Origin of the sequence: Bacteroides sp. AM37-9 (assembly GCF_003603455.1) — a bacterium.
Taxonomy (GTDB): domain Bacteria; phylum Bacteroidota; class Bacteroidia; order Bacteroidales; family Bacteroidaceae; genus Bacteroides; species Bacteroides xylanisolvens.
Genome location: NZ_QTNF01000046.1, coordinates 1 through 42,577, shown reverse-complemented (window position 1 = coordinate 42,577; position 42,577 = coordinate 1). Strand labels below are relative to the sequence as shown.

General features: G+C 40.5%; 37 protein-coding genes and 2 pseudogenes. 24 read left to right on the top strand and 15 right to left on the bottom strand.

Annotated features, from left to right (window positions below):
* The first annotated feature begins 71 nt into the window (after window positions 1-71).
* The 8 genes and pseudogenes from DW862_RS23070 (at window position 72) to DW862_RS23040 (ending at window position 3,872) form a co-directional block, all read left to right on the top strand.
* On the top strand, window positions 72-470 hold the full coding sequence (locus DW862_RS23070) for a hypothetical protein (protein ID WP_120070716.1): 399 nt from the start codon (window positions 72-74) through the stop codon (window positions 468-470).
* A 73-nt stretch (window positions 471-543) separates the two neighbouring features.
* Window positions 544-810 carry a hypothetical protein gene (locus DW862_RS23065; RefSeq protein WP_120070712.1) on the top strand — a complete coding sequence of 89 codons (267 nt, stop codon included), beginning with the start codon at window positions 544-546 and terminating at the stop codon, window positions 808-810.
* Window positions 811-908: 98 nt separating this feature from the next.
* Window positions 909-1,037 (top strand): annotated as a pseudogene (locus tag DW862_RS26655) (pentapeptide repeat-containing protein); the annotation flags it as partial.
* Between the two features lie 234 nt (window positions 1,038-1,271).
* The gene (locus DW862_RS26515) at window positions 1,272-1,784 is read left to right on the top strand and encodes a hypothetical protein (RefSeq protein WP_233471865.1); all 513 of its coding nucleotides are present in this window, start codon (window positions 1,272-1,274) and stop codon (window positions 1,782-1,784) included.
* A gap of 43 nt (window positions 1,785-1,827) precedes the next feature.
* Window positions 1,828-2,421, top strand: a complete 594-nt coding sequence (locus DW862_RS23055) for a hypothetical protein (protein WP_120070705.1) — start codon at window positions 1,828-1,830, stop codon at window positions 2,419-2,421.
* A 104-nt stretch (window positions 2,422-2,525) separates the two neighbouring features.
* Window positions 2,526-3,080, top strand: a complete 555-nt coding sequence (locus DW862_RS23050) for a hypothetical protein (protein ID WP_120070701.1) — start codon at window positions 2,526-2,528, stop codon at window positions 3,078-3,080.
* A 69-nt stretch (window positions 3,081-3,149) separates the two neighbouring features.
* The gene (locus DW862_RS23045; protein ID WP_120070697.1) at window positions 3,150-3,557 is read left to right on the top strand and encodes a DUF6578 domain-containing protein; all 408 of its coding nucleotides are present in this window, start codon (window positions 3,150-3,152) and stop codon (window positions 3,555-3,557) included.
* A 48-nt stretch (window positions 3,558-3,605) separates the two neighbouring features.
* Entirely contained in the window at window positions 3,606-3,872 is a 267-nt protein-coding gene (locus tag DW862_RS23040) for an immunity 17 family protein (protein ID WP_120070693.1), read from the top strand.
* Between the two features lie 124 nt (window positions 3,873-3,996).
* Here DW862_RS23040 and DW862_RS23035 read toward each other — a convergent pair whose 3' ends face one another.
* Window positions 3,997-4,827 (bottom strand): MBL fold metallo-hydrolase, encoded by an 831-nt coding sequence (locus DW862_RS23035; protein ID WP_120070689.1) that lies wholly within the window; start codon window positions 4,825-4,827, stop codon window positions 3,997-3,999.
* Window positions 4,827-5,183 (bottom strand): helix-turn-helix domain-containing protein, encoded by a 357-nt coding sequence (locus tag DW862_RS23030; RefSeq protein ID WP_120070685.1) that lies wholly within the window; start codon window positions 5,181-5,183, stop codon window positions 4,827-4,829. The genes DW862_RS23035 and DW862_RS23030 overlap by 1 nt, the downstream gene beginning before the upstream one ends.
* A 166-nt stretch (window positions 5,184-5,349) precedes the next feature.
* Between DW862_RS23030 and DW862_RS23025 the strand changes: the two genes are divergently transcribed.
* From DW862_RS23025 to DW862_RS22950, 15 genes and pseudogenes are all read left to right on the top strand, one after another.
* Window positions 5,350-5,877: a DJ-1/PfpI family protein gene (locus DW862_RS23025; protein ID WP_074708345.1), complete on the top strand. Its 528-nt coding sequence runs from the start codon at window positions 5,350-5,352 to the stop codon at window positions 5,875-5,877.
* 462 nt (window positions 5,878-6,339) lie between these two features.
* Entirely contained in the window at window positions 6,340-7,941 is a 1,602-nt protein-coding gene (locus DW862_RS23020) for an ATP-binding protein (protein WP_120070681.1), read from the top strand.
* 201 nt (window positions 7,942-8,142) lie between these two features.
* Window positions 8,143-9,444, top strand: coding sequence for a Na+/H+ antiporter NhaC family protein (locus tag DW862_RS23015; RefSeq protein ID WP_004313189.1), 1,302 nt, complete (start codon window positions 8,143-8,145; stop codon window positions 9,442-9,444).
* Window positions 9,445-9,550: 106 nt separating this feature from the next.
* Window positions 9,551-10,105 (top strand): 30S ribosomal protein S16, encoded by a 555-nt coding sequence (locus DW862_RS23010; RefSeq protein ID WP_004300172.1) that lies wholly within the window; start codon window positions 9,551-9,553, stop codon window positions 10,103-10,105.
* 178 nt (window positions 10,106-10,283) lie between these two features.
* Window positions 10,284-11,279 (top strand): GntR family transcriptional regulator, encoded by a 996-nt coding sequence (locus DW862_RS23005; protein WP_004313190.1) that lies wholly within the window; start codon window positions 10,284-10,286, stop codon window positions 11,277-11,279.
* 67 nt (window positions 11,280-11,346) lie between these two features.
* Window positions 11,347-13,122, top strand: a complete 1,776-nt coding sequence (gene fucI / locus DW862_RS23000) for an L-fucose isomerase (RefSeq protein ID WP_120070678.1) — start codon at window positions 11,347-11,349, stop codon at window positions 13,120-13,122.
* 159 nt (window positions 13,123-13,281) lie between these two features.
* Window positions 13,282-13,920, top strand: a complete 639-nt coding sequence (locus tag DW862_RS22995; RefSeq protein WP_120070674.1) for a class II aldolase/adducin family protein — start codon at window positions 13,282-13,284, stop codon at window positions 13,918-13,920.
* A 17-nt stretch (window positions 13,921-13,937) separates the two neighbouring features.
* Window positions 13,938-15,368 carry a rhamnulokinase family protein gene (locus tag DW862_RS22990; protein WP_120070670.1) on the top strand — a complete coding sequence of 477 codons (1,431 nt, stop codon included), beginning with the start codon at window positions 13,938-13,940 and terminating at the stop codon, window positions 15,366-15,368.
* Window positions 15,369-15,374: 6 nt separating this feature from the next.
* A complete protein-coding gene (locus DW862_RS22985; protein WP_120070666.1) occupies window positions 15,375-15,767 on the top strand; it encodes an L-rhamnose mutarotase in 393 nt (130 codons plus the stop codon).
* Window positions 15,768-15,785: 18 nt separating this feature from the next.
* Window positions 15,786-17,096: an L-fucose:H+ symporter permease gene (gene fucP, locus DW862_RS22980; protein ID WP_008640670.1), complete on the top strand. Its 1,311-nt coding sequence runs from the start codon at window positions 15,786-15,788 to the stop codon at window positions 17,094-17,096.
* 974 nt (window positions 17,097-18,070) lie between these two features.
* The gene (locus tag DW862_RS22970; RefSeq protein ID WP_120070661.1) at window positions 18,071-18,967 is read left to right on the top strand and encodes an Rpn family recombination-promoting nuclease/putative transposase; all 897 of its coding nucleotides are present in this window, start codon (window positions 18,071-18,073) and stop codon (window positions 18,965-18,967) included.
* A gap of 599 nt (window positions 18,968-19,566) precedes the next feature.
* Window positions 19,567-20,109 (top strand): annotated as a pseudogene (locus tag DW862_RS22965) (helix-turn-helix domain-containing protein); the annotation flags it as partial.
* A 552-nt stretch (window positions 20,110-20,661) separates the two neighbouring features.
* A complete protein-coding gene (locus DW862_RS22960; protein WP_120070720.1) occupies window positions 20,662-22,353 on the top strand; it encodes a response regulator transcription factor in 1,692 nt (563 codons plus the stop codon).
* A gap of 175 nt (window positions 22,354-22,528) precedes the next feature.
* A complete protein-coding gene (locus DW862_RS22955) occupies window positions 22,529-23,182 on the top strand; it encodes a DUF4840 domain-containing protein (RefSeq protein WP_120070658.1) in 654 nt (217 codons plus the stop codon).
* Window positions 23,183-23,277: 95 nt separating this feature from the next.
* Complete coding sequence (locus DW862_RS22950; RefSeq protein WP_120070654.1) at window positions 23,278-23,970, top strand: DNA alkylation repair protein; 693 nt, start codon at window positions 23,278-23,280, stop codon at window positions 23,968-23,970.
* Between the two features lie 92 nt (window positions 23,971-24,062).
* On the opposite strand, the gene DW862_RS22945 is transcribed toward DW862_RS22950, so the two are convergent.
* From DW862_RS22945 to potA, 4 genes are all read right to left on the bottom strand, one after another.
* Window positions 24,063-25,394 carry an ABC transporter substrate-binding protein gene (locus tag DW862_RS22945; RefSeq protein WP_008019764.1) on the bottom strand — a complete coding sequence of 444 codons (1,332 nt, stop codon included), beginning with the start codon at window positions 25,392-25,394 and terminating at the stop codon, window positions 24,063-24,065.
* 89 nt (window positions 25,395-25,483) lie between these two features.
* Window positions 25,484-26,275, bottom strand: coding sequence for an ABC transporter permease (locus DW862_RS22940; RefSeq protein WP_008022956.1), 792 nt, complete (start codon window positions 26,273-26,275; stop codon window positions 25,484-25,486).
* On the bottom strand, window positions 26,269-27,069 hold the full coding sequence (locus DW862_RS22935; protein WP_004316765.1) for an ABC transporter permease: 801 nt from the start codon (window positions 27,067-27,069) through the stop codon (window positions 26,269-26,271). The genes DW862_RS22940 and DW862_RS22935 overlap by 7 nt, the downstream gene beginning before the upstream one ends.
* 11 nt (window positions 27,070-27,080) lie before the next feature.
* Entirely contained in the window at window positions 27,081-28,472 is a 1,392-nt protein-coding gene (potA, locus tag DW862_RS22930; protein WP_004316768.1) for a polyamine ABC transporter ATP-binding protein, read from the bottom strand.
* Window positions 28,473-28,610: 138 nt separating this feature from the next.
* On the opposite strand from potA, the gene DW862_RS22925 reads away from it, so the two are divergent.
* Window positions 28,611-29,714 carry a TlpA disulfide reductase family protein gene (locus tag DW862_RS22925; protein ID WP_008022959.1) on the top strand — a complete coding sequence of 368 codons (1,104 nt, stop codon included), beginning with the start codon at window positions 28,611-28,613 and terminating at the stop codon, window positions 29,712-29,714.
* A gap of 278 nt (window positions 29,715-29,992) precedes the next feature.
* Here the strand turns inward: DW862_RS22925 and DW862_RS22920 are convergent, their stop codons facing one another.
* The 9 genes from DW862_RS22920 to DW862_RS22880 form a co-directional block, all read right to left on the bottom strand.
* On the bottom strand, window positions 29,993-32,557 hold the full coding sequence (locus DW862_RS22920) for a glycosyltransferase family 1 protein (protein ID WP_004316772.1): 2,565 nt from the start codon (window positions 32,555-32,557) through the stop codon (window positions 29,993-29,995).
* Window positions 32,558-32,593: 36 nt separating this feature from the next.
* Window positions 32,594-34,255 (bottom strand): glycogen/starch synthase, encoded by a 1,662-nt coding sequence (locus tag DW862_RS22915; RefSeq protein ID WP_008019765.1) that lies wholly within the window; start codon window positions 34,253-34,255, stop codon window positions 32,594-32,596.
* Between the two features lie 202 nt (window positions 34,256-34,457).
* A complete protein-coding gene (locus DW862_RS22910; protein ID WP_008022961.1) occupies window positions 34,458-34,922 on the bottom strand; it encodes a V-type ATP synthase subunit K in 465 nt (154 codons plus the stop codon).
* Between the two features lie 75 nt (window positions 34,923-34,997).
* A complete protein-coding gene (locus tag DW862_RS22905; RefSeq protein WP_008022963.1) occupies window positions 34,998-36,815 on the bottom strand; it encodes a V-type ATP synthase subunit I in 1,818 nt (605 codons plus the stop codon).
* Window positions 36,812-37,417, bottom strand: a complete 606-nt coding sequence (locus tag DW862_RS22900) for a V-type ATP synthase subunit D (protein ID WP_004297640.1) — start codon at window positions 37,415-37,417, stop codon at window positions 36,812-36,814. Before DW862_RS22900 ends, DW862_RS22905 begins: the two co-directional genes overlap by 4 nt.
* Before the next feature lie 108 nt (window positions 37,418-37,525).
* Entirely contained in the window at window positions 37,526-38,854 is a 1,329-nt protein-coding gene (locus DW862_RS22895; protein WP_004297639.1) for a V-type ATP synthase subunit B, read from the bottom strand.
* Between the two features lie 31 nt (window positions 38,855-38,885).
* Complete coding sequence (locus DW862_RS22890) at window positions 38,886-40,646, bottom strand: V-type ATP synthase subunit A (protein ID WP_004316778.1); 1,761 nt, start codon at window positions 40,644-40,646, stop codon at window positions 38,886-38,888.
* Window positions 40,647-40,663: 17 nt separating this feature from the next.
* The gene (locus DW862_RS22885; protein WP_004316779.1) at window positions 40,664-41,506 is read right to left on the bottom strand and encodes a DUF2764 domain-containing protein; all 843 of its coding nucleotides are present in this window, start codon (window positions 41,504-41,506) and stop codon (window positions 40,664-40,666) included.
* Window positions 41,507-41,517: 11 nt separating this feature from the next.
* The gene (locus DW862_RS22880; protein WP_004316780.1) at window positions 41,518-42,108 is read right to left on the bottom strand and encodes a V-type ATP synthase subunit E family protein; all 591 of its coding nucleotides are present in this window, start codon (window positions 42,106-42,108) and stop codon (window positions 41,518-41,520) included.
* Between the last annotated feature and the right edge of the window lie 469 nt (window positions 42,109-42,577).

Sequence of the window (42,577 nt, the reverse complement as noted above, 5' to 3'; positions counted from 1 at the left end):
TCTTTAGACTGGCTAAGATTTATGCATACCCCCAATGATTATCGGGTGAGCCAGAATATGTAGTAAAAGATTTGGGAATCTTTCACTCTAAGGTTTGTGATTGGTGGCAGAATGAGCACTACACCTGGTGGAGCACAGTACAGTTACCATCATATTCGGCGGAAACTGTGATTTGGTTAGAAGGAGATGCTTCAGCTCCTTTGTCACAACAGTTATTGGATTTACAGGCCTTGTTGGAGGATTGGAAATCAGTGATTGCCCGAGTGGAAAGTTTATTACCTAATGAAAGCCGATTGGCACATAAAGAAGAAGCATATATTTCGTGGCAGAATAGATTTTATCCGGAAGAAATAAAAGCATCCGTCAAGTACAACGATAGCTGGGAAATCACATTTACCACAGACGATTTGGATTATTGTTTCAGCTTTATTTGGAAAAATAACACTGTGCGAGATTTAGCCCTATATTAACTAAATGATAGCAAACTGTCTAAAATCAGTTAGCAACTTAACACTAGCAATAATAATTAAATAATAGAAAGTTATGAAAATAATTAATGAAGAAAAGCTGAAGCCAGTTATAACTTCAAAGCAAGTTATGATTGAAAATAAACCAATAACTAATGTTATATACGATGATGATGGTGATTGGCTATGTTTTCATGCATATACAATTAAAGAAGATGATGCTTATATTGTTTCAATAGAACAAATTATCGAACATGATAAAACTCTACTTTCTTTGCCTGATTTGAGAGAAGGAGAAAAAGTCAGACGTTCCAATATCAATGAATTGTGGGAAAAGTATTAGGTTCTGCATTGCAAACATTCATAATGTATTGCTAACAAACAGCACACCTCCAAAAGCATACGCTGCCGAACATTATCACCCGCAAAATAAGACAGAAAATGAACACTGAATACAAAGGCTTAAAAATAGCGGAAGATGCAAAATTTGAGAATATGGATTTTGTGGATTATGATTTCACAAAGTCGGATATCACCGAAGTCGTTTTTAAGAACGTGAACTTCCGTAATTGCATCTTCAATAAAACAATTTGCGGACATACCAGATTTTGGTGCTGTTTCTTTGAAAACTGCACATTTACAAGAGTCAATTTGTCTGCTACCTACCTCGGAGCTTGGGGCGGTGGGCAGAATAATTGCACTTTTGTCAAATGTAAATTAGGTAAAATCACAAACGCTTCATATATAACAAATACCGTATTTGAGAACTGCAAGATAAAAAGTTACATAATATATTGTCTTTATATGGAAAATGTTCGCTTTGTAGGTTTGATAGATGATTTTATGATACAGAGAATGAGAAAAGAGGAAATCACACAGTATCAAACTTCAGATAAAGCAGAACAAGTTATCTTCCGGATTAAGAAACATACAAAAATGGAGAATATCCTTGATGCTTCTAAAGTAATCATGAAGAATATCGATTTTTCATTGGCAACGATGCAATTCATCAATTTCAAAGAATGTGAATTAGAGCATATCATCCCACCTATAGATGATAAACATCTATTAATCGGTAAGAATTTGGATAAAATTACCGCAAGAGTATCAGAAGAGATTGAAAAAGACTGGTATAATGCAGATAATAAAAGTTGGGCTTTGAATTGCATAAAAAACGTACTAGAAGAAGCACCGATAACGATTGTTTGCTGGCATGAATTCAAACATTTTGAGAATGAGGAGTTTGCTGATAGGTTAATGGAGCTATTTATAAAAGCAAAAAGGGAATTGGACGATAGCAAACAGCTAACAACATAATGCTGCACACTACCGGATATTATTAACCAAGTAAACAAAAAATATGGAACTAGAAAAATGTCTCTTATATAAAGCAATCCTTGCCCCAACTGACCAACCGTCTTTGGGTTGGATTGGAGGATGTCCACCTGCTTATTGTGGTGAAGAGGATACTTCTTTTACAGGTTATCTCTTTTATATGACTTTAATATTACCTAATAAGCAAAGACAAATATCTATTTTTCTACCTGAAGATTGGGAGATCTATCTATGCAAGAATAGGTACCCCGATTGTGCAATCAAGGTTATTGAACATGATATTTCTTCGGAAGGTACAAAAACAGAGCTACAACATCCGGCAATTATAAAACATGATATTATCCTTTATAAAGAATGTTGTGATACTGAAACGGGAAATGAGCCTTTCCTGGTAAAGCTGGGTGGTATCCCCCGCTTAGTACAAAATAAAAAATTCTATTATGATCAGCTAGAAAAAGATGGATATTCTTTTTATATGCAAATAGATGAAGACGGCTATCCTCTTGATGGACTACTGAAAGGTAATTATCCTTTCTGTTATGGCGCATTATATTTGTATGCCAAACAGGATAATAACATTGTGGAAAATATCATTGCCGGTTATTGGCAATCGACATAACAGAAAAAAGATTAATGACACATGGCATAATAATAGTAAACAAACAGCAGAATAGGTAAGAAAGAAATACCGCCGGACACTATAATAAAATAAATAAAAGAATTATGGCAAGATATGAATTAGGAGCAATCTATAAAATTGATGGCAAAAATAAGGGAACTTATTATGCAAGACTTCTAACAAAAGATTGTTATGGAGTTTTTGCCCCATTGAAAGGTGAATTAAACGAAGAAACATTCTCTCAAACTCCTTATCATCTCTATCTTATTTGCAATTCTTTTCCTGTGAAACGAGGCATATGGGAAAAAGTAATCCCTTCTCCTGATAAAACAGACATTAAACGCTGGCAACGTCCTGACTTGGCACATTTTGCTAATTTTAATAGGATTTTTTTTCTTAATCAATGCATTATCTCTCAAGATGGGCTGATACATGAATGCAATAAGAAGAATTTCATAAATTTGGTCAAGGCTGGAATGATTTCACATATTTTCAATAGACATGAAAATATTCCAGCATTTTTAATGGAATATTATGAAGAATATCCTAAAAGCTATATTATAAACAAGAAAATGATTCACACAGGAACTCCTGAATATCAAAAGGAACAATTAGAAGTCTTAGATGAATTGGGTTTTGATACGAAAAACTTATTATAATGCACACCTCAATAGTCCAAAATGGTAATTAGTTACCCACTATTAAGCAACCAATAAAAAATAAAACATATGGAAAATTACTACACAGTACTTTATGAAGGATGGCAGATGCAATGTTGCGGTCAGCCATTCAGTATAAACGATATGGTTAGATGGGATGTTTTTACTTTCAATAAAACACTAACTGACGTCAACCAAACAATAGAATACATATACAATGCACATTATGAAACGAGTGATGGATTACATATTTTACAAGGAACAGTCCATCAAATAAATGCGATTTATACAAAATATAAGCCATCTGCAGCCAATCCTCAATTTCTAATTCCTGTTTCAAGCCTTCTTAGAAGTGTGGTTGATGCTAACGGATATGAAGAAGAAATTAATGGAATGACTTTTGACTCTTATATTGTAGTATTGAGAAACGTTAGCATTAAAAAAGTTACTAACCAAACAGTACGTGGTTTAAAGTAGCACACTGCTAAACATTGTTAGTTAAACAATAAAACTAAAATAACAAACATGGAAAAAGAACAAGATTTTTTTAGCAACCTGACACCAACAAGTGGCGGTTTAATCCTCGTCGCTTTGGGAGCTTTAGTTCTTATCGGGGCTATTCGCCGATGGGAATGGATATTTGACATGACGGGACAACGCAACGGAAGATTCAATTTTCTCCTGTGGCTATATGACGTATTCGGTGAAAAAGGATTGAGAGTCGGAATGATTATCAATGCTATCATCATCATGCTTGGTGGGATCGGGATAATGATATTTATGAAATCATGAAATACCGTGGGCAGGAGAAATCACATTTCGGAAATAAATAAAAGAGAAGAATATAGAACAAGACATTATTGATAATGAGTTGGCTATTCAACTTTGATCTCCTCCTCATGTTAAAGACCTCTTTCTACAGAAGTATTTTCTCCAAATCATCAGGTACATACGCCATTCCGGAAAACTCCCGGGATGCTTCTTCTGTATAAGACTTCTTGCGAGTTTCCAACGTCTTATCCTCCGTGTGATATAACAATAAATTCTTTACTCCCAATTGTTGTGCCAGCCTGCCTGCATCCTGTGCCGTACTATGATGTTTTTCATAAGGTTTAAAACGTTCACGGTCCGCATATAAACAGAATGCTTCACACAATAACCAGTCTACTCCTTCAGCATACGCACGGTTTTGCTCATTATATGGTTCATCTCCCAAACAAGCCAGAGACTTTCCATCAGGCAATAATGCCCGGAAGCCAAATTGTTTTTCTTTAGTGGAGGCAATATCGAAAAATTGTACATTCAAGTCTCCGAGCCGGAGAGTATCACCATGTTTGACGTCACAGAACTCAACATACTTATTGATAGCTCCTATAACCGAAACAGGAAGCGTCATGCGGCATATTTGATCCAACACCATCAATACTTTATCGTGTCCATACACACGAAACCTACCGGAATAGTGTCCATTGGATGCCCACTGCGCAATGATACGTATCATCCAGACAGCTCCCAGTATATGATCGGTATGAGCATGCGTCACAAACATATCATGTATACTGTCAATAGGCACATCCACTTTTTCCAACTGATTTAAAATTCCATTTCCCCCCCCTGCATCAACCAACAGCACTGTCTCTTTCGTTTTAAGGATAAAACAAGTATTATAGCATTTGGTTACAGTAGCATTACCCGTTCCGAGCATAATCAGTTCAGTCTCTATCTCATTCATTTCTTTCGTTGTCATTAATGTTGCTGATTCATTTGTCTATGGTCCAAAATAGTACTCATATTCTCCAAGGCCCATCCCACCAGTCCTTCAATATGAGGAATCAATGTACCGCCTGTATCTGTCAGGCAATACTCCACACGGGGAGGTACTTCAGCATACACTTTCCGTTCAACTAATCCATCTGATTCCAAAGTACGCAATGTAACAGTCAACATTCTTTGAGAGACATCTTCTATCGTTTTATGGATATCACTAAAACGCATAGTTCCATTTGCGTTCAGCGTAATAAGCACCAGCATCGACCACTTATCTCCCAAGCGGCTAAGCACATCTCTTATCGGACAATTCCCCGTCGGATGAAAGTTTTTCATTCTTTAACGTTTTGTATTTTATTGAGCTTCAGCAATAGTTACCTCTATGTAACTTCCTTATTTTCAAGTACGTTATTGCATTTCTCAAATAAGAAAGATACATTTGCATCACAAAAGTAATAAACTTACTAATAATAACTATTGTTTCATTTAAATAATTATGATTATGGCAAAGAAAGTTGCAGTTTTAGCAGTGAATCCGGTAAATGGTTGTGGACTATTCCAATATTTGGAAGCATTTTTCGAGAATGGCATTTCATATAAAGTATTTGCCGTATCGGATACGAAGGAGATTAAAACAAATTCAGGAATCAGCCTGACAGTGGATGATGTGATTGCTAATTTGAAGGGACACGAAGATGAGTTTGACGCACTCGTTTTCTCTTGTGGCGATGCAGTGCCTGTATTTCAGCAGAATGCCGATAAGCCTTATAATGTAGATTTGATGCAAGTCATTAAAACGTTCGGGGATAAAGGGAAAATTATGATTGGACATTGTGCCGGTGCAATGATGTTTGACTTTACCGGTATAACCAAAGGGAAAAAAGTAGCAGTTCACCCATTAGCCAAGCCAGCTATTCAAAACGGAACAGCTACCGATGAGAAATCAGAGATAGATGGTAACTTCTTCACCGCTCAAGATGAAAATACCATTTGGACAATGTTACCACATATAATTGAAGCATTAAAATAATGCCTACAGTGTAGATACAAAACAATAAATATAAACATTATAACATAAATCTACACATCCCAAGATGGAAAGGTATGTTCCTTTAAATAAAAGAAACGATGCGTTTCTCGGTGTGCAACAAGTCGTTTCTTTTAAAGGAACGACTTGTTGGTTTAAAAGGAAAAATGATAAACATACCACACTAGTAATCAAACATTTACAAATCATCAAAACAACAACACAACTACACGCCCAACTTTAATAATTTTCAACAAACATACAACATCCATACACCCATAAAAAATATATCCTCTCTATCCTATTCTCTTTCCGTACTATAATAAAGAAAAACGGAACATTATGAAAAAACAAAAACAGTATTCTTCATTCTTAAAAAGTCCGTATATTAGCAGCTTGAAGATTTGAAAGAGATGAACAGCATACTCATTTTGAGTTTATCTAACTAAAGATGCCTAAAACAATATGACCAGAGAGAAAGAAAATTACAATGCATTTTTACTTCATTTTTTAGAAAGGTTGAATGGCTGTGAATCTATTGAAAACAAAATCACAGAATCACTGACAGATATTTGCGAATACTACGGTTTTAAAAGAGGATTCATTTACCAAACTGATGGATTTCGCTACTTTTATCTAAAGGAAACTGTCGGAAATAGCGACAACATCCTGCGACAACGTTTTGAAATCAGCGAAATGACCAATCAACATGCTGCGCGTATAAATGGAAAGAACAAACCTTTTTATGCTTGCAGAAACCAAAATACTTCATGGAATGATGTAGACATCGTGGATTTTTATAAAGTCGACTCATTACTAATCCGGCAAATTCAAGACTCCGAAGGGAAAATTATCGGATTTATCGGATTTGGAGACAGAGAACATGCAATATCCTTCACCGACGAAGAACTTCAAGTGATTCATCTCATTTTAGGCTCCCTCTCCAAAGAAATAGCAGTGCGGGAATATAAAGAAAGAGAAGTGCGGGCAAGCAAGACATTAAGCAGCATCATGAATAATATGGGAGTTGACATTTATGTGAACTCTTTTGATTCTCATGATATGCTATATGTCAATGAATCTATGGCCGCTCCTTATGGAGGCATCGAACATTTTGAAGGAAAAAAATGCTGGCAGGCTCTTTATAAAGATAAAACCGGAGAATGTGAATTTTGTCCTAAAAAACATTTGATTGACGAAAACGGGCAACCTACCAAAGTCTACTCCTGGGACTACCAACGCCCGTTTGACAAATGTTGGTTCCGGGTATTCAGCGCAGCATTTGCCTGGATTGACGGACAAATAGCACATGTTATAACCAGTGTCGATATCAACCATCAAAAAACGATTGAAGAAGAACTAAGAGTAGCCAAAGAAAAAGCAGAAAATCTGGACCGCTTAAAATCAGCCTTTCTCGCTAACATGAGTCACGAAATCCGCACTCCGCTAAATGCGATTGTTGGTTTTGCAAGTCTGTTGGTTGAATCGGACGACAAAAAAGAACGTCAGGATTATGTTGACATTATGCAGGAAAACACAGAACTTCTTTTGCAGTTGATTTCCGATATTCTCGATTTATCGAAAATAGAAGCCGGAACACTCGACTTCACCATGGATCACCTGGATATCAAGAGCTTCTGCGAAGATATAATGCGCAATTATGATATAAAAGAAGATAAACCCGTACCCGTTTTGCTGGCTCCGGATTTACCTGAATATTATATTTACACAGACAAAAAGCGTTTAATGCAGGTTATTACCAATTTCATAAATAATGCTCTCAAATTTACGAATGAAGGGCAGATTATATTGGAATATCGCCATAAAGCAGAAAGTAACGAGATAGAATTCGCTGTCACAGACACAGGTATGGGGATTGCGCCCGATAAAGTAGATCAGGTGTTCGACCGATTTGTAAAACTCAACTCTTTTTCAAAAGGCACGGGCTTAGGTCTATCTATTTGCAGAAGTATCATCGAACATCTTGGCGGCACTATCGGTGCCGAATCCGAAATAGGAGTCGGCAGCCGTTTCTGGTTCACACATCCCTTGCGCTTAAATCAATAAGAAATAATAAAAAGAACCTGCCCTACTTATCAATAGTAGGAACAGGTTATACTTTTTTTCTATGGAGTGTCTCCCTCATCTATAGAAAGATCAATGAAATAATGCCTTCTTTCGACTTCCTTTTTGCCACTTCCTGTGAAAAACACTACTTTTGCATCGCTATTTTGATTTTAGAATAAAACAAATACCCAACGTTCATTTATGACTGAAGAAAAAATACATAAAGACCGTCCCGGAAACTGGTGGGCATTAAGCCCGTTACTCGTATTCCTTTGCCTCTATCTGGTAACTTCCATCCTCGTCAACGACTTTTATAAAGTACCTATCACAGTGGCTTTCCTCGTCTCTTCCTGTTATGCCATCGCCATTACACGCGGCTTGAAACTGGACCAGCGTATCTATCAATTCTCGGTAGGAGCTGCCAATAAGAATATCCTCCTGATGATATGGATATTCATCCTTGCCGGAGCTTTTGCCCAAAGCGCAAAGCAAATGGGTGCAATCGATGCCACCGTCAATCTGACGCTGCATATTCTTCCTGACAATTTATTGCTGGCAGGTATCTTTATTGCCGCCTGTTTCATCTCTTTATCCATCGGAACCAGTGTGGGAACTATTGTCGCCCTTACTCCCGTTGCCGTAGGACTGGCAGAAAAAACTGAAATAGCTCTCCCCTTTATGGTAGCCGTCGTAGTAGGCGGTTCTTTTTTCGGAGACAACTTATCTTTTATCTCCGACACCACCATCGCTTCGACAAAAACCCAGGAATGTGTAATGCGTGATAAATTCCGTGTAAATTCTATGATTGTCGTCCCGGCAGCCATCATTGTGTTGGGAATTTACATATTTCAGGGACTATCCATTACAGCTCCCACCCAAACACAGACCATTGAATGGATCAAAGTTATACCTTATATAATAGTATTAGGAACAGCCATTGCCGGAATGAACGTGATGCTCGTACTCATAATAGGTATATTGACAAGTGGCATCATTGGCATTGCGACCGGCAGCTTCGGGATCTTCGACTGGTTTGGTGCCATGGGAACAGGAATTACAGGAATGGGAGAACTGATTATTATCACTCTGCTGGCCGGAGGGATGCTCGAAACAATCCGTTATAACGGTGGTATCGATTTCATTATCCAGAAACTCACCCGCCACGTCAATGGTAAAAGAGGAGCCGAATTAAGCATCGCAGCCCTGGTAAGTATCGCCAACTTATGTACTGCCAACAACACGATTGCCATTATCACAACAGGACCGATTGCCAAAGATATTGCCGTGAAATTCCATCTCGACCGAAGAAAAACAGCCAGTATCCTCGATACTTTCTCCTGCCTGATACAAGGGATTATTCCATACGGAGCGCAGATGCTGATTGCAGCGGGACTTGCCAGTATCTCCCCCATCAGTATCATCGGCAATCTCTATTATCCGTTTACAATGGGAGCATGCGCCCTGCTCGCGATTTTGTTCCGCTATCCAAAACGGTATTCGTAAAAAAGATACGAAATGTTTGTCAATCAAAAGAAAAGCCGTATCTTTGTGCCCGCTATTACGAGATAATAGCATAATTCAAATCAATCATTAAAAACAATTATTTAAAATGGCAACTAGAATCAGATTGCAGAGACACGGACGTAAAAGTTACGCGTTCTATTCAATTGTAATTGCAGACAGCAGAGCACCACGTGATGGTAAATTTATTGAGAAGATTGGTACTTACAACCCTAACACCAATCCTGCTACAGTAGATTTGAATTTCGACGCTGCATTGGCATGGGTACTGAAAGGTGCACAACCAAGTGACACTGTACGTAACATCCTTTCTCGTGAAGGAGTTTACATGAAGAAACATCTTCTGGGCGGTGTAGCAAAAGGCGCATTCGGAGAAGCAGAAGCAGAAGCTAAATTCGAAGCTTGGAAAAACAACAAACAGTCAGGTTTGGCTACTTTGAAAGCTAAACAAGACGAAGCTAAGAAAGCTGAAGCTAAAGCACGTCTGGAAGCAGAAAAGAAAATCAACGAAGTGAAAGCAAAAGCACTCGCTGAAAAGAAAGCTGCTGAAGCTGCTGAAAAAGCTGCTGCTGAAGCACCTGCAGAAGAAGCTGCCGCAGCTCCGGCTGAAGAAGCTCCTGCAACAGAAGCTGCTGCTGAATAATTTTCAGCAGATTCCGAACAAGAAATTAGGAAAAAGCAATAAATCCTCTCCGGTCCGCCGGAGGGGATTTTTTTATTACTTTATGCTATAAAACATATCAAATTATTTATTCCGTTCAGAATAAAATGCCTTTCTTTGCATCAGCATAGTTCAGCACAGTATTACTTATTTTTCGAATATGAAACGAACTGATAAAAAGGCAACATTCGGACAACAGGCAAGCAAGGTTACGCAACTAGCGGACGCACTTAGCCAGGCGATTTCCAGGAAAGAATTTCTTGAAGGAGATTCTTTGCCTTCCATCAATCAGTTAAGCGCTCAATACGGAGTATCACGTGATACAGTTTTCAAGGCTTTCCTTGATTTACGCGAACGAGGCTTGATTGACTCCACTCCCGGCAAGGGTTATTATGTGACGAGCCAGGTGACCAATGTCTTATTGCTGCTCGACCAATATACTCCTTTCAAAGAAGCCTTATATAACAGTTTCGTCAGACATCTGCCTATCAACTATAAGGTAGACTTATTGTTTCATCAATACAACGAACGGTTGTTCAATACGATCCTCCGGGAATCCATCGGAAAATACAACAAATACATCGTGATGAATTTCGATAACGAGAAATTCAGCACTGTTCTCAATAAAATTAATCCTTCAAGATTATTACTTCTCGATTTCGGCAAATTTGAAAAAGAAAAGTATTCATATATCTGCCAGGATTTTGATGATTCTTTCTATCAGGCATTGAATCTGCTCAAGGAAAGGTTAAGGAACTATCACCAGCTCGTTTTTCTGTTTCCCAAAAGCCTGAAACACCCTCAAAGCAGTAAGGTATATTTTACCCGTTTCTGCCAGGAACAGGGATTTCTCTGTGAAATACAGGAGGATATTGAGAACCTGATTGTACGTAAGGGAGTTGCCTATATCGCTATCAAACAACAAGACGTAGTAAAGGTGGTGAAACAAGGAAGATTGGAAGGGCTGAAATGCGGAAAAGATTTTGGCCTATTGGCTTACAATGATATTCCTTCCTATGAAGTGATTGACGAAGGAATAACCTCATTGAGTATTGATTGGGAAATGATGGGAAATGAAGCGGCCAATTTTGTTCTCAATAATGTACCGGTGCAGAAGTTCTTGCCGACGGAAGTAAGACTTCGAAAGTCGCTTTAATTTTTTTTGCGAAAGAATCAGCACAGTTCAGCACAGATATTAATTAATCCTTTAATAGATAGAAACCATGAAAAAGTATCCAAAAATCGGGATTCGTCCCACAATCGATGGTCGCCAGGGTGGCGTTCGCGAAAGCCTTGAAGAGAAAACAATGAATTTGGCAAAAGCAGTAGCCGAGTTAATCAGCAGCAACCTGAAAAACGGTGATGGCAGTCCGGTGGAATGTGTTATAGCCGATAGCACGATCGGACGCGTAGCCGAAAGTGCCGCTTGTGCGGAAAAGTTTGAAAGAGAAGGGGTCGGCTCTACCATTACCGTCACTTCTTGCTGGTGCTACGGTGCTGAAACGATGGATATGAACCCGCATTATCCGAAAGCTGTCTGGGGATTCAACGGCACAGAACGTCCGGGAGCTGTATACCTTGCTGCTGTACTTGCCGGACACGCACAAAAAGGCCTTCCCGCATTCGGTATCTACGGACGCGACGTTCAAGATTTGAACGACAACACAATCCCTGAAGATGTATCGGAAAAGATTCTTCGCTTTGCACGTGCCGCACAGGCAGTAGCTACGATGAGAGGCAAATCTTACCTGTCAATGGGTAGTGTATCTATGGGTATCGCCGGTTCCATCGTTAATCCTGATTTCTTCCAAGAGTATCTGGGAATGCGTAATGAGTCAATAGACCTCACAGAAATCATCCGTCGAATGGACGAAGGCATCTATGACCACGAAGAATACGCCAAAGCCATGGCCTGGACTGAAAAAAATTGCAAGACAAACGAAGGTGAAGACTTCAAGAACCGTCCTGAAAAACGTAAAACCCGTGAACAGAAAGATGCTGATTGGGAATTCATTGTAAAGATGACGATTATCATGCGCGACTTGATGACCGGAAATCCCAAATTGAAAGAAATGGGATTCAAGGAAGAAGCCTTGGGACACAATGCCATTGCAGCCGGTTTCCAAGGACAACGCCAATGGACAGACTTCTATCCTAACGGTGACTATCCGGAAGCTCTGCTCAACACTTCTTTTGACTGGAACGGTATTCGTGAAGCATTTGTCGTAGCTACCGAGAACGATGCCTGCAACGGCGTAGCTATGCTGTTCGGACATTTATTGACCAACCGCGCCCAAATATTCTCCGACGTACGTACTTACTGGAGTCCTGAAGCCGTGAAACGTGTAACCGGCAAAGAATTGAGCGGATTGGCAGCAAATGGTATCATTCATCTTATCAATTCCGGCGCAACGACTCTCGACGGTTCCGGCCAATCATTAGACGCGGCAGGCAGTCCGGTTATGAAAGAACCATGGAACCTGACGGACGCTGACGTAGAAAACTGCCTGAAAGCAACTACCTGGTATCCGGCAGACCGTGACTACTTCCGTGGCGGCGGTTTCTCTTCCAACTTCCTGTCAAAAGGTGGCATGCCCGTAACCATGATGCGCCTCAACCTGATTAAAGGCTTAGGCCCTGTCCTGCAAATCGCAGAAGGATGGACAGTAGAAATAGATCCGGAAATCCACCAAAAACTGAATATGCGTACAGATCCTACATGGCCTACCACCTGGTTTGTACCGCGTCTATGTGAAAAACCTGCTTTCAAAGATGTATATTCAGTAATGAATAACTGGGGAGCCAATCATGGAGCCATCAGTTATGGACACATCGGTCAGGACTTAATCACTCTTGCTTCCATGCTCCGCATCCCGGTATGCATGCACAATGTAGAAGACAACGAAATATTCCGTCCGGCAGCTTGGAACGCCTTCGGCATGGATAAGGAAGGAGCGGACTACAGAGCTTGTACCACTTACGGTCCTATCTACAAATAATTTTAATTCAGACAAAAGAACATAAGGACAAAAGATAAAACAACTTCAATAAACAGCTATAAATAATTCTATTAGCGCAGACCTTATGTTCTTTTGTTCTTATGTCTAAATAAAAGCAATTTCGACTCACTTAATTCTAATTTTTTTATCTTTGCAATTATGATTACCAACGAACATATCGAACAGTTCATCCAACAAGCACACCGTTACGGGGATGCAAAGTTAATGCTTTGCAGCAGCGGTAACCTTTCCTGGAGAATCGGTGAAGAAGCATTGATTTCCGGTACGGGTTCCTGGGTTCCCACACTTGGCAAAGAAAAAGTATCTATCTGCCATATTGCCAGCGGCACTCCTACCAATGGTGTAAAACCTTCTATGGAAAGTACATTCCATTTAGGGATTCTCCGCGAACGTCCGGACGTCAATGTCGTTCTCCACTTCCAATCGGAATATGCCACGGCTGTCTCCTGCATGAAGAACAAACCGACAAATTTCAATGTAACAGCAGAAATTCCCTGTCATGTAGGTTCGGAAATACCTGTGATTCCGTATTATCGTCCCGGCTCACCGGAACTAGCAAAAGCTGTGGTAGAAGCCATGTTAAAGCATAACTCGGTTTTACTAACCAACCACGGACAAGTGGTATGCGGAAAAGACTTCGATCAAGTATACGAACGGGCTACCTTCTTTGAAATGGCTTGCCGCATCATCATTCAATCCGGCGGTGATTATTCAGTACTCACACCGGCAGAAATTGAAGACCTGGAAATCTACGTATTAGGAAAGAAAACCAACTAATATCCGGGCAATATACCATGAAAGATACCATCAAACACACTTATTTAGCAGCAGACTTCGGAGGCGGAAGTGGACGAATTATCGCCGGCTTCCTTCACCATGGCAAACTGGAGTTGGAAGAAGTATACCGCTTTTGCAATCGACAGGTCAAACTAGGAAATCATATCTACTGGGATTTCCCGGCACTGTTCGAAGATATGAAGACCGGACTGAAACTGGCTGCACAAAAAGGATATGCCGTAAAAAGTATTGGTATTGACACCTGGGGAGTGGATTTCGGACTGATTGACAAACATGGAAACCTGTTAGGAAATCCAGTCTGTTATCGGGACGCAAGAACAGAAGGAATACCGGAAGAAGTATTCAAGCTACTGGATGAACGCCAACACTATGCCGACACCGGTATTCAGGTAATGGCTATCAATACGCTGTTTCAACTTTACAGCATGAAACAGCATCAAGATGCGCAGTTGGAAATTGCCCGGCAACTGTTATTCATGCCCGACCTCTTCAGCTATTTCCTGACAGGAGTAGCCAATAATGAATATTGCATTGCCTCCACCTCCGAACTACTCGATGCCCAATCGCGGAACTGGTCAGTGGATACCATACGCGCCTTAGGTATTCCCGAACATCTGTTCGGTGAGATTATTCTCCCCGGAACAATCAGAGGGACTCTGAAAGAGGATATTGCCCGCGAAACAGGACTGGGTACCGTAGACGTTATTGCCGTCGGCTCACACGACACAGCCAGTGCCGTCGCCGCTGTTCCTGCCGTAGAAAATCCTATCGCTTTCCTTAGTTCCGGCACTTGGTCGCTACTGGGAGTGGAAGTGGATGAACCCATATTGACGGAAGAAGCAAGAAAAGCTCAATTCACCAATGAAGGAGGCGTAGACGGCAAAATCCGTTTCCTACAGAATATAACAGGATTATGGATTTTGCAACGCTTGATGAGTGAATGGAAAGCATGTGGCGAAGAACAAAATTATGATATAATCATCCCGCAAGCTGCCGAAGCACAGATTGCGACCATTATCCCTGTGGATGACGCAACATTCATGAATCCGGAAAATATGGAAAACGCTCTTATTCATTATTGTCGGCATCATGCTTTGCAAGTGCCGAAAAACAAAGCAGAAACCGTGCGATGTGTACTCCAGTCATTAGCTTTCAAATATCGGCAGGCGGTGGAACAGCTCAACCATTGTCTCCCCTCTCCGATCCGTCAGCTAAACATCATCGGCGGAGGATCACAAAACCAATTACTCAACCAACTGACAGCTGACGAACTCGGTATTCCCGTTTATGCAGGTCCGGTAGAAGCTACTGCAATGGGAAACATTCTGACACAGGCTATGGCAAAAGGAGAAATAGCCGATCTCCGTGAATTGAGAGAGATTGTAACTCGTAGCGTTACCCCACAAGTATATTACCCTAAAAAATAAAAGTATATGGAAACACCCAAAACCGGTTATCAGGTTCAATCTTATGACGTTCCCGTCAAACGATATTGCCAAACCCTCGATTTACACGATTCTCCGGAACTGATCGCTGAATATCGGAAAAGACATAGCCAAACGGAAGCATGGCCCGAAATCCTAGCCGGGATCCGGGAAGTCGGTATTCTGGAAATGGAAATTTATATCTTGGGAACACGACTGTTTATGATTGTCGAAACTCCCCTTGATTTTGACTGGGACACAGCAATGGAACGCCTGAACACGCTTCCCCGCCAACAGGAGTGGGAAGAATATATGGCCATCTTCCAACAAGCCGCTCCCGGAATGAGTTCCGCAGAGAAATGGAAACCGATGGAGAGAATGTTCCATTTGTATAACACTTAAAAAATACTAGAAACAACCATGAAACACCCCAAACAGTCCATCCTCTCGAAAGATGGCATCAGTTATCTTATACCTTTTGTTCTCATTACCTCATGTTTTGCATTATGGGGATTTGCCAATGATATTACCAATCCGATGGTAAAGGCATTCTCCAAGATTTTCCGGATGAGTGCTACCGACGGAGCATTAGTACAGGTTGCCTTCTATGGAGGGTACTTTGCAATGGCTTTCCCGGCTGCCATATTCATCCGCAAATATTCCTACAAAGCCGGTGTTTTGTTAGGACTGGGAATGTATGCTTTCGGAGCATTTTTATTCTTCCCCGCCAAAATGACGGGAGAATATTATCCGTTTTTGATTGCCTATTTCATCCTGACCTGCGGATTGTCCTTCCTCGAGACAAGCTGTAACCCGTATATTCTTTCTATGGGCACGGAAGAAACAGCTACCCGGCGTTTGAACCTTGCACAGTCTTTCAATCCGATGGGGTCACTTCTCGGAATGTATGTAGCCATGCAGTTCATTCAAGCGAAGTTACATCCGATGTGTACCGAAGACCGTGCATTGCTTAACGACAGTGAATTTCAAGCAATTAAAGAAAGTGATCTTAGCGTTCTGATTGCTCCTTATCTCATTATCGGACTTATCATTGTGGCTATGTTACTTCTGATACGATTCGTCAAGATGCCGAAAAATGGAGATCAGAATCATAGAATAGATTTCTTTCCTACACTGAAACGCATTTTCACCCAAACGCGTTATCGTGAAGGGGTAATTGCTCAATTCTTCTATGTAGGCGCGCAAATTATGTGCTGGACTTTCATCATTCAGTATGGAACACGCTTGTTCATGTCACAAGGTATGGACGAGAAAAGTGCGGAAGTGCTATCACAACAATATAATATCATAGCAATGGTGATATTTTGTATCAGCCGTTTCATCTGTACATTCATTCTGCGCTATCTCAATGCTGGTAAATTGCTGATGATCCTCGCTATCTTCGGAGGTATTTTCACTTTAGGCGTAATCTTCCTTCAAAATATCTTCGGAATGTATTGCCTTGTAGCAGTATCGGCTTGCATGTCATTGATGTTCCCTACCATCTATGGTATTGCCTTGAAAGGCATGGGAGATGATGCTAAGTTTGGAGCTGCAGGCCTTATCATGGCTATCCTGGGAGGTTCTGTTCTTCCACCGCTACAGGCAAGTATCATTGACCTGAAACAAATAGCCTGGTTACCGGCTGTCAATGTTTCATTCATTCTACCCTTCATCTGCTTCCTTGTAATCATTGGTTATGGTTACCGTACAGTGAAAAGAAATTGGTAAAAAACAAACTTAAAAATAGTGACGCTATCCCATCATGATACCGTCACTATCCCACCCATATAGTGACGCCATCCGCAGTGGATAGCGTCACTATTTCATTCATCTTTTTTTCATAAAAAATTCCCTTTTGACAATGCCATATATAGATGCGACAAAGTGAAGAATGTAGCTAATTTCACATTTAATAATCTCAAACAAACAGGGTAGCAATAGCTTTCTGCTGTGTTGGCATATCCTGCCGAACAATATATTGATGTTAATTTTCAGGTAGATCCTTCGTTGATTAGGTTATTACAACGCGCGTCTCAGCACCAATTATGCAATACTGGACACTAAATATTATAAGTTTTATATAATTCCCCAAGGCAAACGAAGGAAAATTGTTGCAACCAAGCGAATGGTATCATGTAGCCGTGACTTATGACACCGAAGAAAAGACTTTATGTTTAAAATAGGACACTCCTATGGTGAGCCAGAGAATATGACTCGTCAATTAAATGGTGAAATCTGCGAAGTACGCATATGGAACGTAATACGTTCACAAGAAGAAATTTACAAGAATATGTATGATGTCGATCCTCAAACTACAGGTTTAAAAGCCTATTGAAAGTTTAATGAAGGCAAAGGGGATATAGCGAAAGACTATACAGAAAACGGCAATGATGCAAAAGCATATACTAAAGCTATTTGGCCGGAAGACATTGAAGTGACACAAAAAAACAAAGAATAATAACTACCTAAAATTTTCAACCTAAAACGCTGCCACATTTTTACTCCTACTTTAAGTTACATAAAAGGGAATACTAAAATATGACAGCGTTAATAATTAACTCTCTACTATGGAATAATTTAAATTGCCTTCTGATGAATTTGCCAAATATGCACAGATTCATTCACAAAAAATATAAACTCAAAGAGTAGCCATTATCTAAAAAAAAGTCGTAGCTTTGCAATAACCTAAAAATTAAATTGATATGGAACAACAAGACAAATATATACGCTTTGACTGGGCTGTGAAAAGACTTCTCCGCCAAAAAGCAAATTTCGGCGTATTAGAAGGTTTCTTGACTGTCCTTCTCGGTGAAAACGTGAAAATCATAGAGATATTGGAAAGTGAAAGCAACCAACAAACAATCGATGATAAATTCAACCGGGTAGATATTAAAGCCAGAAACAGTAAAGACGAAATCATTATTGTAGAGATCCAAAATACACGGGAGCTCTATTATCTGGAACGTATCTTATACGGAGTGGCAAAAGCAATCACTGAACATATTTCTTTAGGAGAACGCTACTATGCGGTGAAAAAAATATACTCTATCAGTATTCTATACTTCGATATCGGCAAGGGAGAAGATTATTTGTATCATGGACAAAACCACTTTATCGGAGTACATACAGGAGACAGACTGGAAGTAACTACTAAAGAAAAAGACGCCATCGTCCATAAGATTCCGGCAGAAATCTTTCCGGAGTATTTCTTGATTCGTGTGAATGAATTCGATAAAGTGGCCGTCACTCCATTGGAAGAGTGGATTGAATACTTGAAAACCGGTTGCATTCGCCCCGATACAACAGCCCCCGGTCTGGAAGAAGCACGCCAGAAACTTATCTATTACAATATGTCCAAGGAAGAAAGACATGCCTACGACGAGCACCTTAGTGCCATCATGATACAAAATGATGTATTAGATGGAGCAAAACTAGAAGGGCGTATGGAGGGACGCATGGAAGGAAAAATGGAAGGAAAAATGGAAGGAAAAATGGAAGAAAGATTAGAAATTGCTAATAATTTAAAGTCATTAGGAGTAGACATAACAGCCATCCATAAAGCTACCGGGCTATCACCGGAGGAGATTGAAAAGTTATAAACAATCAAAGGCTATATATTAAATTACAAACAAGAGTCGTGTGAGAAAATCATACGACTCTTATTTTAATATATAGCCAATAGTAACAGACTGGAAGTAACTACCAAAGAAAAAAAGATACCATCAATATATTACCAATATTTCACACTCCATTTTAACAATTAGAATTCATCCACAAATCACACACTCTAAATCATCAGCACCCATATACAGCAGAATATATAACAATAAAATATTTTATACAACTTTTATTTGCGATTAGTCATAGAAAACGTGTATATTAGCAGTAAGCCTAACATTTACACAAATAAAGCAATTGATTTATTATTACTTTTTAGTACCTTTACTTCATAAATACAATTTCCTATCCATAAGAAGGAAAGACATTTATATTAGTTGATTATTTGTATATGATAAAACACAAGCAAACAGCTATTGAGATATGTTCCGATAGCACTCTATTTAAGTCCAGAGCGCCCCCTCTTCAAATATTCACATATTAGACTGATTCATCATGCCTGAAAACAAAAAGAATAAATCAAATTAATCATCGTTACTTGGAGGGAAAGCCTTCCTTATAATAAAATTTAAAACATTAATCAAGATTAAAAACCTCCTGTGACACTTCTATTATCCCGATTATCCTATATGGCTCTCCTATTGATATGAACCAAGACTATAAAAGAAATGCTTCTTTAGCCGATACATTCTTGTATATGCCATTCAATATCGAAAACTTAAAAATCGAGATATCTGTTCTTATCAAAAACTACCGCTTTCTTAGAAAGTCATTCTTACAGAAAATATTCGGAGAAAAGTTTCTGGAAACAGATATCGAAGAAATGCCGGAAGAGGATAACTACCAACTCATCAACAAGGTAAAGAAATTCATATTGGATAACGAATCACTAAAGATAAGCCATATTGCCAGTGAAACGGGCATAAGCCGGACTAAGTTTTTCATTAAATGGAAATTCATGACCAGGATTCGTATGGAAAAAGCACGCGAACTATTGGAAAGCGGAAAATATCGCATACAGGAGATACCTGAAATGGTCGAACTAAAAGATGTAAAGAACTTCCGCAATAAATACAAGAAACACTTCGGCATAGCGCCAAGTGAAACATTAAGAAATATTTAAAAGCAGGAAAATTCAATATTACTATTGTCTTAATAAAAAAGAGATGTATTTAATGGAAAAATGGTATATCTCTTTTGCAAGTATACCGACAAGCAAAACATAATTGCCAACAAATCACAACTCAATCATACCATTCATCGCATCATTAATACCAAATAGAAACATCCCAACATTCAAAACTGACAACAGTATCTACTTATTAAAACTTATCATTATTTTTACTTCGTAGAAATATATCAATCATTCCTTCTTATAAAAAAACCTAACCTCCATTATCTTTCCAGTTTATATATTATGAGGAAATACAGAATGGTATTAAATGAGACATTCCTCAATAATACCCAATATACAATACGCTCCCCTACACATCTACAGGAGACAAAATAATATTCAACCAATAAAACTAATTAATTATTGTTACTTAGAGGATATTCACCGTTTCTTCCCCTCCCAAAAAATGATGTTAAATATTAGGATAGTGAATTTCCTCTTTTTTCTGAAATGAAAGAAATGGGTCTATTTCATCTGAGTGACGTCACTAAAAAATATAATATGAAATACTTATTACAAACGTCACCCCTCGTTTACAGTGCCATAGCAATACTCATTCTTTATCAATTAAACTTTACCTCAATACTCCTGGCAGGAGGTATTTCTATTTATTGGATTATAACACATATCATTACGATACAGAAAGAAAGAAATCTTCTAAAAGAAGGGAGTCAATATTTTATAGACTCTTTCGAGAGCATTCGTACTCCGCTTACATTAGTTCATACTCCATTGAAAATAGCATATAATGACGTTTCCCCCGAAAATATCAGAAAAGAGCTATCACTAGCTATCCAAAACATAGATTGCCTCAACATACATTTAACCAGATTGATGGATTTAAAGCAATTGTTTGCAAACACTGAAAAGCTGAATTCCTCGGAATATGAACTGGGAGCATTTATCAAAAACAGAATTACTTCTTTAAAAACACATGCTGCCAACAATTTGGTAGGGCTGAACATTAAAACAGACTTTAATTATGCCAGCGTCTGGTTCGACCAAAGCAAAATATCTCCGGTGATCGACAAATTTATAAAATATGCCATAGACCATACCGAACAAAAGAAAACTATTACCCTGCTAATCACCTCTAATCCTGAATACTGGCAAATAAAAATAACTGATTTCGAAAATAAGAAAATACTTCAATGTTATAAATGTAAAAATTGGCAACTATTCAAACGAAAAGAAGAACTCGAATACAATTTTGCAAAAAATATATTCTGCAAAAGGTTGATAAAGATGTGCAATGGAAAGATTCTGATTAACCATTCCAGCCACACTATTGCTCTAAAATTCCCTTCAAAAGATTCGCCGGAAAATGTTCACCAACATACCGCCATACAAATCGAGTCAAATCCGGCAGAAGAAAGAACAGATACTTTATTCGGCAAGGATTCACAAAAGAGAAATTCCACTAAACCGTTGGTCGTCCTCGCTGACAGCAATAAAGAGTTCAGGTTGTACCTGGAAGAACGTTTATCAAAGGATTTTATCGTAAAAAGTTTCGAGAATGGTTTGGATGCTTTAGAATGTATAAAAGAGGAATATCCGGATTTAGTGATTTGCGACATTATGCTCCATGGAATGTACGGCAATGAACTATCATCGAGACTAAAAACATCAGGAGAAACATCCGTTATCCCTATTATCCTCTATGGCTCACATATAGATACAGGACAACGCAGCAAAAGGGAAAGCTCCCTGGCTGACGTATTCTTATATATACCTTTTCACGTCGAAGATTTAAAAACAGAAATGAATGTCCTTATCAGAAACAACCGTTTCCTCAGAAAATCATTCTTAGAAAGAATATTTGGAAAGAAGTTTCTGGAAGTTGGGGAAGACAAAATTTCAGATGAGGAAAATTACGACCTTATCAATCAGGTAAAGGAGTTTATTCTAAGAAATATAGATAAGGAAAATCTGACAATAGATGAAATCGCCTCAGAACTATATATGAGTAGAACCGCTTTCTTTACGAAATGGAAAGCACTGACAGGAGAAGCGCCCAAGTACTTGATTTACCGGATTCGTATGGAAAAAGCACGTGAGCTATTGGAAAGCGGGAAATACTCCGTCAATGTTCTTCCCGAAATGATCGGATTGAAGAGCCTCAAAAACTTCCGTCATAAATACAAAGAGTATTTTGGTATAACGCCAAGCGAGTCTATCATGAAAAAACAATAAAACAAATACGAAGCTATATATCCGAAGATCCCACCGACAGGGATCTTCACTATAACACTTGCATAAAGAAACCTTTCTTTTTTTACTTCTTCATGCAGTATTGTATTAATCGTAGCATTTACACTATGTACGTACACCTTAATTTTGAAATTAATAATCTAATTATTTAAACAGTATGAAAACTTTAACTAAAATGAAAAAAGTTTGTTGTTTTAATCGCTTTGTCTTATTGGCAATGACACTGAGCATGGTCACTTCTTTTACTGCATGTAGCAGTGACGACGATTCGGACATTCCCGTATATTCCCTTAAAGATGTTGATGGCAATTATTCCGGCACAATGCTGACGGAATCCACCCCCGTCAGTCCCCAGGCAAATGCAGAAGAGGGAGAAGAACCGGCAGGAGCCGAAGTTACTGCCGAAGTAAAAGACAATCAGATTATGATTAAGAAACTTCCGGTTGACGATCTGATTAAAAGCATCGTCGGTGAAGAAAATGCAGGAGCTATCATCGAAAATTTGGGTGATATTAACTACAACATTCCTTATACACCGACCTTTGATGAAGGTAAATCTAACATCTTACTTCAACTAAAACCTGAACCACTGGAAATTAAATACACCGAACCGATTCAAGTACAAGAAGAAGGACAAGAACCGGCTGAAAATCTTATAACAGTAACTATTGAAGCTGAAAAGAATGGCGTTTATGCTTATGACGGCAAAAAACTGACATTCGTTATCAAAGCAACTGGAGTAAAAGTCGGAGATGTAAATTTCCCCAATTTCCCCGTTACAACATTCACTTTCAGCATGGTCAAGAAGTAATACAAACCTTTCGCTGAAAAAAAGAAAATGGAGCATGCCTGCGCGCAAGACATGCTCTTTTTTTTATACCTTTGTGAAGAAACCAACTATACAAAATGACTACAACAGAAAACATTCGAAAAGAATTGCAGGATTTGGTAGATTCCAAGTATCAGGAATTTCATTCTGCCCTGGTTCCCGGAATCGGGAATATTCTTGGTGTACGTATTCCGCAACTACGAATATTGGCTAAAGAAATCGCAAAGAGAGATAACTGGCGTATGTTTGTGGAAGCAACCGATACTAAGTTTTATGAAGAGACAATGCTTCAGGGAATGGTTATCGGATTAGCTAAAATGGAACTGGACGAACGAATGAAACACATAAGCATGTTCGTTCCACGTATCGACAACTGGGCTGTATGTGATATCTTTTGCGGCGAACTGAAGACTGCCGTGAAGAAAGGAAAAGAAACTGTATGGCAGTTTATCCAGCCTTACCTCATATCTCCCAAAGAGTTCGAAATCCGCTTCGGGATTGTGATGCTTTTCCATTATGTAGACGAAGAACATATCGACGCATTACTGGCACACGCAGACACTTTCAGCCACGATGCTTATTATGCACGTATGGCTATGGCCTGGATGATATCCATCTGTTTCATCAAATTCCCCGAAAAGACAATGGAGTACCTTAAACAGAGCAAGCTGGATAACTGGACTTATAATAAATCATTGCAGAAAACTATCGAATCTCTCCGTGTAGACAAGGAAACTAAAGATATACTTCGCGGTATGAAACGGAGGTAATGACGCCATAAAAAATAAAGCTCGGTAACTGTTCTGCTTACCGGGCTTTATTTTTTATGATGTATCAAATGATTTATGATATAGCAAATGAATTAATTCCTCTTTACCTTTTTTCTTCTGCTTCTGCGCCTTTGTTGTTTCCGGCGGCTGTAACGTTGCCATCTTTTATATATCATCCAGCCGCTCATCAAAGCAACGACGACAAAGATAAGAATAGTGATACCCACTCCTAAATTATCCCCCTTAATACGCGACCAGATATCAAGAACTTCTTTTGTCTTATCGCCGAAGTCACGAATCATAGCGCATCGTTCCACTACTTTGCGGTCGGGATATTGTATCTTGTCAATCTGTATGCTATCAGCACCCGGTCCGAAGAAATAACTTAAATCGGAAAAATAGGTAAGTGTCGTGTCTATCTTCTCTTCCAGAATCTCCGGAGTAGCAATCGAACTTACATATCCGCAGAAATCCATATTTCTCAGAGCAATGTCCGGACGACACATGAAATTGATAAAATAGCTGGCTGCTTCCGGATTCCTTGCATATTTCGGAATCACCCAACCGTCATACCATATATTACTTCCTTCCTTCGGAACTTCATAATCCAAGTCCACACCTACTGCATCGGCTTCTTCAATCGCCCATATTGCGTCACCACTCCACGTCATATTCAGCCAGGCCTTGTTCTTCGTCATCATCTCCTTGCCGAAATCGGCTTCCCAGCCTGCTATATTCGGTTTCAGGGCTTTCAGATATTTTTCCGCAAGCTCCATAGCCTGTGGAGAATAGTCGTTCATCAGTTCTTCCACTGTCACACTCCCCGCTTCCAGTTCCTTGGCGTGCGCATAAATGATAGCCGTACCGTAAGCGTCGCGGTAACTATCCTTCATAAGGATTTTGCCGGCATACTTCTTATTCCAAAGACAATCCCAGGATGCAGCGACCGAATCAGGAACATAAGCCCGGTTATAAAGAAGTCCCGCAGTTCCCCACATATAGCATACCGCATAACGGCTGGCTTCTTCACCCGGCTGGCTCAATTTATTAATCTGCTCCCGTATGAACGGAGCCACATTTTTCATATAGTTGGGAGAATGGGCAAAATTAGTATCAATAGGCAGAAGCAGGCGCTTCTTCAACATACGCTCAATAATGTATTCCGAAGGGCAGACCACGTCGAAATCCTCATGTCCCTTCTCTATCTTGGTCAACATTATCTCGTTAATGTCGAATGTCTGATAAACGATGCGGATATTTTCGCCTGTCTGTTCTTTATAATATGCTTGAAAATCCTCGAGCACACCATCCCCGATATAATCCGCCCAGTTATAGATTTTAAGAACCCGTTCGCGAGGCTCGCCGGAATTATAACATCCCGTCAAACTCAGCAACAACAGGATAGCAGGAATTATTCTTTTCATAATTAATAATTTTACAATGTACAAATATACCAATACAGAAAACGTGCCGCCATGCAATCAGCATATCAGTGTATTGGCATATTGAATAATTATTTCTTCTTCGCTTTCCCTGCCCGGTGATTGATCACAATAAGCAACGCCAACACCACAACAAAAATAATAGCGGAAAGCGGACGAAGTTCAGGGGTCAGCCCTCCTTTGCGGGCATCAGCATAAATATAAGTAGAGAGCGTCTCCAGACCTTGATTACCGATGGTAAAGACAGTTACGGCAAAATCATCAATGGATAGGGTCAATGCAAGCATAAAACCACTAATCATTCCCGGACGAATCTCCGGAACAATGACTTTCCACAAAGCCTGCATAGGAGTCGCTCCCAAGTCAAGAGCGGCCTCATAAATATTCGGGTTCATCTGCTTCAAACGAGGCAGAACGCTCAAAACAACGTATGGCGTACAAAAAGTAATATGAGCAAGCACTACGGTTGTGTATCCTTGTGTGATTCCTAAAGAAACAAACAAAAGGAAAAGCGAAATACCCGTGATGATATCTCCGTTCAGAATAGGAATACTATTCACAAAACTAATCGCTTTACGCGAACGGGATTTCAGATTAAAGATGCCGATAGCAGCCACACTACCCAGCAAGGTAGATGCCGTTGCAGCCAGCAGAGCAATAGTAATCGTGTTAATCAATGCATTCATCAAAGAATGATGCGTGCCTGTAGTGAAAAGCGAAGTATAAAGTTTTGTGGAGAAACCAGTCCAGTTGCCCAGCACTTTCGCTTCGGTAAAAGAATAGATGACGATAATCACGATAGGAGAATAAAGCAGCAACAGCAATATCCACAAGTAAGCCTGCGCAAATATTTTCTTTACCATAGCCCGCCTCCTTCGTTCGAATTGTCCTTATCGTCTGTGCTAAACAAAGAAGTTGCAGCAATCAGCAGCAACATAATAAGCGAAAGTGCCGCTCCATAGTTCCACATGCTGTTATTGATATTTTCCTGAATCGTTGTACCAAAGAGTTTGATGTTATTCATCGTCAGCAACTCGGCAATGGCAAATGTCGATATAGTCGGCATGAACACCATCATAATTCCACTCATCACACCCGGCATAGAAAGCGGAAGGACTGCTTTCAGAAAGACTTGCAGCGGATTGGCTCCCAAATCTTGTGCAGCTTCAATATAACTATGATCCATCTTCTGCAACGTGTTGTAAATAGGATAAATCATAAAGGGGATAAAGTTGTATACCATACCGAATATCAATGCTCCCTCGCCCAACGGTACACTAAAAAAGTCGAACAAGGCAACCGTAGCAAGGGTACGCACAAGAATATTTACCCACATCGGCAGGATAAACAGTACGACCATCGTCTTGGAACGGTTCAGCTTACTGTTACTCAATATCCATGCTGCAGGATAACCAAGTAAAATACAAACAAGGGTGGTAATGATAGCAATACCGATAGAATATACAAAGGTATTGATTGCTTCGGGATGTTCGAAGAACTTCTGAAAATTGGCGAGTGTCAAATGACCGCTATCATCGGTAAAGGCATATACGACAATTAAAAACAGCGGTATAATCACAAAGATCGCCGAAAAAATAATGTAAGGGAGAGTCCAACTCTTACGTGATGACAAAAAGACTATAAACTTCTTATTCACTTCCTTTCCTGTTAATCGGTTATTTTAATTATACGAATGGCATCTGGAGGGATGGTAATACCTACACGGTCTCCGTCGTCCCATACATCGTTCGTATCTACAAATACATTCTCGTCCCAGTCTGACAATACGGTCAGATGATAATGGTCGCCCTTGTAAAGGATGAATTTCACCTCACCTGTGAGCGTTCCGTCTTCTTCATTATCCTGAAGAATCACTTTTTCAAAGTCTACCTCCACTTTGACATTCGTATCGGCAGCTATATCTTCCACCGGAGTACATTCAAAGTTACAGCCCAGGAATTCCACATGAGTGGCATCCAGCAATTTTCCTTCAAACGTATTGCAGATACGCTCTTTCTTCATGATGTGAATATCAAACGGCTTCACCAGCAGTCCGACTTCCGCTCCTACTTCAAAATGATGGTAATCCTGCACCAGGAATTCATATCCGCCGCACATCACCGTCATTTCATAATGCACACCTTTGAAAATAGAAGTCTCTACCACGCCTACCAACTGCGCCATATCCGAAACGGGGAAAATATAAAGATCTTCCGGACGGATGACTACGTCTACCGGAACATTTTCACCAAATCCTTCATCCACACATTCAAACTCCGTGCCGCAGAAGCGTACCAGCTTATCATGAATCATGGTACCATTGAGGATATTGCTTTCTCCGATAAAGTCGGCAACAAAAGCGTTGATGGGTTCATTATAAATATCAATCGGTGTACCGATCTGCTGAATCTTTCCTTCACTCATCACAACAATCGTATCACTCAACGTCAATGCCTCTTCCTGATCGTGAGTGACGTAAACAAACGTTATACCCAAAGATTTATGCATTTCTTTGAGCTCCATTTGCATATCCTTACGCATTTTCAGGTCGAGCGCTGCCAGCGGCTCATCCAATAGCAACACTTCCGGCTCATTCACAATGGCACGGGCAATGGCTACACGTTGTTGCTGACCACCGGAAAGAGAATCCACATCGCGGTATTCATAATCTGTCATACCTACCATCTTTAAAGCAGCTTTCACTTTCTTCTCAATGGTTTGTTTCGGTGTCTTTTTCAGTTTCAGGCCGAAAGCAATGTTATCATATACATTCAAGTGCGGGAATAAGGCATATTTCTGAAATACCGTATTCACGGGACGCTTGTGGGGAGGAGTTTGTGTTATTTCCATCCCCGAAATTCGGATCTCGCCTTCCGAAGCCGTCTGAAAACCGGCAATGAGACGCAACAACGTGGTTTTACCGCAACCGGAAGGACCAAGTATAGTGACAAACTCGCCCTTTTTCACGTTTAGAGTCACATCATCCAATGCTGTTTTATCGCCAAAATACTTCGATACGTGGCTCACCTCAATGATGGATTTATCTTCTTGCATATTCATACTAAAGTTTGGGCTGCAAAGGTACACATTTCTGCGGTTTTCACCTAGGTGTTAATCTAATATAACAGTGTTTTTCGATGCCCGACAGAAAAAAAATCTATCTTTGCATAAATATTTATTCACTAATTTTACAAAAGCATGAAAAAGTTAACTTATTTAGTTATTGCAACGGCAGCGTTAGGCATGGTAGCTTGTACGGGCGGAAACAAAGCCGGATACGTTGTCACAGGTACGGTAGAAGGTGCAAGCGATGGTGACACCGTTTATCTTCAGGAAGCTACTGGCAGAAATTTGACCAAACTAGATACAGCCGTTATCACCAAAGGTACTTTTACCTTTGAAGGTACACAAGATTCTGTGGTTAGCCGCTATGTCACTTGCGAAGTGAACGGAGAGCCATTGATGATTGATTTCTTCCTCGAAAACGGAAAAATCAACGTTGCCCTGACCAAGGATAACGACGCTGTGACCGGTACTCCTAACAATGATGCATACCAGGAAATCAGAGCTCAAATCAATGACATCAGCAAGAAAATGAATACCATTTATGAAGCAATGGGCGACACTTCTTTAAGTGATGAGCAGAAAGAAGCCAAACAAAAAGAGGGTGCCCAGCTGGAAGAACAGTATGACAAAGTAATCAAAGAAGGTGTTAAGAAGAACATCGCCAATCCGGTCGGAGTTTTCTTGTTTAAACAAACGTTCTACAATAACTCTACTGACGAAAATGAAGCTTTGTTGCAACAAATTCCTGCGAATTTCCAGAATGACGAAACAATCGTAAGAATCAAAGAGATGACCGACAAGCAGAAAAAGACTGCCGTAGGTACTCAATTTGTTGATTTCGAAATGCAGACTCCGGAAGGAAAGACTGTGAAGTTGTCTGACTACGTTGGTAAAGGTAAAGTGGTATTGGTTGACTTCTGGGCTAGCTGGTGCGGTCCTTGCCGTCGCGAAATGCCTAATCTGGTAGAAACTTACGCTAAGTATAAAGGTAAGAACTTCGAAATTGTAGGCGTATCTCTCGACCAGGATGGAGCTGCATGGAAAGAAGCAATCAAGAAGATGAATATGACTTGGCCACAAATGTCCGACCTGAAATTCTGGCAAAGTGAAGGTGCACAGCTTTATGCAGTAAACAGTATTCCTCACACTGTATTGATCGATGGCAGTGGTAAAATTATTGCTCGCGGTTTGCATGGAGAAGAACTTCAGGCTAAAATTGCAGAAGCTGTAAAATAACAGATCGAAAGAGAAGGTTTTTCAAAGGCTTTAAAGTTCAAACAAGGGGCTGTTCGAAAAGCCTTGATCCTATAAAATCACGCTTACTACGACATGTTGCAGTAAGCGTGATTTTTCTTTTTAGAGACTTTTCAGATGGCTCCTTGCTTATTAAAAACTTCACAAGTCAACAACCAAACAGATAAAATTCAGCCCCTGTAATTCTCGAAAGAACACAGGGGCTGAATCTATATATGAAAGTAAGGGAGAAGGACTCCCCTACTTCTATTTCAAACAAATTAGATAAACCAACGTACGTAGCAGAAGTCTTGACGGTGTGGAAGCTCCGGATTCTTCGGGAACATACGGTAAGACACCTTGAAGCTACCTGCATTTGACAAGCTGTGTTTAACTTGGAATGTATACAAGTTACCTTCTTTCTTGATGACACTAAACGGTTCTACAGAGTAAACATGTTGTTTGCCGTCTGCAGTTGTGTAAGTAGTAACCAATTCAAGTCCCACTGCATCATTCAAGCCTTTTTCATCGATCACGTAAGTAATAGTATATTCTTTTCCGCTTTCGATGTCACCGTTCTTCAGGTCTTCTACCTTGTCGCAAGATACGATTTCAATAGCATCCCATTTAGCAACCACTTCTTCTTTCCAAGCTGCGATTTCTTTTGCTTTTGCATTATCATTAGCAGCCAAAGTTTGGAAGCGTTTCGCCAGTTTGCAATAGAATTTGCTATAGTAATCATCCAACTGACGCTTCATTGTATAATGAGGAGCGATCTGTGCGATAGAATTCTTCACCACTTTGATCCAGCCTTCAGAATATCCTTTCTTATTACGTGCATAATACAACGGCAAGATTTCAGTTTCAAGAATACTGTAAATAGTAGCAGCATCCAACTGATCCTGATGTTCCTGGTTCTGATAAGTACGTTTTTCTGTCAACGCCCAACCTGCACCTTCACGGTAACCTTCCAGCCACCATCCGTCTAATACAGAGAAGTTAACAACACCGTTCATCAAAGCCTTTTCGCCCGATGTACCGGATGCTTCCAACGGACGAGTCGGAGTATTCAACCAGATATCAACGCCTGAAACCAGACGACGAGCCAATTGCATATCATAATTTTCAAGGAAGATAATCTTACCCAGGAATTCCGGACGGCGAGAGATCTCGATAATACGCTTAATCAAACCCTGACCTGCACCATCGTGCGGGTGAGCTTTACCTGTAAACAGGAATTGTACCGGGTAATCAGGATTATTCACAATCTTAGAAAGACGATCCAAATCGGTGAACAACAAGTGTGCACGTTTGTAAGTAGCAAAACGACGACCGAAACCAATCAGTAATGCATTCGGATTGATCTTATCCATCAATGAAACGATACGGGAAGGGTCTCCCTGGTTCTTCAACCATGTATCGCGGAATGACTTACGGATATAGTCAACCAACTTATTCTTCATAGTCATACGAGTCTTCCAAATCTCTTCATCGGGCACATTGTAGATAGCTTCCCAAATCTTAGGATTAGATTGATCGAACCAGAAATTTTCGTTGAAATATTTAAAGTACAGTTCTTTCCATTCAGTTGCACTCCAAGTCGGGAAGTGAACTCCATTCGTTACGTATCCTACGTGGCTTTCTTCCGGGAAATAACCTTTCCAGATAGAAGAGAACATTTCTTGAGAAACCTTTCCGTGCAGCCAGCTCACACCGTTCACTTCCTGTGAAGTGTTACAAGCAAAAACAGACATACAGAAACGTTCGCCCTTGTCACCCGGATTGTTACGTCCGAGATCCATCAAGTCATCCCAAGTGATACCCATTCTGGAAGGATAACCACCCATATATTTGCCGAACAGGCCTTCATCAAAATAGTCGTGACCTGCAGGAACCGGAGTATGAACAGTGTAAAGAGAAGAAGCACGAACCAACTCGATAGCTTGATCGAAAGTCAATCCTGTAGCTACATAGTCGCAGATACGCTGAACATTGATTAATGCAGCATGTCCTTCATTACAGTGATAAACATCTTTCTTGATGCCCAGTGCTTTCAAAGTCAGGATACCACCGATACCCAACAAGATTTCTTGTTTCAAACGGTTTTCCCAGTCGCCACCATAAAGCTGGTGAGTGATAGGACGGTCGAATTCACTGTTCATTTCATTATCCGTATCAAGCAGATACAAAGAAATACGTCCAACGTTTACACGCCATACGTTTGCATGAACAAAATAATCAAGATAAGGAACGTCAACTATCAACGGCTGACCATTGGCATCCATTACACGTTCGATAGGAAGTTGACCGAAGTTTTGTGCTTCGTAGTTGGCAATCTGCTGTCCATCCATAGACAACGTTTGAGTAAAGTAGCCGTAACGATACAAGAAGCCTACCGCACACAAATCAACATTGCTGTCGGAAGCCTCTTTCAGATAGTCACCAGCCAATACACCCAGACCACCGGAATATATTTTCAGGACGCTGCTCAAGCCATATTCCATACTGAAATAAGCGATAGATGGGCGTTGCTCATCCGGCTTCACATCCATGTAATCTCTGAATTTCGTATAAACTTCATTCATTCTTCTTAGAATCACTTTGTCTTTTGCCAGCGCTTCCAGCTTTTCATAGCTCATACGTTCCAACAACAGTACTGGATTCTGTCCACATTCTTTCCAAAGTTCCGGATCTAGATCTCTAAACAGTTCAGTCGCTTCAAAATTCCATGCCCACCAAATGTTGCGTGCGATTTCAGACAACTTCTCCAACTCTTCCGGTATACGTGATTTTACAGTAACCTCTTTCCAGTTGGGAGTATTCACATTACTAACTTTGATTTTCATAATGTTTACGTTTACTTATTGATAAATAATTCTTTCTTAACTCAACTGACGCTTCATAGCATTGCGCAAGGCAATGTCATAAGCCTCATAGTAATATTGTATAAAGTGCTTCCATAAAGCCTGTTCTGCCACTTCGGCAGCACGCTTACGGATTTCCTTCACTTCTTTCTCCGTCTTATCCGCAAATAACGTAATCGTATCTTTAATACCATCCGCTACTTCCGAATAATTATAGTCCGAACGATGCAGCACTTCTACTCCATCATTAATGCCATGCTGGTTCTTCAGGCTGTTTACCCAAAGTCCGAATCCTGCCAGATCAGTAGTGATTGTCGGCACATGGAATGCTACACTTTCCAGTGGAGTATATCCCCACGGTTCGTAATAAGAAGCATAGACACTCAAATCCTGTCCCAACAATATATCATAATATTCTTTATTCATGATGCCATCACGACCATTCAGATAACAAGGTACAAAAATCACTTTTACCTTATCTTCCGGACGATTGCCCATTCCCAGATATTTCAACATATCCAACACCTGATCATGAGTCATATTATGCAGCCAATGAGTGATAAATGGTACTTCGAGCGGAGTGTCAAACTTCTCCTTGCTCTTCAAACGTCCCTGCAAATCCTCACGGGGGTCTCCTACCCAACCGGGTACATTGATGAATGCCAATACATTCTTATGCAAATTCTTATCCCTGTTCAAGCGGTTTAATGATTCCAAAAATACATCAATACCTTTATTCTTAAACTCATATCGTCCACTGGTTCCGACAATTAACGTATCATCACCCAGATTTGTTCCCAATAATTTATTCGCTACATTGAGCATCAAGGCACGCGCACGTTTACGTTTTCCGGTAAATGTGCTTCCTTTCGGTACAAAATCATCTTCAAAACCGTTCATCAGCACAACATCTGCCGGTTTATCCAGTAATTCCTTACACTCATTATTGGTTATTTCGCTCACTGTCGTAAAGCAGTCTACATAATGTGCAGTCTGTTTTTCAATCGAGTGTTTCGATTGCATGTTCAGTTCCTGCGCCATCTGGTCGCCATTATAAGCAAACAGATAGTCGTACAACGGTTTATGATTACCGGCAATAGAACGACCGATAGAAGTAGCATGGGTCGTAAAAATAGTAGCCACCTCCGGCACAGCTTCCTGTACATAAAGTGCTCCCATTCCAGTCATCCATTCATGCGCCTGATATACCACCTTATCCGTTTCTGTCAGGTTGTAGCGATAGAAACTCTCCACCACTCTTCCCGCAGCGTATGAAAACATAGAAGCTTCGTCGTAATCGCCATAAGCGTGCAACGAATCTACTTGATAACGATTCCACATTTCTGTGTATATATCGTCTTTCTTTTCAAAAAAAGGTTGGAAATCAACAAGAATGACTATGGGTTCACCGGGGATATTCCATCGTCCTATACGGACAGAAAGTTCGTCTTTCTCAAGTGCATGCTTTTTCCAGGCAGCACATAGGTTATCCGACTCGATGAATAGAGGGTTTTCTTTTCCTTGCCATACATCAGGACCTATGAAGAAAATTCTGTCGCGGAACTTTTCCTGCAATGTATTTGCCCGTGTCGACAAGACGGTGTATATTCCTCCCACTTTATTACATACTTCCCAGCTGGACTCGAAGATATAATCGGGGGTTAATAAATCTTTTACCATATAATATATTAAAACTCTTTTTAGTATGCGAGTGCAAAAGTACACATTATTCTTTGAAAAATAATACTTTATGCGAAAAATATGAGTTAAGAAGAGGAAAGAAACGTTGCCCTATAATGAAAAAAGAATATCCCCTTGCACATGCAAAGCTGCATGTACAAGGGGATTGAAACTCCTTTATAGGAAATATTCTTGCTAAAAATTATGCAACGAGTGCACTACCGATCAAGAAGGTTGCAGCCAAAGCAACGATTGCATAAAGCTCGGGGAATACGGCAAGAATCAACGTATTACTAAATACATTGTGTCCCTGTCCGATAGCTGCAATACCGTTTGCACAAACTTGTCCCTGACGGATAGCGGAGAATAAGGCAACCAATCCTAAAGCAATACCTGCACCAAGAACTGCTGATGCCTGGATAGCTGTAATTTCAGGAGTCAAAATGCTGAAGATAGTCTGAAACATGAAATAACCGGCAAAACCATAAAGACCCTGTGTACCCGGAAGGGCTGTCAATACCAGGAAGTTACCGAATGCACTATCATTCTTCTTCAATGCTCCGATGGCAGCATTACCTGCAATAGTTACTCCGTAAGCACTACCGATGCCAGACAAACCAACCATAATCGCGATGCCAATGTAGGCGATAAACAAATTCATTTCCATAATCTTATTCTATTTTTTATTGTTTAATTCTTAAAATATTAATTCTCTATTTCTAATTTTTAATCTTCAGTTTTTTCAATTTCTGAACGGTTTGTACTCTTTACCGCCTCCTTCATATCCGGAGTTCTTGAAGAACTCAACGAACGTCAGACGCATTGGGTGAACCATTGCACCCAGCACATTCATGAAAATATTGATTGCATGACCGATCACGAAAATCAGCACCATTACAATCGGGCCTGCTATTACATTATCCGGACTCATACCTACTGCCAGACTGTTGAACACTCCCGCCAGAATACCTCCGGAAAGTCCGAGGGCAAACAGACGAACGTAGGACAAAACATCTCCTAGCAAACCGGTAACCATGTTGTATGAATCCCACAATCCCAATCCGATATTCAGGAATATGTTCTTTCCCGGACTGTTATAAAGGAAAATCATAGCAGCTGAAACACCCAGGATTATCAAGTGCACCGTGCTTCCCATCGGCATTACGTCCGGTAACAAAGCTGAAACTGCCATTGAAACCAGCAGGATGATCCATCCGATAGTTGCCACTGCATATTTGAAACCAAACTGAATCGTCTGATTCACAGCTTTCAGCACCATACCGAATAAAATCTGGATAGCTCCCAATATCAACGATAATTGGAACATATCATTATTATCCATCATGACAGCATGTTTCAAACGTTGAACAATCGGCCAATCCAAATTGTAGATGTTCGCTCCGAAGAACGTACCAGTCAGCAAACCGCAGAAGAACGTTGATACCGCCAATACCTGTATCAATGAGATGATTGACTTCATTGACGGGGTTACTTTCTTCGCCATCAACCGATAGGCCGTAGCTCCCAGGAACAGGAACAAACCATATCCGGAATCTCCCAGACAAAGTCCGAAAAAGACCATAAAGAATGGGGCAAAGAACGGCGTCAAGTCCAATTCATTATACTTCGGAAGCATATACAGCTTACAGATCGGTTCGAACCAAGCAAAGAATCCCTTATTATTCAATCGAATAGGAACATTATCGCCCGGCATCGGATCGGTAATCTCATAATATACATGTGCGTCATTCAGATAGGCCTCTATCTCCACTTGGCTGAATGCAGGCGCCCATCCTTCAATCAACATCAGTTTGTCACCGGCAGTCTGTTCGGAACTTAACACAACTTTAGAAAATTCAATCTGGCTTTGCAACTCTTTCAGAGCAGCCTTCAATGAAGGAATATCCGTTTCGGAAAGCGCAACCAGTTTCTTTTCATTCTCTTCAACTGCCTGTTCTGTTGTATTGTAAAGCGTTTCAAGATGTGCCAAAGAGTATGCAGGTAATTTAGCCTGCTCCACATCCAAGTCCACTTCCTCTCCGCCTTTCGTTACAGTCACGAAGAATACTTTAGAAGAAATGCGGTTCACAATCATTGCATTGTATTCCGTTTCCCACTCTTCTTTGTAATTTCCTTCCGAACAGCTATAGAAACCGATTACATAACCGGCATCTTTCAGCTTCTGAACATTTGCCGGTTCAAAGTTGCCCCAGGCTTCCAGAGCTTCTTTTTCTTTGGCATAGCTTTGCAACTGCTGCGACAACTTTCCATGCTCTGTCTGTAAAGCATCCACTTCGTCCAGCACTTGCATTCCACGGGCAGCCGTTCCTCCTTCCGTAGCAATCACGGCATTCTTTTCATGCTTCTGGTTCTGAAGCAACTTCAAGGTAGCCGCCAAACGGTTGGAAAGACGAATATTATCCTGCAACTCCGTGTTATCGGCAGCCCCCTGTTGTTTCTCCACAATGTGGACTACCCCAAGTTCCCGCAGACTGTTCAGGAATTCTTCATATTCTTTGTGATACACCAGAAAGGTGAGTTTCTTCATTTTTGTAATCATGCCTCTACCTCCTTCCTTTTTTCTTGATGGGACTTCATGATCTTTTGCGAAGATTTCGACAGGTTTTCTTCATCTTCCATAAATCGCTTGATCTTTCGCAATGCATCCTGATAGCCCGGTATCTGCACCTTCTCAAAAAGGTTCACCTTTTGAGTGGTCTTTTTCCTTGCATGTTCTAACAAGTTCAGCTTGGCGAGCATAAATTCACGTTCAATTGCCGTATGAGCCAGCTCTTCCAACAGGTGGATACCGTCGGCATACCACTTGGGAGCATTAAACATACTGTACGGACGTATCTCGAATTCTACATTCTCGAGCAACGGTACGCGCACACCCGCAATCTTTTTCACGCCAAGATGAACATCATTCACCTTTATTAATGAAGCGTCAAACTCATTCCAAAGGGCGAACATGGCTTCATAGGCTTGAATTTGTTGTTCGAGCCTATCCTCCAGATCGGCAGCTTCCGTTTTACAGCGTTTCACTTCCATGCGGAGGGCGCTTTCCTTATTCTTAATGATAGGAAGCGTACGCACCCGCACTTTCAGTTGCTTTTCGAGCTGCTGAAGAGAGGTTTTGTTATATTGAAACTTTATAGCCATCTCGTTGATTTACTAATTTAACGATTTACAATCAGGCGATTGAAATTACTTCTTATAAACATAAATAATCCACAAATTTCAACCGTAAATGGTAAATCGTCTAATCGTCTAATTATTTTGTTTTGGCCAGTATTGATCCACCAAGTCTTTCTTGATATTCACCTCTTCCGGACGGAAGTATTTACCGAACAAGCCCCAGGCAACGTCCAGCATTTCAGTTGTATCAAGGTTAACATCAATTGCCAATAACTGATTGGAATAGTCCTTCGCAAAAGCCAACGTACGTTCGTCGTAGTTTGTCAGGTCGAAACCATTTTCCATCTTCGTCTTAGCGTTAGCTGCATCGGCATAAAGACGTACGGCAGCATTCATCACCTGCGGATGGTCTTTACGCGTCTTCTTACCGGTAACCAGCTGTTTCAAACGAGACAACGAACGGAACGGGTCAACAATAACCTTACCAATATCACTATCACGACGCAGGAACAACTGACCTTCTGTGATGTAACCCGTGTTATCAGGCACAGCGTGAGTAATATCTCCACCGGACAAAGTAGTCACCGCAATAATTGTGATTGAACCACCGGAAGGGAACTGCACCGCCTTTTCGTAAATCTTCGCCAAGTCCGAGTAAAGTGATCCCGGCATAGAATCTTTAGACGGAATCTGGTCCATACGGTTGGATACGATTGCCAACGCATCGGCATAGCTCGTCATATCGGTCAACAGTACCAGCACTTTCTCATTATTATTTACTGCAAAATATTCAGCAGCAGTCAGTGCCATATCCGGAATCAGCAAACGTTCTACCGGCGGGTTTTCGGTCGTATTCATGAAACTCACGATACGGTCGAGTGCACCGGCATTAGAGAACACATTCTTAAAATACAGGTAGTCATCATTCGTCATACCCATACCGCCGAGGATAATCTTATCCGTTTCAGCACGTAAGGCCACGTTTGCCATTACCTGGTTGAACGGTTGGTCCGGGTCGGCAAAGAACGGAATCTTCTGACCGGATACCAATGTATTGTTCAAGTCGATACCGGCAATACCCGTTGCAATCAGTTCCGACGGTTGTTTACGCCGAACCGGATTCACAGACGGACCACCAATTTCCACTTCCTGTCCTTCAATGTCCGGACCTCCATCAATCGGGTCACCGAAAGCATTGAAGAAACGTCCGGCCAGCTGCTCACTCACTTTCAATGTAGGCGATTTGCCGAGAAATACTACTTCGGCATTGGTCGGAATACCTTCCGTACCTTCAAATACCTGCAAAGTGACATCGTCACCGGCAATCTTTACCACCTGTGCCAGTTTACCGTCCACGGTGGCAAGCTCATCATACCCTACTCCTGTCGCTTTCAACGAACAAGTAGCCTTGGTAATCTGAGTAATCTTGGTATATATCTTTTGAAAAGCTTTTGTTGCCATCTTACTTATTTACGATTTAACAATTTACGATTTACGATTGAAGTTTCCTCTCTTCAATCAATTCCTTCAGTTGTTTCTGGAATCCTTCATACTGTTCTGATTTGAACTTCGAGTAGTTCATCTGCTTACAGATATTAATCATCTTCTTAAAGTAGTCCATTACTTCGTTGAAGTTATCAAATTCAAATTCCGTATGACAGATGTCGATTATCATATTCAGAATGTCTTCCTGACGTTCCATCGGAGTTACCGCGTCAATTTCGTCGAAAGCATCCTGTTGCAGGATTACAAAGTCAATCAATTCAGATTTCCAGAAGATCACGTGATATTCTACCGGCACACCATCGTCACCAAGGATATTGATCTGTTCGGCAATTTCCTTACCACGCTGTAAACGGGTCTTAAGTTCATTTACCTTTCCGATCCATTCATCATTGATATGACCTTTGATATACTCTTCAAATTCCGGATATTCGATATATTTTGAATAAGAATCAATCGGATTCACTGCCGGATAACGTTTTTTATCGGCACGGTCCTGTTCCAATGCATAGAAACAGCGGGCTACCTTCTTCGTATTTTCAGTTACCGGCTCCTTCAAGTTACCACCGGCAGGAGATACTGTACCGATAAATGTAATAGAACCCGTTTCGTCATTGCTAAGTTTTACATATCCCGCACGACCGTAGAAGTTGGAGATAATAGCCGAAATATCCATCGGGAAAGCATCTGGTCCAGGCAACTCTTCCATACGGTTGGACATCTCACGCAGAGCCTGCGCCCAACGAGAAGTAGAGTCGGCCATCAACAAGACTTTCAATCCCATTGAACGGTAATATTCCGCCAGTGTCATCGCTGTATACACAGATGCTTCACGGGCAGCAACCGGCATGTTGGAAGTATTGGCAATAATAATAGTACGCTCCATCAACTTACGTCCTGTGTGCGGGTCTACCAGTTCGGGGAACTCGGTAAAGATTTCCACCACCTCATTCGCACGTTCACCGCAAGCTGCAATGATAACGATATCCGCTTCCGCCTGCTTAGAAATAGCATGCTGAAGCACCGTTTTACCTGTACCGAACGGACCAGGAATAAATCCCGTACCACCTTCCACAATCGGATTCAGCGTATCAATCACACGTACACCAGTCTCCAACAATTTGAAAGGACGCGGTTTTTCCTTATAATTCGTCATCGCACGTTTTACGGGCCATCTCTGAATCATAGTTACAGGAATATCATTACCTTCTTCGTCTGTCAGGATTGCGATGGTATCTTCTATCTTATAATCACCTTCCGGCATGATTGTTTTTACGGTAGCCGTTCCCTTCATAGTGAACGGGGCCATTATTTTCAACGGCTGAAAGTTTTCATCCACCTGTCCCAACCATGCAGAAGCCTGCACTTTGTCACCTACATTCACCAATGGTACGAAATGCCATATACGCTCTTTATCCAACGGATACGTATATTGTCCTCTCTTCAGGAAAACTCCGTCCATCTTGTCGAGGTCATTTTGCAAACCATCATAGTTTTTCGATAACATACCCGGGCCTAATGTCACCTCAAGCATGTGTCCTGTAAATTCGGCTTCGGCGCCCACTTTCAGTCCACGGGTACTTTCAAACACCTGGACATATACATGTGAACCTACAACCTTAATCACCTCCGCCATCAACTTATCGCCACCGGTCGAGATATAACAAATCTCATTTTGAGCTACCGGTCCGTCAACGACGAGGGTCACCATGTTGGCAATAACGCCACTAACAGTTCCTTTTGTTGCCATATATTTTTTTTATTTTATTATCTGAATTCTGCAGGAATCTGCACTTCGTTCTTCAGCGACTCAATAATGCTTCTGAACAACTGATTACCTCTTTCCTTATCCAGTGAAATCCACCTTTCAATCATTTCCAGCTTCAGCAGGAAAGCAAAAATACGCTCAATAGTGAAATAGTCGAAGAAAATAGCATCCTCCATCCAGTTCCACCGCAAGGCATCCAACTTCTTCTCACGCTCCACCAGTTCTGTAATCTCACTGATTTTCACTAACGATTCAAAAACATCCACTTCACCGGACAGTCCGAAATCGCGGGCACTTGATGTACGCAATGCTTCGCATACTTCCGTATTTCCCACAACATTGGAAGCAATATCCCACTTGAATTTACGGCTGGTAAATGCAACAAGAATATTATTGATGTTCAGATTGAATTCAAACCAGGCAGAAACAAACTTATTTCCACACTTCATGGCATACTCATAATACAAAGCAGCCAGATGATCTTCGTGCAAAGTCGTACTTTCAGCCGGAGTATTCAAATAATCAGTTATAAAAGTGGAGAGATAAACCGGAAATTCTTTAGGACTGATTTCTCCGCCTTCTCTCAGAACAGAAATATATTCTGTGAGTTCTTCAGCAGAGTAGTTTCCCCGTTTGTCGATTTCCGCTTCTTTATCTTTGAGAAGTTTCAGCACATTTGCATTATCAAACTTCAGATAAAACAAGTCGATCAACTTCCGGTCTGAAGCAGACAATCCATTGTAGATTTCAGTTTTAAAATCGGCTACTGTATAGCTCAGCTTACTGTCTTCCAGTGAAAGTTCCGGCAAACCTGCTACCAAGTAATAGTACTTACTACTCATAGTCGCTTCTTTTAAAATAGCATTTCTACTAATTGAGGACGCAAGAACGCTTTGAAGTAATTCATGAATTCTTCTTCTCCGAAGTTCACCTTATACGAACCGTCCGCCGGAGAAACGGTAAACAGAGTCTTGATACCATTTACTTGCTGGATAGTCACTCCCTTGTCTAATAAAGCTTTTGCATGAGCTGCAAAATACTTTTTCAGTGATTCCGCATCGGCTGTTGAGATGACGATAGGTTCGTCTATGCTCCATTTGGATGCCAATGCTACGATAAACGCGTTCAGATAATCTTTATCCTGAGCGAAATCTTTCACGGAAGCGGTTATCAACTTGTCAGTTACCATTGTAGCGACTTCAGATTTGAGCGCATTCACAGCCTGACCGGCAAATAGTTTTAACTCTGATTTAGTATTTTCTGCTAACTCATCAGCAGATTTACGAGAGGAGTTTACAATTGATTCTGCCTCTTTACGGGCATCCTCAATGATTTTCTTAGCTTCTTCCTGAGCATTCGCGATAAGTCTTTGCGCTTCCTCGTTTCCTTTTTCCACGCCTTCACGATAAATCTTATCGGTCAACTCTTGAATTTTGTTTTCCATATTAACAGGAGTATTTAGTATTATTACTATATTAACTATGTGTCCTTTCTCAGATTCTCGCCAAATTTACAAAAATCAATTTGATAAAAAAGAGAAAGAAGAAAAGAAAAAAGATTCGTTTGCAAAAAAATCACAGACCTACACCTATTTTGTTCCACTTTTGCCCTTTTCCTATTACTAAATGACACATTTCCGGATTTTTCAAACCGGAAAACAAATATAAGGAATCCAAAAGATATTTGAAAACAAATATATATTGAAAGCGACAAACAGGATATTAATACAAGATTAAATAACAAAAGCTATTGGTATCACATTTAGCATTAGTGAATACTGCTATCCTATTTGCGGAAGAAGAGAAGAGGTTATCTTTTATTCGTCCTTAAAAACAGCCCCTCTTGATTCATTGATGGATCTTTTTGCAAAGTACCAAACAACAGAAAGCCCCTTGATTCGTTGCTGAATCAAG

Coding starts and splice junctions, on each gene's coding strand:
- DW862_RS23025 (WP_074708345.1), top strand. CDS start 5,350: ATGGCAAAGAAAGTTGCAGTTTTAGCAGTGAATCCGGTAAATGGTTGT.
- DW862_RS22940 (WP_008022956.1), bottom strand. CDS start 26,275: ATGGTAAAGAAAATATTTGCGCAGGCTTACTTGTGGATATTGCTGTTG.
- DW862_RS23020 (WP_120070681.1), top strand. CDS start 6,340: ATGACCAGAGAGAAAGAAAATTACAATGCATTTTTACTTCATTTTTTA.
- DW862_RS23065 (WP_120070712.1), top strand. CDS start 544: ATGAAAATAATTAATGAAGAAAAGCTGAAGCCAGTTATAACTTCAAAG.
- DW862_RS22915 (WP_008019765.1), bottom strand. CDS start 34,255: ATGGTAAAAGATTTATTAACCCCCGATTATATCTTCGAGTCCAGCTGG.
- fucI (WP_120070678.1), top strand. CDS start 11,347: ATGAAAAAGTATCCAAAAATCGGGATTCGTCCCACAATCGATGGTCGC.
- DW862_RS23035 (WP_120070689.1), bottom strand. CDS start 4,827: ATGACAACGAAAGAAATGAATGAGATAGAGACTGAACTGATTATGCTC.
- DW862_RS22955 (WP_120070658.1), top strand. CDS start 22,529: ATGAAAACTTTAACTAAAATGAAAAAAGTTTGTTGTTTTAATCGCTTT.
- DW862_RS22895 (WP_004297639.1), bottom strand. CDS start 38,854: ATGGCAACAAAAGCTTTTCAAAAGATATATACCAAGATTACTCAGATT.
- DW862_RS23030 (WP_120070685.1), bottom strand. CDS start 5,183: ATGAAAAACTTTCATCCGACGGGGAATTGTCCGATAAGAGATGTGCTT.
- potA (WP_004316768.1), bottom strand. CDS start 28,472: ATGAATATGCAAGAAGATAAATCCATCATTGAGGTGAGCCACGTATCG.
- DW862_RS23010 (WP_004300172.1), top strand. CDS start 9,551: ATGGCAACTAGAATCAGATTGCAGAGACACGGACGTAAAAGTTACGCG.
- DW862_RS23005 (WP_004313190.1), top strand. CDS start 10,284: ATGAAACGAACTGATAAAAAGGCAACATTCGGACAACAGGCAAGCAAG.
- DW862_RS22905 (WP_008022963.1), bottom strand. CDS start 36,815: ATGATTACAAAAATGAAGAAACTCACCTTTCTGGTGTATCACAAAGAA.
- DW862_RS22900 (WP_004297640.1), bottom strand. CDS start 37,417: ATGGCTATAAAGTTTCAATATAACAAAACCTCTCTTCAGCAGCTCGAA.
- DW862_RS26515 (WP_233471865.1), top strand. CDS start 1,272: ATGGAAAATGTTCGCTTTGTAGGTTTGATAGATGATTTTATGATACAG.
- fucP (WP_008640670.1), top strand. CDS start 15,786: ATGAAACACCCCAAACAGTCCATCCTCTCGAAAGATGGCATCAGTTAT.
- DW862_RS22950 (WP_120070654.1), top strand. CDS start 23,278: ATGACTACAACAGAAAACATTCGAAAAGAATTGCAGGATTTGGTAGAT.
- DW862_RS22890 (WP_004316778.1), bottom strand. CDS start 40,646: ATGGCAACAAAAGGAACTGTTAGTGGCGTTATTGCCAACATGGTGACC.
- DW862_RS22970 (WP_120070661.1), top strand. CDS start 18,071: ATGGAACAACAAGACAAATATATACGCTTTGACTGGGCTGTGAAAAGA.
- DW862_RS22920 (WP_004316772.1), bottom strand. CDS start 32,557: ATGAAAATCAAAGTTAGTAATGTGAATACTCCCAACTGGAAAGAGGTT.
- DW862_RS23045 (WP_120070697.1), top strand. CDS start 3,150: ATGGAAAATTACTACACAGTACTTTATGAAGGATGGCAGATGCAATGT.
- DW862_RS23050 (WP_120070701.1), top strand. CDS start 2,526: ATGGCAAGATATGAATTAGGAGCAATCTATAAAATTGATGGCAAAAAT.
- DW862_RS23040 (WP_120070693.1), top strand. CDS start 3,606: ATGGAAAAAGAACAAGATTTTTTTAGCAACCTGACACCAACAAGTGGC.
- DW862_RS22995 (WP_120070674.1), top strand. CDS start 13,282: ATGATTACCAACGAACATATCGAACAGTTCATCCAACAAGCACACCGT.
- DW862_RS22945 (WP_008019764.1), bottom strand. CDS start 25,394: ATGAAAAGAATAATTCCTGCTATCCTGTTGTTGCTGAGTTTGACGGGA.
- DW862_RS22880 (WP_004316780.1), bottom strand. CDS start 42,108: ATGGAAAACAAAATTCAAGAGTTGACCGATAAGATTTATCGTGAAGGC.
- DW862_RS22910 (WP_008022961.1), bottom strand. CDS start 34,922: ATGGAAATGAATTTGTTTATCGCCTACATTGGCATCGCGATTATGGTT.
- DW862_RS23055 (WP_120070705.1), top strand. CDS start 1,828: ATGGAACTAGAAAAATGTCTCTTATATAAAGCAATCCTTGCCCCAACT.
- DW862_RS23015 (WP_004313189.1), top strand. CDS start 8,143: ATGACTGAAGAAAAAATACATAAAGACCGTCCCGGAAACTGGTGGGCA.
- DW862_RS22960 (WP_120070720.1), top strand. CDS start 20,662: ATGAAATACTTATTACAAACGTCACCCCTCGTTTACAGTGCCATAGCA.
- DW862_RS22990 (WP_120070670.1), top strand. CDS start 13,938: ATGAAAGATACCATCAAACACACTTATTTAGCAGCAGACTTCGGAGGC.
- DW862_RS22925 (WP_008022959.1), top strand. CDS start 28,611: ATGAAAAAGTTAACTTATTTAGTTATTGCAACGGCAGCGTTAGGCATG.
- DW862_RS22885 (WP_004316779.1), bottom strand. CDS start 41,506: ATGAGTAGTAAGTACTATTACTTGGTAGCAGGTTTGCCGGAACTTTCA.
- DW862_RS22985 (WP_120070666.1), top strand. CDS start 15,375: ATGGAAACACCCAAAACCGGTTATCAGGTTCAATCTTATGACGTTCCC.